We start from the raw sequence: 46,481 nt of genomic DNA on the forward strand, positions 1-46,481 counted from the left end.
GACATTTCCGCCCATTACCACGTGGAGGTCCCCGTCACGGAGATCGCCTACGCATACGACTACATCAATTCCCGGCATACCCCGCGCAGGCAGGCCACGCTGAACGATGGGCCCGCGGCCCAGCAGGACGAGTGACGCGCCTCGCAAGCAAAGGAAGGAAGCCAACATCACATGAGCATCATCGCCGCATGTATCGACAACCGCCTGCTACACGGCATAGTGGCAACCCAGCGGATACTGGAGCGAACGGCGAGCCGCTCGTCGGCCGGGAAGCAGTCAAAGGTGGCAAAGTAGTCGCGCGGCTCCTCGGCGCAGCGGATGAGCTGGCCCGACCCGTCCGGACGCATCAGCACCTCGGCACGCTTGAGCCGGCCGTTGTAGTTGTAGCCCACCGAGAACCCGTGCGCGCCCGCATCGTGGATGACGAGCAAGTCGCCCTCCTCCACTTCGGGCGGGCGCCGGTCGATAGCGAGCTTGTCGTTGTTCTCGCACAGCGACCCCACCACGCCGTAGGTGTGCTCGGCAGCACCGCTATGCGGAACGCCCCGCGATCTCGACCGAGAGCACGTCGGAGAACGGGATGTCTAATTGCTGGGGCCTGTCAGCTTGGGGCCTGCCGCCGCGGGTGTAGCCGGACTGCATGCGTTCGGCGCTGCTAGGCACGATGTCGGGCATCGCCGCGGGCAAGACGGCGGGTCTCACCGTGTTCGCCAAGCGCGAGGAGCGTTTTGGTTTTTCGCAAGCAAATGCGGACGAAATCATCGACCAGATTCCCGATCTGCTCAAACATGCAGGGCCCCTATGTGTTTAACCTCATTTTTCCGTGTGCGGTAGAATGGAGTAGTTGAGATCGCGAACGCCTTAAAGGGAGAGTTTTTGTGGATACGCATCTGGATGGGGACTCTTCCGCCCCGCTGTATCAACAGGTGCTCGATTTGCTCAAGAGCGATATCGAACAGGGGACATATCCCGTTGACTCGCAGATTCCAACGGAACTTGAGCTTTCTAAGATGTACGGCGTGGGAAGGGTCACGGTTCGTCGCGCAATAGAGGAGCTTGTGGGCGAGGGGTATCTCACCAAGCGGCAGGGGCGTGGTACGTTTGTGACCGCGACAAAGATAATTCGCAAGGTGCATCAGAAGGACGATGTTCAGAGTTTTACCCAAGCATGCGCTGAAAACGGCATGAAGGCGGGCGCTCGCGTCGTTGCCCGCAAGACCGTTGCCGCCGATCGCGACCTCGCTTCTTTCTTTGGCTTGGATGAAGGCTCTGACCTCATCTTGGTCTCACGCGTGCGTACCGCAGACGGCGTGCCGGTCCTGTTCGAGAACAACTACTATCCTGTTGACGGATTCGAATTTCTCAAAGATATCGGTCTCTCCAATTGCTCGATATTCGAGGCCGTGGGGGAGCGTACGGGTAGGTATCCCTGTTCATCCGATCCCTGCAGGCTAGAGATCGCCCGTGCGGGAATTGATACCGCCCGCGAGCTCAAGGTCCCAGTAGGGGAGCCGCTATTCTTCATGAACGCGGGCTTTCTCGATTCCAACGGAGAGCGCTTCTGCTATGGCAGGCAGTACTACGTGGGTTCGCGCTACAGCTTCGATATCTAGCGGCTCTGTCTCGCGCAGCGCTGTTCTCGCCATCGCCGCAACAGGTCCGTTTAGCGCGTAAAAGTTACCACTTATAGAACAACCTAATATGTTTCTTGACCGGCACCTTCATGCAGGTTATACATAGGACAACCTAAGATGTTTGCTTATACGTGAGGGTTTTTTGGCAAGCATCGTTGCTCTGACAGGAGGTTAAGAATGTCGGATGCCAAACAGGAGAAGCCCAAGCGCAGATTCCATCTCCAGCTTCCCCATGTGTACACCATCGCGTTCATGCTGATTGTGTTCTTCGCGGTGCTCACATGGATCGTCCCATCGGGTCAGTTCGACCGTCAGACCATTCAGACGGCCGCGGGCGAGCGAGAAGTCGCCGTAGCCGGAACGTACCAAGAAGTCGACAAGGTCTACACCGATTCGGAGACGGGGGAGACCGTCGATCTGCGACAGGGCATCGATGCCGTCCTGCAGGCTCCCGCCAAGGGCATCCAGGCTGCGGCCGATGTCGTCGCGTTCGTCCTGCTGATCGGCGGATCGTTCGCCATCGTCACCAAGACCAACGCCCTAAACGCCGGTATGAGCCGCGTGATCAAGAAGTTGAAGAACAAGGACATCTTGATCATCCCCATCTCCATGGTCCTGCTCTCGATCTGCGGCACCACGTTCGGCATGTCCGAGGAGGCGCTGCCGTTCTACGCGATCTTCATCCCCATCATGCTGAGCATCGGGTATGACTCCATGACTGCATTCATCATCTGCTTCCTCGGCCCCAACCTTGGTTACTGCGCATCCACTATCGATCCTTTCAACGTGCTGATCGCCCAGGGCGTTATCGGCATCGAGGGAAATCCCCAGCTTTGGCTCCGCGCCATCCTGTGGGCCATCTTCACCGCCGCGGGCATTTTCTGGGCCATGCGCTACGCGCGCCGCGTCAAGCTCGATCCCAAGTCCTCCATCACCTATGAGGACGATAAGCAGAAGCGCATCGAGTTCTCTGTCACCGACGCCTCTATCGAAGAGGAGTTCACGCTTCGCCACGAGCTCGTCCTCATTGATTTCGCGGTCGGCATGGGCGTTATCGTGTGGGGCCTCGTTACCCAGGGCTGGTATATGGACGAGATCTCTATGGTGTTCCTGGCCATGGGCCTTCTTGCCGGCATACTCGGCGGCTTGGACGAGAAGACCATTGCGGAGGAGTTCGTCCGCGGAATCGCCGACTTCGCCTACGCAGCCTGCATCATCGGTATCGCCCGCGGCATCCTGGTCGTTGCAGAGGGCGGAATGATCATCGACTCTATTCTTAACTGGCTCGTCGGACTCCTTGCGGGCGCTCCGTCCTTCATCTATACCACCTTCATGTACATCGTCCTCGGCCTGCTTTCGCTGCTGGTTCCTTCCAGCTCCGGCCTCGCTGCACTCACCATGCCAGTCATGGGCCCGCTGACCGAGCTTATGGGTCTCAATCCCGAGGCTGCCGTCACCGCTCTGCAGTTCGCGAACCAGACCATCAACACCATCAGCCCCGTTGCGGGCATGACCGTCGCGGGTCTCGCCGTAGCGAAGATCTCCTTCGGGCAATGGTGGAAGACCATCTGGAAGTTCTTTATCTTCATGGTCCTGTTCGGATTGGTCGCGACTACGATCTCCGGCCTACTGCCGATGTAGGAGGTGCCCGGTGTTTGATCGTTCGCTAGTATTGCTGTCCCGCAGCATCTTTACCGGCCTTTCCGATGAACCGATCGACGGATATGTTTCGATTCGCGGTAATCGCATCGAATCCGTGGGCGCCTCTGATCGGGCTGCCGAATATACTGCGCATGCGGACGAGGTTCGCGACCTTGGCTCCAGAACCGTCATGGCAGGCCTTGTCGACGTGCACACGTTCTTTACCGGCTGGGTGCTCCGTCGCATCGGCGCCGATCTTATCGATGCGACCTCGGCAGATGATGTTTTCACCGCGATGTCGAATTGGAAGGAGGAGCGGCCCCAGGCCCCTATGGCGTTGGGCATGAACCTTCCGGAGACCCTTATGGGTGACGACTTGGTTGATATGTTGGACGAGAAGTTCTCATCCACGCCTGCCGTCGCCTTTACTGCCGGCGCGGAGACCTGCGTGCTCAACTCCGCCGCATCTGCGCGCTATGGTTTTACGTCCGAGGCTTGCTATGCCGAGATGATTTGGCACCTTATGCGCGATTATCTACCTCTTCAGGAAGTCCGCGATGCGTATGGCGACTACATGACCATGCTTAACTCCCGTGGCGTCACCGCCATCAAGGAGATGTGCTTTGACGATTATTACGGATTTGCGGACGAGATGTATCGCCGCGAGCAGGAAGGCGAACTTACGGTTAGGGTCGACATGATGAGCCAGCCCGTCGGGCATGGAGCCGACCTTGATTACGCCTGCTCGGCGCGCGACCGCTTCCAAGGAGACTTCGTCAGGTTCTCCGGCTTCAATCGCATGACCGATCGCGGCGTGTGGTGCGGCCTGGCCGAGATGATCGATCCCTACGAGGAGGGGGCCGATGCGGGTGCCGGCGGAAAGACCGTGGTCGAGGAGCCCGAATGGGACCTCATCTCTCGCGAGCTGTCCGAGATCGATGCCCAGGGATTCCGCTACTCCCTGCATTGCCAGGGGGATGGGGCCGTTCGCAAGACGATCGACCTGTATGAGCGGCTACCGCGTGATGAGTCGGGAAGGCTCGCTCGCAGGCATTCGATTACGGACCTTGAGAACTCCGATCCAGCTGACCTGGCGCGCATGGGCGCCATCGGCGGTATCTGCGAGGTCTATCCCCAGATCCTTACTCTTGATAAGCGCGAGGATTGCCTTTCGACCATGCGTCGCCAGATAGGAGAGAAGAGGCTCTCCCGCAGCTGGAACCGTCGCGCCATGGTGGATGGCGGATGTGTGCTGTGCTGCGGAACCGATCTTCCCCTCCTTATCCCGCATCTAGGAGATTCGATCTACAGCGCCTGCGGAGGGTACTTCGCCGACGGTTTGGACGTCAACCCGCAGAATACCGTTAGCGTTGCCGAGCTGCTGCGGGCATGGACTGCCGGGGGTTCCTACGATCTGGTTCGCGAGAACGATTTCGGCACCCTCGAGGCGGGCAAGCTCGCGGACATCTGCGTTTTGGACCGCGATGTGTTTGCGGTGGACCCCAAAGATGCCAGAGACATCCAGGTCTCGCTCACGCTGAGCGATGGTCGGGTCGTGTACGAAGATTGCTAGGAGAGGAGATGCCCAGCATGGATTTAAACGCTTCCGCGCCCCGCCTGCGTCGCGAGCAGGTCGCCGGCATGAACATTCACTACATCATGTGGTCGCTCGATTATTTCCTTGATGTTCAGCAGCGCCTTGGCTTCAAAACCATCGAGCTTTGGGCGGCCGAGCCGCACGTGACGCTGGACCACACGGGGTATTTCGAGGCCGACAAGCTTCGCCGCAAGATCGAGTCCCGCGGACTCTCCGGGAGCTCCCTGTGCCCGGAGAACGTGGTGTATCCGTGGCAGTACGCTGCCAGAAAGCCCCTCCACGCGCAGCGGAGCCTCGCTTACTTCAAGCACGGCATCGAGCTCGCCGAGGTGCTCGGCGCCCCGTATATGTCCATCAACTCCGGTTGGGGCGATTGGGACGAGGACCGCGAGGAAGCTTGGAAGCGCTCTGCCGAGCACTTGGCGATTCTTGCGGACTATGCCGGCGAGCACGGCGTGACCCTCTGCATGGAGAGCCTGAGGCCGGAAGAGAGCAACTTGGTGGTTACACTCGCGGATGCCAGGCGCATGCTTGACCAAGTAGCCAACCCGCACCTTACTCCAATGGTGGACACTACTGCTATGGGAGTCGCCGGCGAGAGCCTTGAAGAGTGGTTTGCCGAGTTTGGCGATGGTGCCATAAGGAACATGCACTTCATTGATGGCGACCCATACGGCCATCTGGTTTGGGGCGATGGAAAGCACAGCATGGACGATTTCGTGCGTGTCCTCAACGCGCATGGGTTCGAGGGCTATCTTGGCCAGGAGATCACCGATGGAAGGTATTTCGATGATCCCGCAGCAGCGGACCGGCGCAACATGGACGCCTTCGAGAGGTATTTTGTCGACTAGCGCGTAGCCCCCATTCGCGTGGGGCAGTCAACACGCTTGACGAGAAGACTTGCAGTAAACGTTGGCGGATTCGTCCGCCGTATCGAAAGGAAGAATAACAATGAACGCATATGATCTCATCGCCGACGCAATCGCCGAAAAGGGCGGTTTCGATAGCGTCTTCTGGGTTGCCTGCGGCGGCTCCCTCATCGACCTGCTGCCCGCCCATGAGCTGCTTAAGCGCGAGGCGACTACGTTTGCCAGTGAGGCGTATACCGCCCGCGAGTTCGATATCATGCGTCCCAAGCGCCTGGGCGAAAAGTCCCTTGTTATCGCTTGCAGCCACTCCGGCAACACTCCCGAGGTAATCGATGCGTGCTCGATCGCCAAGGCGGCGGGCGCAACCGTTATCGCACAGACCGACAACGCCGGCTCCGGCATCGATAACGGTGAGTGGACGTGCTGGGTATATCCGTGGGGCGAGGGAGTTCCGCAGGCGGAGGTACCCGCCGGCATCTCTTTGGCTCTCGCTGCCGAGCTCTTGGATCAGCAGGAAGGTTATGCTGACCTTGCCGATATGTACGAAGGCATCGCCAAGATGGACCGGATCCTGCCTGCGGCTCGCGAGAAGGTCAACGCCGAACTTTGCGACCGTTTCGCTGCCCTGTGCCAGGACCACAAGTTCCTGTATATCTTGGGATCCGGTCCCGTGTTTAGCCAGACCTATGGCTTCGCTATCTGCTCGCTTATGGAGATGCAGTGGCAGAGCTGCGCCTATATCCACTCCGGCGAGTACTTCCACGGCCCCTTCGAGGTGACCGAGCCCGGAGTCTTCTACTTCCTGCAGATGTCTTCCAGTGAGTGCCGAGCCATGGATGAGCGCGCCCTCGCATTCCTCGAGACCCATACCGACACTCTTATGGTGCTCGACGCCATGGAGTACGGCATGGACCAAGTACCGGCAAGCGTTCGCGCGTTCCTTGATCCAATCCTGTTCTACGCGATGAACTGTGAGCTGCGCTCCGCTCGCGGCAAGGTGTTCGACCATCACCCGGACGTGCGTCGTTACATGGGCATCGAGAAGTACTAGCGATTTTAGAACGGGGCGCGAAGCGCGTTGAGACGTGCGAATCCTCGCGCCTCTTCTGCTCGCCGTAGCCACGGCGGTTTACCTGAATGGAGATAACCATGGCAGCCTATCCTATAAGCGTGCTCGGCTTTGGAGACAACGTTGTCGATAAGTACGAGCATATCAAGACTATGTATCCCGGCGGCAACGCAGTCAACTTCGCCGTCTTCGCCAAGAAGCTCGGTGTCGATCGCAGCGCCTACATGGGAATCTTCGGATCAGATGAGGAGGCCGAGCACGTTATAGCATCGCTTGAGGACGAGGGCGTCGAGCTTCTTCGCTGCCAGCAGGTCCTGGGCGTCAACGGCGCCGCTCGCGTGACCGTTGACAAGACCGGGGACCGTATCTTCCTGGGCTCCAATGAAGGCGGCATACGTGGCGACATGCGCTACGTGATAGACCGCTTCGCCGCCGAGTACGTCAGCGGCTTCGATTTGGTGCACAGCGGCAACTACTGCTTCACCGAGCGCGAGCTCCCCAAGATCAAGGCTGCCGGTGTGCCTATCAGCTTCGACTTCTCCGATGACTCCACCGACGAGTACTTCGAGCAGATTGCGCCATTTGTGACGTACGCCTTTATGTCCATGGGCGACGCTTCCCTGGAGGATATCAAGGCGAAGCTCGAGTGGGTGAAGGCCCTTGGCCCTCAAATCGTATGCGCGTCGCGCGGGAGCAAGGGTTCCGTCGCCTATGACGGCGAAAACTTCTACGAGCAGGGCATCAAGCCCGTGGCGCCCGAGGAGCTCAAAGACGCTATGGCGGCCGGCGATTCACTGCTGACGGCGTTTTTGGTCACCTATCTTTCCAAGAAGAAGGCCGGCGAGTGCGGCGAGGCCGCAATTCGCGAGAGCTTGGACTTCGCTGCCGGTTTTGCGGCGCAGACCTGCAAGATCGAGGGCAGTTGGGGCCACCCGCTGGTCTACGAGAACTAGTTTTTTGTCGTGGCGGGGTGTCTTGGGGCGCCCCGCATTGCGTTGGGAGTCAAGATGTCCGTTCGTGCCTGCGCGGCAGGATTTTGCTGTGCCGATGTCTACCAGAATCTGGATCCCCTGGGTTGCATCCAAGGGGGCCTCTCAGGAGCGCTTCGAGGGGTGCTTCTTGAGTATATGAAGGCAAAAGGGATATGCAATCTTCATATACGGCCTTCTTTTAGAGGGCGTTGTCCTTACTCTTTCATCTCTTTGCTTCTGGACATTTTGTCTATAGGCAAGAGTCCATGGTCGAGACCATGGTGAAGTTCTGCGGCTAGTAATTACTGCATCACATATCTGTTGTTACCTGAGAGGCTCGCTTTTGCGGGCCTCTTTGCGTTGCTATGGAGCCCTGGCCTGTCGATAAATAACGCGCCCGCTTGCTGGGGAGCAAGCGGGCGCCGTTGAGCGAATATGTTTGCGGCCATAGCCGCTGCAGGTGATGGGTTGTCGACTAGTTAGTCGTCGTGTCGGAATCGTCACCCGAGGCAGAGCCAGAAAGCGAAACCGTCAGCGTGATCGTGCTGTCGGTGGACTGCTTGCCGGTGGGGGAGACGCCCGTAACGGTGGCATTCTCGTTGCCGCTCACGGGGTTGCCGTTCTGATCGCAGAATGCGATGTTGTAGAAACCGGCGTTGTTGAGCGCGGTGACGGCGGCGGAGATGCTCTTGCCGTACAGGTTGCCCGGGACGCTGGCCTTGCCGGACTTCTTGGCGATGACGACGGTGATCGTGGCGCCGGGCTTCTGCTTGCCGCTGGGGTTCCAGCTAATTACGGTGCCCTCGGTAACCGAGTCGTTTTCCTGGTAGCTCACATCGACGCCAAAGCCAGCCATGTCGAGAGCGTTGCGCGCCTGGGCCTCGGTCATGTCGGTCAGATCGGGCACCGAGGTGGTGTCCGGGCCGCCAGAGACCTTGTACGAGATGGTCGTGCCCTTCTCGACCTCTTTGCCGGCAGCAGTGCTCTGCTCAAAGACCTGGCCCTCTTCGGCCTCATTGGCTTCCTCCGAAGCGCTGCCCTTCAGGCCCACGCTTGCCAGTGCGGCCTCGGCCTGGTCCTTGGTCAGGCCGAGGAGCTGCGGAACCTCAACCTTCTCGGAGGGCTTAGGGCCCTTGGAGATTACCAGGTTCACCCTTGTGCCCTTGGCCTTCTTGGTGTTGCCGTTGGGGGTCTGCTCGGCGACCTTTCCCTCGTCGACATCGTCGTTGTAGCTCTGGTCGACGGTGCCAACCTCAAGGCCGGCTTCCTTGATCAGCTCAATAGCGGTCTCCTGGTCCTTGCCCAGCACGTCGGGCACCGTGACCTGTTCGCCACTGAACATGCCCGTGGCAAAGGCCACCACCACGCCAATCACGGCGACGGCGGCAATCACGGCGGCGATGATCTTGTTCTTGTTGGACTTAGGCTTCTCGACCTCGTAGGAGCCCGTGGAGCCCGAGACAGCGCTACGGGCGGTATTCTGACCGCTCACGCCCGAGACGGGACGAACCATAGCGCGCGTTGAGTCGGAAAGCTCGCGGGTCTTGGTGGCACCCAGGTCGCCGGCGGCACCGATGATGCGCGTGGGCTCCGAGACGTTGACGGCACGGCCGGACAGGTAGCTGTTGAGCACCTGGCGCAGCTCGTCGGCCGTCTGGAAGCGGTTTGCCGGGTCCTTCTCCATGCACTTGAGGATGATGCGCTCCAGGTCGGCATCGACGCCGGAGTTGATCTGGCTCGGCGGGATGGGGAGCTCGTTGACCTGCTTGAGCGCGACCGAGATGGCGTCGTCGCCGTCAAAGGGTACGCGGCCGGTGGCACACTCGTACATGACGACACCCAGCGAGTAGATATCCGAGGTGGGGCCGAGGTCCTGGCCGCGGGTCTGCTCGGGGCTTACATAGTGGGCGGTGCCCAGCACGTTGTTATCCTGCGTGAGGTGGCTGTTCTTGGCGCGTGCGATGCCAAAATCCATTACCTTGATGTTGCCGTCAGGCAGCACCATGATGTTTTGCGGCTTAATGTCGCGGTGGATGATCTCGTGCTTGTGTGCGACCGAAAGCGCGGAGCTGATCTGCGAGCCGATCTGCGCGACCTTCTTGGGATCGAGGGCGCCGTGGCTCTTGATGCCGCTCTTAAGGTCGGTACCGCGCAGGTACTCCATGACGATGTAATAGGTGTCGCCGTCCTTGCCCCAGTCGTAGACGCCCACGATATAGGGGGAGGACAGGCCGGCAGCTGCCTGGGCCTCCTGCTTAAAGCGGGCGGCGAAGGTGGCGTCGCCGGCATACTGCGGCAGCATGATCTTGACGGCAACCGTGCGGTCGAGGACCTGATCCTGTGCACGGAAGACGGTCGCCATGCCGCCCGTTCCCACCTTATCCTTGAGGAGGTATCTTCCCCCGAGGACCCTCTGTTCCATTCCTGCTCCTAACATAACTATTCGCTCAACGATGTGTGTAGTACCAAATGTGTGGCCGCTGGGGCCGTGTGGCGCGTTGCCGCTAGCTCATCGGCCGCGGCGCGCCCCAAGTATCCGCTTTGATCACGGGCATCACGCTCCCTGTGCGGCGAGCGCCGCGGTCAGGACGATGCCGGCAATCTTGGCGGCCTTGACGTCATGCTTGTCGTAATCCTCTAAGGCCACCGAGATGGCGACTGTGGGTGAATCGTAAGGTGCAAAGCCAACGAACATCGAGTTGACGTTGGTGCCGCCAGTCTCGGCCGAGCCGGTCTTGCCGGCGACCTTGACGCCGGGGATTTGGGCATCGGTGCCGGTGCCGGACTGGACGACGGCAAGCATGGCCTGCTTGACCTGGTCGGCCGTGGCGGAGCTGACGGCCTGACCAAGCGAGCGGGACTGCGTGGTCTTGACCACGGTTCCGTCCGGGGCGAGTACCTGGGCTACAAAGTACGGGTCCATGACCACGCCGCTGTTAGCGATGGCGGCGGCAATCACGGCGTTTTGCATGACGGTGGTCTGCGGGCCGGGCGTGTGGTCCATGCCGACAGGCTGGCCGGCGCCGGCCCAGGCGGTCTCCCACTCGGTCATGAGTGACGGGTCGGCCATGATGGAGGCCGCGGAGGTCAGGTCTTGGCCGAGCTTTTGGCCGTAGCCAAAGGCGTTGGCAAACTGTACGAGCGTGTTTGCGCCAACTTCGTTTGCCACCTGGCCAAAGACGACGTTGGAGGACACGGCAAAGGCCTGCTGCAGGCTGATGGTGCCGTAGCTCTCGTTGGCAGAGTTGGTGACCGGTGCGTTGCCGATGTCCATGGAGCCGGGCGCCTGGTAGGTGCTGGTAAGGCTGGCGGTACCGGTCTCGAGTGCCGCGGAAAGCGTAACGACCTTAAACGTTGAGCCCGGCGTGTACAGCGCGTCCATGGCGCGATTGTACATGGAGCCGTCCTCGCCGCCGCCCGTCTGCAGCAGGGCATCGATGTTGGTGTTGTCGTAGGTGGGCGAGCTGGCACATGCGAGCACCGCGCCGGTACGCGGGTCGATGACCACTACAGCGCCCTTAAAGCCCTTGAGCGCCTGCTCAGCAGCCGTCTGGATACGCGAGTCGATGGTGAGCTTGGCGGTGTTGCCCGGCTGGGTCTGGCCCGCGAGCGACGCGATGGCGTTGTTCCAGCTGGAGTAATCCTTAGAGCCGGTGAGCGTGTCGTTCATGACGCTCTCGATGGCGGTGGTGCCATACTGCTGGCTCACGTAGCCAACCACGTGCGCTGCTAGGTTACCGTTGGGGTAGGAGCGTACGTAGGTGCCGTCCTCCTGCTGCAGCGACTCGGCCAGCGTCACGCCGTCGGACGTGATGATGGAACCGCGCTGGATGTACTTGGAGCGGGCGATGGTGTGGTTGTTGGTCGGCATGTCCTGATAGTCCTTGGCCTTGATGACCTGGACATAGGTGAGGTTGCCGATAAGGATGGCGAACAGCGCCGTAAAGGCGAGCACCGCGCGGGTTAGACGGTTGGCAAGCGCAACGCGGCCGAGCACACCGGATTCAGGCGTGTCGAGCAGGCGACGGCGCATGCGCGAGCCGACGGAATGGCTACCGCTGCCGTAGGAAGACGAGGTGGCAAAGCGTGTGCCCGTCGGGGCGGCGGCCGATGCGACCTGATCATCGGTGATGGCGGCCATGGTGCCGGTGCCGGTAAGCTCTGCCTCGCGTCCGGTCGCCTCGTCACCGGCGCGTAGCAGGAGCGCGACGATGATAAAGCTTGCCAGCAGCGAGGAGCCGCCCTGGCTCATAAAGGGCAGGGTGACGCCGGTCAGCGGGATCAGGCGGGTGACGCCGCCCACGATCAAAAAGGCCTGGAAGCTGATGGCTGCCGTAAGACCGGTGGCGCTAAAGGCGGCGAGGTCGGATTTAGCGCGGGCGGCTGTGGTGAGGCCACGCACGGCAAAGAGCATAAACAGGATGAGCACGGCGCCGCCGCCCAAAAGGCCCATCTCCTCGCCGATAGCCGAGAAGATAAAGTCGGACTCGACGACAGGGATGTTGTTGGCCATGCCGTTGCCGATGCCAACACCGACCAGACCGCCATCGGCAAGCGAGAAGAGCGACTGGACGATCTGGTAGCCCTGGCCCTGGGCGTCCTTAAACGGATCGACCCAAACCTGGAAACGCACCTGAACGTGCGACAGGAACTTGTAGGCGCCCACGGCTCCAACGGCTAAGAGCGCAAGGCCGATAACGACATACGAAAAGCGCCCCGTGGCAACGTAGAGCATCAGCAGGAAGATGGTATAGAACAGTACGGCAGAGCCCAGATCGCGTTCGAAGACGACGACGAGCAGGCACACGCCCCATACGGCAAACAGCGGCAGCAGCAGTCGCAGGCGAGGGATCTTAAAGCCCAGGATCTTGCGGTTGGAGATGGAGAGCAGCTCGCGGTTCTCGGCCAGGTAGCCGGCCAGGAACAGGACGATAAAGACCTTGGCGAACTCGCCGGGCTGGATGGTAAAGCCCGCGATGCGAATCCACAGCTTGGAGCCCGAGATCGTGGTGCCGATAAAGATAGGCAGCATCAGCAGAATGATGCCGATGATGCCAAAGGTGTACTTGTAGCGCATGACCACGTCGAGGTTTTTGACTAGTGCAAGCGTTCCCACCATGAGCGCCACCGAGACAAACAGGATGATGAGCTGTGAGATGGCGAGGGCGGGGGCGAGACGCGTCACGAACGTGATGCCGATGCCCGAAAGTATAAATACGATGGGCAGGATGGCGGGGTCGGCACCGGGCGCCAAGATGCGCACGGCAATTTGGGCCGCGGCAAAGGCGGCAAAGAGGCCGATCGGTACGGCGAGCGTCTCAAAGGAGATGGCAGCGCCCGCGGTGAGGACGTACATCGCATACAGCAGGATGACGGGGAACGCCGAGGCGATGAGCAAGAGCAGCTCGGTGTTGCGGCGACTCATAAGCGGCACTCCCTTTCTAATTCTTATCGGAGGCTTCGGCCTCGGCGGACTGTTCGGCGGTTTTCTCGGAATCTGATTCGGAGGTCGATCCCTGATTGGTGTTGTCGCGAATCGTTTGCGCGTCGATCACCTGGCGGGTCTGCTCCTCGTCGATCTGGTGGCGGTACTTGGATATCGTGTCCTGCGCATCGTCGACACTTGTTTGCGGAATACCCGCCTTGAGGCGGTTTTGCGTGTCTTCGGGCAGGTCGGATAGCTTGATGCTGGTTTCGCTTTCGAGCCAGTGGAGCTTGAGTCCGAGTGGCTTGCCGGGCAGGCCGCGCCAGACGGCGACATTGCCCTGGTAGGTACCCAGGTAGTACGAGCCGGTGACACCCGTGTAGGCCCAGATGCCAGCTGCCAGCACAAAGACGAGGGCCAGGATGGCGGCGATAGTAACGTTGCGGCGACGCACGCGTTGCGCCTCGCGCATGACGCCATCGTCAACCAGGTCAACGACTACTACGGTCACGTTGTCGTGGCCGCCGGCGGCAAGCGCCGCGTCCACTAGGTTGTCGACGCAGATTTGCGCGGTTGAGGACTGCGTGGCGATGTTCTCGATATCGCTATCGGGAATCATGCTCGAAAGGCCGTCGGAGCACAGGATCAGACGGTCGCCTTCCTCGATATGCAGAGTGAAGTGGTCGGCATACATAGCGGGGTCCGAGCCCAGCGCGCGGGTGATGACCGAACGGTTGGGGTGGACGCGAGCCTCGTCTGCCGTGATCTCGCCGGCGTCCACGAGCTCCTCCACGTAGGAGTGGTCGCGGGTCACGCGGATGAGCGTGCCCTCGTGGAGCAGGTAGGCGCGAGAGTCACCCACGTGGGCGATGGCGAGCGTGTCGTTTTCGATATAGGCGCAAGTGGCTGTGCAGCCCATGCCGGGCTTGCCCAGGCCATTCAAGGCAGCCTCGATTACGGCGGCGTTGGCGGCCTCGACGGCTGCCGCCAGGCGTGCGGCGTCGGCAGACTGAGGAGCTGTCTTGGCAATGGTCTCGACAGCGATAGAGGAGGCTACCTCGCCGGCGGCGTGACCGCCCATGCCGTCGCATACGCAAAAGAGCGGCGACTGCACCAGGTAGGAATCCTCATTGTGCGGGCGCACGCAGCCAACGTCGGAGCGGGCGCCCCACATGAGTTGCGTGGTGGTGCCGGCATCATAGGTCGAGTCGGTCTCGATGCGCTCCTCGGTCAGGGGCTCAAAGCTCATGGTCGAGCCGGGGTCTTTGAGCTTGGCCTCAACGGCGGCAACGTCGATCTCTGCTGTGTCACCGGGAGAGACGGTGTTTGTCTCGGCGTTTGATTCGGAATCTCCGGTGTCCGGGGAGTCGGGCTCCTCGGAAACGCGGGCGGTCGACTCGTCGTCTTGCGGGCTGACGTCTATAGGATCGGGCGTCGCAAAGTGCGACGGCGCGGGCGTGTTTTGCGACTGGGCGGCGGGCTCGGCCACGGCATCGGACTCGCTTGCGGGCGCAGGCTGCGGGGTCTTGGGTGCAGGGCCGTCCTCGGGGGATGTCCCCGCCTCGGGCGCCGGCGTAGACGCGGGCGCAACCTCGGATGCCGGGGCTATGGGAAACGCCGGCGCGGCGGGCTCGGGTGCCGCAAACACCGCAGCGCTCTCGTTGATTGCCGCGGCGACGGGCTCTGCAAAGTGAGCCGGCGCCGGGGTTGCTTCGGGCGCTGTGGGCTGTTCCGCAGCATGTGCGCCGATGGGCGCCGCTACGGCATCCTCTTCGTCCTCGTTATCGGCGAGATCCGAAATATCATGCGTTACATGCGAAAGAGGCAGGGAGAACACGGTGTCCTCGGGCTCCACGGGTGCGGAGCCTGCCGGAGCGGCGTGGGCCGGCGCAGCTGTGGTGGCGGCCGGTGCCTCGGTCATAGTTGCGGACTTGTTCTCCTCGTCGATCATCGACGGTTCACCTTCATGACCACGTCGCCAATCTGGACTTCGTCGCCCTCGCGCAGCGTTGCGGGCTCCACGAGCTGGCGGCCGTTGACGAGCGTGCCGTTAAGCGAGTTGAGGTCCTCGATGATGAGTGCCGGGCCCTGCAGCGAAAAGCGCGCATGCGAGGCCGAGACGAACGGTTCGTTGATGCAGATGTCCGAAGATGGCGAGCGACCGACGATGACGGGGCCGAGCATGTCTACGTGGATGCCGCGGATACCGCGCGGACCCTTGTCCACATCGATCGTCCAGATAGCCGAGTCGCGGCGCTGCCCGCGCACAAGTCCCACGCCGGTCTTCATGACGGCGAACAAGAAGATATAGAGCAGGGCGACCAGGACGATGCGGCCTGCAAAAAGGACGATATCGATGTTCATAAGCGACTATCCCCTAAATTCAAAGGTGCTCAGGCCAAACGTCAGCAGATCGCCGTTGCGCAGCGGGCAGCGCGTAATGCGGCGGTTGTTGACGAGCGTGCCGTTGGTGGAATTGAGGTCCTCGATCGACCAATCCGAGCCCGTAAAGGTGAGCTGGGCGTGGCGGCGCGACACGTTGGGGTCGCGCAGGGCAATGTCGGAAACTGAGCGCTCGCGACCGATGGTCACCTGTGCGGAGGTGATACTATGGCTCTCGCCGCTCACGACGTCGACGAGCTGGGCGAGCGGGCGCTGCGGGGCGCGAGTGCTCGCCATGTTGGAGGCGATGCCGGCTGCGGCGCCTAGGCCCACGGCGGCACCGGTCGCGGCGGCTCCGCCCATGCCGGCAAGCGCGTCGCGCGAGACGGTCTGCGGCACCGGGATGGGTGCGGCGGCGGGGTCGGGGACGCTAGGCGCGAAGGGGTCTGCCACGGCAAGCGGGTCGGGAGCGGCGGCGCGAGGCGTCGGCTGCTGCTGGGGCATGGCGGCGGGGCGCTGCTGCTGCGGGGCAGCAAACTGCTGCTGGCCGGCGCGCGGGGCGCTGGCGGCACGGCTTGCCGCGGAGTTGTTCTGGCCCAGGCCGTTCTGATAGGCGCGCTCTTCTTCGTACAGGCGGCCGAGCGTGGGGGCATCGACGTTCTCGGCAAAGACCGAGAACTTGCCGGCGCGCAGCTGCGGATCGATCATAAAGCGCACGAGGGGCTCGCCGACAAAGACATAGCGGCGCTTTTCGGCCTGCGCCTTCACGAACTCGCGGACCTCGCGCGAAAGCTCGGGGTAGAACGGGGCGAGCATGGGATCGTCGTCGGCGGCGATAAGGATGGTATAGAGTGCCGGCGCCGTGTTGACGCCGTTAATCACCAGAGTCTGATCCTCCATGTCGCGAGCGGCCTGCTTAGCAAGCTTCTTAAAGGAGAACGGGGCACGGGTGGCACCGAAGATGCCGGCCACGTGGTCCTCGAAGATGTTCAGGAAGTTCACGAAAGATCACTCTCCGTATAGGTTCTTTGGTATCCGAGCAAATATAGGCATATCCCAACGATTATAGAGGATAGGATTCCCGCAACCGCCGCCTTGGCGATGACCGCGGCTGCAAGGCTGGCAATTTCCATATGGTGTGCAAGACAGGACGCCGCTGCGCAGCCGATGCCGGTGACAGCGATGGCGGCGATTGCGGCAAGGTTTGAGCCCTGATTGGCACGCTTGGCATGGACATTGAGCAGCGCAGATGACGCCGCGGCAGTTGCCGCGACCAGCACAAAGGCAGCCCAAAGGAGCGGGTCTCCCAGCGCTGCGGCAACGTTACCGAGCCCCAGCACGCCTCCGGCTGAAAGCGCGACCGTGGCCAGACGGGCAAAAAGCGCGCCCATGCCCGTTGCCGCGGCGGCGCTTGCCGGGCCGAGCCAAAATGACGCGACGCCGGCGGCGACCCCAGCTGCCAGGAAGGTATTGCCGGTCAGACAGCCAAGCGCGAGTGCACAGGTGAGCGTGGCGCTCGCGGCAGTCTCGGTGCGACCCCAGGCGATCCACCAACCGGACATGGCGGCGGCAAAGATCACCGCGACGGGCAGCATCGACAGGATGCCCTGTGCCTGCATGGTGGCGTTGGCCATGAGCACCAAAAAGCCCACAGCCGAGATGGCCGAGCCAATCTGGGGGGCCAGGCCAGCCGCCGCTCCGATCGCGATAGCCGCAATGACCAGGCCGGGAAGCGCCGCGACCCCGGCCGTTTGCATCAGCAAAAAGCTAAAGGTGCCGCACGTTAGCGCCGAGATAGTGCGCATGGTGTAGTCGCGCGCATGGCTCCAGCGCGTGCCCGCCCAGCCGAGTGCGGGGTCGACCTCGATGGCGTCGTCCTCGTAGTGCGACGGCTCGATATCGTCGAGCTCCTGCTCGTCATCCGAAAGCTCGCCAACCATTTGCTCCAGGCTGCGACGGCCTTCGCGCACGCTGCCCAGACCGGCAAGGAGCTGGTCGCAAAATGCCTCGATGCTGTTGGGGCGGTCCTGCGGCATGGGGGAGAGCGCGCTCATGAGCGCGCTCTCGGCTCCCGGGGGAAAGTGTGGTATCAGCTCGCTGGGATAGGTGGCGCCGCCGATGATGCGGTCGAGCGAGTCGGCGGGCGTGGCCGCCATAAAGGGGGCGCTGCCACACAGGCCCTCGTAGATCACACAGGCAAGGGCAAAGACATCAGCGCGTTCGTCGACCGTGCCGGTCTCGATATCGAGCTGCTCGGGCGGCATGTAGCCGATGGTGCCGCCGCGCGAACCGCCAAAGCCACCGGCAGACGACAGTCGCGCCATGCCAAAGTCGGTGAGCTTTACATTGCCCGAGTGGTCGATGAGCACGTTGGCGGGCTTAATGTCCAGGTGGAGTACGCCATTACTATGGGCGAAGGTGAGCGCCTGGCCCAGGGCATCGGCAATAGCTGCGGCCTCGTCAAAGGTAAGTGAGTGGCCGTCCACGCGGTGCAAAAACTCGGCCAGCGACATGCCATCGACATACTCCATGACTAGGTAGGCATAGGCTGTGTCGTGCGTAAAGTCGATGACCTGCACGATATTGGGATGTTGAAGCATGGCGGCGGTGTGCGCCTCGCGCAGGACATCCATGATGTCGCTGGCGGGCATGCCAGCACCGTTGATAAGGGGGATACGCTTAATGGCGACGCGGCGGCGCAGGTGCGTGTCGCGGCAGATCTCGATGGAGCCAAAACCGCCGGTCGCAAGTGTCTCGAGCGGCTGGTACCGCTTGAGCAGCTCGCGAGAGCTGGTGCCCTCCAAAGGAACGTCCGGCGAGAACCGGGCGGTATGTTGCGAGAAAAGCGGCATGGCCAACCCTCGTGCGTTTAAAGTTCGTTTGCGAGCGGCGGGCGCGGAGCCGAGCCGTTCGCGGTGGCATAGATGCTGCTAGTGTAGCACGCGCAGGTGGGCGACATTCAATTTAAGCTCCGTCTGGGGTCTGGACCTTGCGTCCGGCCTAGCGCTTTTTCTTGTTCTTCTTCTGCTTGCGCTGCTTGCCCTTGGTCTCCTGGGGCTTGTCGCCCTGCTTGGCCTCGACGGCGGCCTTTTCTGCCTTCATCTTCTTGCGTTTGGTCTCGATGCGGAGTTTTTTGTTGATGCGGGCCTTGAGGAAGGGACCGAACTGCTCGGCATCGCCGCGGACAAAGGTGTCCTTAGGGATCGTCACGCCCTGGTCGGCGAACATGGCCACAAAGATGCGCTCGCCGTCGAGCACGTGGTCGAGCTTTTCAAACGGGAAGAACTGTGACTTGCCGCTCTTGCCCCAAACCATCAGGCCGTCCTCGTTGGCGGCGACGCGGCGATAGCGGCCACCCATGGACTCGTCGGCCTCAACGGCGTCGATAAAGTCGCGGGCGAGGGTGTGGTGCAGGTTTTTGCTCCACCAGGCCAAAAAGGCGCCGAACACGATCAGGACGACGCCAAACTTGATCCAGTTGCCGCCGGCCACCAGCATGCCGATGCCGATGAGCGCGGCAATTGCCGCGGCGACATACAGCGAGCCGCGACGCCTGGGCGAGGCGACCAGGCGGGCGAAGTCGGTGACCAGGTCGTTTTCGTACTGGTACTCGTTGAGGTACAGGATGCCGTCGTCGGCTGCGGCCTGCTCCTCGAGCGCGACCTCGACCTGGTCGGCTGCTTCGGAGGGGACGAGGTTGCTCTCTGCGTCTGCCATGCTCTTTGGACTCCTATCGCGGCGGGCTCGCCGTACGGGTATTATGGAATGCAGTATGCCGTGCGACCGCATGGCCGCCGCGGCAACAAGACTCAGTATACCCGGGGGAGCACCCATGGAATCGTTGTACCGAAAGTATCGCCCGCTCACCTTCGACTCCGTGGTGGGCCAGCAGCATATCGTCTCGACGCTCGAGCACGCCATCACCGAGGGGCGCCTGTCCCACGCCTACCTGTTCTGCGGACCGCGCGGCACGGGCAAGACCACCATGGCGCGCATTCTGGCCAAGGCGCTGCTGTGTCGCAATGCCGAGGCGGCGCGCGCCGAGGGTGCAAGCGGCTGCATGCCCGACGGTACTTGCGAGGAGTGCGAGCTCATTGCCGAGGGTAACCACCCCGATGTCTACGAGCTCGATGCCGCCTCCCGCACGGGCGTGGACAATGTGCGCGAGGAAATCATCAACTCCGTCAACTTTGCCCCGGTGCGCGGCAAGTACAAGATTTATATCATCGACGAGGTCCACATGCTCACAACGGCGGCGTTTAACGCGCTGCTCAAGACGCTCGAGGAGCCGCCGGCACACGTGATCTTTGTGTTGTGCACCACCGACCCGCAAAAGATTCTGGAGACCATTCTCTCACGCTGCCAGCGCTTCGATTTCCACCGCATCGGCAACGAGGATATCGAGCATCGCCTGTCTTACGTGTGCGAGCAGGAGGGCTTCGATTACGACGACGAGGCACTCGCCATTGTGGCGCGCCATGCCAAGGGCGGTATGCGCGACGCGCTTTCCACGCTGGAGCAGCTGAGCGTCTTTGGCAACGGTTCTGTGCATGCGGACGACGCCCGCTCGCTTTTGGGCGAGGTTTCGGACCAGATCCTGGGCGAGTTTTCCCGCGCCATTGCCGATCGCGATGTTGCCGAGCTCTATGGACTGATCCGTGCGCAGGTCGAGGAGGGCAATGACCTGCTGGAGCTGACGCGCGACCTGGTGGCGCATGTGCGCGACGTGTACGTTGCCTGCGTTGCCGGTGCCCGTGCCGAGCTGTTTGAGGGCGGCTCCGAGCAGGCCGAGGCGCTTGCTGCCGAGGCCGCTGCCTTTGGCGAGCATCCTGCCGACCGCCTGGCCCGCGTGCTGACGGTGCTCGACGATGCCGCACTGGAGATGAGGGGCGCGAGCGACGTGCGCCTGGTGCTCGAGATTGCCTGCACGCGTCTGGCGCGTCCCGAGGCCGATTTAACGATTGAGGCATTGGCCGAGCGCGTGGCACGCCTGGAGGCCATGATTGCCAACGGCGCCGTGCCGGCGAGCGTGGCTGCTGCTCAGGCCGCCGCGCCTGCAGCATCCGTACCCGCTGCTGCCCAACAGCCGACGCTCATTTCGGGCGCTCGTGCTGCCGCTCCGGCGGCATCCGCTGCCCCCGCTGCTACGTCCGCGCGCCAGGGCGGTATGCCTTGGGACCGCGGCGCTGCTGTTCCGGCTGCCCAGCCTGCGCCCCGTTCTGCGTCCGTGTCAGCTTCCAAGCCTGTAGCGCCTGCACCTCAGCCCGTTGCGGCCCCCGCGCCTGCCACCGCTCCGGCACCTAAGCCCCAGTCCAACAATGCCGCCCAAGTTGCCGCCGCCGGTGCTGCCGAGACGCCCGCGGTCGAGGATGCCGGAGAGCTGCAGCGCAAATGGGCCGAGGTTGTCGAGCGTGTCAAGGCGCGTCAGGCTTCCTACGCAGGGCTTTTGCTCAACGCCCGCGCCACGGCCGACGACGGCTCCAAGCTCACGGTCTCGTTCCCCGCGGGTTCGACTTTTGCCATTAAGATGCTCGGTCGCGCCGATACGCAGTCGGTGGTCCTGCCGACGGTCTGCGCGGTTTTCGGTCGTCGCACCGTCGACTATGTCCTGGATGGGGGTGGCACGCCGGCTCCTCAACATGAGGAGCATTCTCCATCTGCACGGGCTGCGGCATCTGCGGACCCGCAACCCGTGTTCTCGGCGGCCCCTGCATCCTCGAGCGCCAGCGCGCCGCAGCAGCAAGCGGCACCGGTAGCGGCATCGACCCCGTCGGCGCCTAAGCCCGCGGCGCCCAAACCGGCTGCTCCGACACCCGTGTCCAAGCCCGCCTCGCCCGCGCCCAAGTCGTCTGACCTGGGCAAAGCCCCCTGGCTACGCTCTGATAACCCCGCCGGCGCTCCTGCCACGGGCAAGCTCCCGACCGAGCCCGCGCCCCGAGCGCCCGAGCGCGCGTCCGCTCCCAAGGCTCAGCCTGCCGCGCCGTGGGAATCCGAGCAGGTGCCCTACGACGACGCCATGGTCGGCGGCTTTGCCGGCGATGCGAGCGGGGACGATCTGCCCCCGTTCGACGTGCCGGGTGCGGCGTCCGCGACCAAGGCCGCTGCTGTGGCACCCGCAGCCTCTGCAAACGACGACGTCCCCGCCGCTCCCTGGGAATCCAATCCCGGTGCTGGCAGCCCCTTCGGCCATCAGGGCGCAGCCCCGAGCATCCCGCAGACCGAGGACGAGGCCAAGGCCCTCATCCGCAGCGTCTTTGGCCAGGCCACCATCTTCAAGCCGGTGGAGTAGCTGCGCAGGCGGGTATACTGCTCAAGAAGAGGACCCCTTGTCCGGGCGCATCTGTATTTCGGACATGTGTAGTGTGGTGCCGCGTATGTCGCATTTGAGCAGACAGGTGCGTGACGGTCGGCCTAGGATGCTGAGGTCGATACGATACGTCGCATGGCTGTCCGTGTACTCGACTTGCTCGGCGTTAATGGTTGCTCCGATTGCCAAATAAACGCCTAGCTCGGCATCGACAATCTTGAAGTCCTTTATCTTGACCTTGAACTCTTGATAGAGGGACGGGCTGTTGTAGTAGACGGTTCGGGTTCCGTCGGTGCACTCATCGGTCGTCTCCCATTTGACGACGGGCTGGTCCGAGCTGGCTATCAGCAGTTCTGCTCCAAAAGCTATGGCATGGGTGATGACAACCAGCAATGCCCAGCCGACAAAGAGATAGAGAACCACATATGCAACGGGGTGTTTTGAGCGGATGTTTTGGAGCGCGTTGGGGGCATTCATGGGGCACCTCCAAATTACTATCTATGGCAATCAAATTATACCCTGCCGCCATGTGCGCTGCCTCGAGCAGCGGTTCGGCATTTAGCTATTTAGTGGCGCACATGAAATGCCGGATTCGGCTCTACTAGATTGAGTGTGCGATATTATGCAACCTTGCATAATTCGACCTTGCATAATCTTTGAGTGCGGTTTGTATTGGAGGACATGTATATCGACTGAGGTAACACGTCCGCCCCGCTCTCTCGCCGCGCGCCGTGGTACGATTTTTGAGTTTGAAAGTCCCGCCGTGCTCCGGCTGCCCTTGCAGCTCGGCGTGCGGCCGCACGTAAAGGAGCCATCATGGCCGGTATGAACATGCAGCAGATGATGAAGCAGGCTCGCAAGATGCAGGAGCAGCTTGCCGCCGCGCAGGAGAACCTCAAGTCCCAGACCGTCGACGCCTCTGCCGGCGGCGGCATGGTCAAGGTGACCGTTAACGGCGAGATGGAGCTCGTCAACCTCACCATCGATCCCGATGCGCTCGATCCCGAGGACGTCGATATGCTGCAGGATATGATCATGGCTGCCGTCAACGAGGCCGTCCGCGGCGTCAACGAGCTCGCCAACAAGCAGATGGGCGCCATCACCGGCGGCCTCAACATCCCGGGCATGCCGTTCTAAGACACGCATATATATGAGTGCCAACCACAGTCTGCAAAAACTGCTCGATGAGCTGGGCCGTCTGCCGGGCATTGGTCCCAAGTCGGCCCAGCGCATCGCCTATTACCTGTTGGAGGCCGACGCCGAGGAGGCGCGCCGCCTGGCCGAGGCCATCTTGGAGGTTAAGCAGGAGGTCCACTTTTGCAGCCGCTGCTTTAACTACGCCACGGCCGACGAGTGCTCCATCTGCCAGGACCCGATGCGCGATACCACTCGCATTTGCGTGGTGGGCGAGCCGCGCGATGTCCAGGCGATCGAGCGCACGGGCAGCTACCACGGCCTCTACCACGTATTGGGCGGCGTGATCAGTCCCATGGACAAGATTGGCCCCGAGCAGCTGCACATTCGAGAGCTGCTGGCACGCTTGGGCCACGAGGACATCCACGAGGTCATCATCGCCACCAACCCCAATATTGAGGGCGAGACCACGGCGAGCTATCTGGCCCGTACCATCAAGCCGTTGGGCGTCGAGGTGTCGCGTCTGGCAAGCGGCCTTCCCGTGGGCGGCGACTTGGAGTATGCCGACGAGCTTACGCTTGGCCGCGCCATCGAGGCCCGCCGCGCGATTTAGGTGGCGAGCCTGCTCCTGCCGTATGTTTTCCTCGCGACGCACGGGGTAGTCATAATTTCCCCGTGCGACTGTGAGTTTGTTGTGCAACAAAGATGCTTCGTATCCGCTTATCGCATGGATGCTTCCGCTCGCATCCTTAATTTGCTCATTCGTTGCGCAACCTTTTGGGTTCGCTGATACACTCAAATATGGATTCGAATGAATGCGCCGCTTCTGAGCGGCGTGTTTTTGTTGGAGGAGAACGCATGCGGCCCGGTGGCACTCAGACAAAGCGCGGCGCCGCGGTGCGCATACGACGCCGACTGGGCTTGGCGTCGCGGGCGTACGCACTGCTATCGTGCTCGCTGGTGCTGGTCATAGCTGGCGTTTCTGCCTATGGCATGACCGTGCCGTCCATGATGCAGGCGCATGCCGCACGCGAACCGCGCGTGGGGCATGAGGTCAAAAGCGATCTGGGCACCACGACTGGATATGCTTGGGCAAGTGTGGTCGGGCATATTGTGTTTGGCACCGACGATGCGGACGGCGCCGAGGCCCCGGACAACGAAGTCACGCTTGCCAATGGCAAAACCATCGTGCTCACCAACACCAAGATCATCGATCGATTGTCCAACAATAGCGTGGCGGCAACGGTGAATAAGGTCGAGCAGCAAAAGGAGCAGGACGCCCAGCAGTCCGGAAAGCCCGGTAGCTCGGATACTTCTGGCTCCGGCTCGGATTCATCGAGTTCGGGCGGCGGCTCTGGGTCGGGTTCCTCTACCGGAGGGCCTGGAAACGGCGGCTCGACGGGCGGCAACACTGACAACGATGCAAACTCCGGCGGCCTTTCCGCTGCTGAGGAAGAGAGCATTCACAGTTGGCTTGTGACCAAGTACAACATGCTCGACGGCTATGTTTCTCGTGCCAATGACGTGGTCTCGACCTATAACTCTACGGGAGATCCCAGGCCGTGCGACAGCCTGGTCGGGGAGATGTTTGTCATTCGAGCCGAGTTCGGTCGTCAGACATTCTCGCCCCGGTCAAGGTGGTATCAGCAGTATGCCAATCTGTGGGGCTGTTACACCAACCTATGTCAATGGGTCGGCCATTACGGCGATGATGACGTCGCGCTCGGTAACTTCAACAATAACGTGGCGGCGCTTGCCCTATGATGACCGATCTTGCATCCACCACACCACAATCGCTCGGTCGCGATCCCATGGTCGGCCTGCGCCTGGCGCGTGTCGACGGGTTTGAGCCGGCCATTGCGCTCGGTCAGGACGAACTGCCTGCCTATCTGCGTCGTTTTACGATACTGTTTGCCGACGATGCCACCATGCGCCGTGGCGGTATCGGCCGCGTGACGCGTGCTGTCAACGCCCAAGGCGAGGACGTAGCACTCAAACAGCTCATCTTGCCGACGCGCGATGAGTTTGACGACGATGCCGCCCATGAGTCGCTGGTCGCCAAGTTCAAAGCGGCATTTCGCGAGGAATATGAATGCCATCGCGCCCTTTCGGGCCTTAAGGGCTTTCCCCGCCTCTATGGCTGGGGCGAGGTTGACGGTGTGCCTGCAATTGTCATGGAATGGGTCGAGGGCGAGACGCTCGCCCGCTTGCGCTCGCGACTCGCCGTGGACGATGCCGGACGCCTATCGCCGCTTGTGGCGGCGCGTCTGGGTCGCGACCTGTTCGATCTGCTCTGCCGTATGAGCCTGGTGGGCGAGGGCTTTGTCCATCGCGATATCTCGCCCGCTAATATTATGGTGCGTACGGCGCGCCTGCCGCTTGACCGACAGCTTGCCGAGGGCACCTTTGACCTGTGCCTGATCGACTTTGGCTCGTCGCTGGCGCTTGAGCCTGCGTCGGCCGTGGCCGGTACCGGCGGCAAGGCGTCGTTTACGGAGCGTTATGCCACGCTGCGTCGCGCGACGGTTGCCTATGCCCCGCCCGAGATGCTCACCGACGATATTCCCGACCTGCGCGCTTTGCGTATGTCGCCGGCGATTGACGTCTATGCCGCGGCAAGCACGGTTTACGAGCTCATTGCCGGCGTCGTGCCATACGAAGCCGCGCCGAGCACTTCGGGCACCTCGGGTTCGCGCAAAAAGACGCGCGACATTGCCAGCCCCTACCGTCTCAAGACGGACACACGGCCCGACTATCCCATTGGTGCCCATGCGCCCGGTTGTGATTTGACTCAGCTGCTTCGTCGTGAGCCCGATGTGGCGCTCGCCGCGGCCGAGCAGGCCCAGCAGCTGGGGCTTGAGCCGGATTCCGAAGAGCTACGCGATGCGCTGGCGTTTGTCGATGCCCAGCTGTTCGACGTGGTGATGGCCTGTCTGTCCAGTCATCAAAAAGATCGTCCCGAGCCGGCGGCGGTCGAGGCGGCGCTCTCGGCGTTTTGTGACCACTATGCGCAAAATGTCGGTCGTTCGCTTCGCGGCGAGCCGCTCACGCCGTGCCCCATGGATGCGTCTGGCCGCGCGGTTCGTCGCGCGCTGATGGTCGGCGCGACGGTCGTCTGTGGCGTGGTTTGGGCTGTGGTCGTGGTTTCGGCCGCGCTGCTGGCGTCGGGCGCCCGCGTGACGGCGACTTTGGGATCGCTCGTGTGGTCTGGGTCGCTACCGAGTATTATTGCCGCACTGGCGTTGGCGCTGCCAGGCATAGCCGGCGTTACCGCGGGGGCACTTGCGCGCAATCGGCGCTCGGGGTTCCTGCAGGGTGTGCTTGCGCTTTCTGCCTGCGAGGTTCCGGTGCTGGTTGTGGCTGCATGTAGCGTATTTTCCCAACGCGCCGTGATGGGCGGCCTTGTTGCTGCTCTGGTTGCAACCTATACGCTTACGTGGTTTTTGCTTGCGATGGGCTTTGCCTTTGAACTTCCCGTTTCGGCACCACGACGCACAAAAGCCCAGATGGCGACTCCGCTTGCCGGTGGAGCCGCAGCTGCCCGTACTTTTGGCGGACCTGTCGAAGTATCGTCCGATTCTATTTCTACGACCAAGGAGGCCTAGGTCATGGCATCTCAAGTTGAGCTCACCCCATGCGGGGCCATGTTTGACATCTTTAAGCGCGCGGCGCATCTGAGCCATATCGAGCTGTGCGGCTTGGTGCTTTCGTCCCGTCCGCTCGCCGACGGCCGCAGCCCGCAGAGCCGAGCCGCCGATCGCTCTTGGGTTTCCCGCTTTATCGTTCGCGCGCCGGTCGGCACGCTTCAGCAGCGCTACTTTGCCGAATACGGTACCTCGGCTGCGCGTATTATGTCGCAACTGGCCCTGCGCCAGCGCAATCCCATGGACTCCACGGCTGTGATCAATATGGTGTGCGGTCCTGCAGGTGAACCGATGGTACGCGCGCTCGAAGAGTGCCACCAGGACACGAATCTCTATCGCAACGCGCTCGATCGCCTGTCCCAGGCGGCGGAACTCATGCCCGCCGAGCGCGCCGAGGCCGTGCTGGTGCTGTTTGTCGCCGTCGGTTGTTCGGCGGATGTGCGGTCCTCGGTGAACTATGCCATCGACTACGCGCACGCGACCTGTGGCGGAGGCACATCCACGCCGCGTTCGCTTGGCATGTCGCTGACTGCGGGCGAACGCGAACCCGCCCCGGCGCACCCCTTGGGCTTGCTGCGCGTGCAAAACAGTTTTGTCGTGAGCGCCCCGCGCTGGATTCAGCCGAGTGAGCAGGGTGTTGAGATTGGCGCGCTGGCCACTGGTGAGGGCGATATTACCGACGTCGGCGACGATGTCTCGGCCCGCCATGCCCATATCTGGTGCGATGCTCAAAATATCTGGCACGTCGAGGACTTGTCGTCCACCAACGGAACCGTGGTGGTAAACGGGGCCACGCGCGTCTGCATTCAGGTCGAGCCCGGCCGTTCCGCCCAACTCAATCCCGGCGACGAGCTCAAGCTCGGCGAATCCACTACCTACGCCATCCTCTTCGGTGCTCTCTAGCCAGTCCTGCCAAATGGTCCCTCCGTCCCCAAGGGATCATTTTGCTCCCGGCAGTCACCCGAGGTAAACCTTTACCGCCCGCCTATATTTGCCGAAATTACACTTGACGGCGGGGTACAATAAACCCGCATGCGGATTTCCGTTGCGGGCGCTTCCCATCGCCGGGGCGTGTCCGGGAGCATCCGGCATGCGGCCTTTGCGGCGCTCGGTCATGTGCAAGACGGGCGGTCGGGTCTGTGGGGCGCATCAGCTGGCCCTCGCCTCGGCATGTCTTCTCTCCACGCCACGTACCTGCTGCTGAGCCTGCCTGCCAGATGATTGGAAGCAACAGCGTAAATCCCATCACGCCAACATCCCGGCGATCGCCGGGGCCTGTATACCTATATGAGAGGAGAGGGGTATATGGCGCGTAAGTTTAAGTCTATGGACGGCAACGAGGCGGCCGCATATGTTTCGTATGCGTACACCGAGGTAGCGGGAATCTATCCCATTACGCCGTCCAGCCCGATGGCCGACCATGTCGACCAGTGGGCGGCCCAGGGTCGCAAGAACATCTTCGGCACCCCGGTCAAGGTCGTCGAGATGGAGTCCGAGGCAGGTGCAGCCGGTACCGTTCACGGTTCGCTGGGCGCCGGTGCTCTGACCACCACCTACACGGCTTCTCAGGGTCTGCTCCTGATGATCCCGAACATGTACAAGATCGCGGGCGAGCAGCTCCCGGGCGTCTTCCACGTCTCCGCGCGTTGCGTCGCTTCCCACGCCCTGAACATCTTTGGTGATCACTCCGACGTCATGGCCTGCCGCCAGACCGGTTTCGCCATGCTCGCCGAGGGCAACGTCCAGGAGGTCATGGACCTCTCGCCGGTGGCTCACCTTGCCGCCATCGAGGGCAAGACCCCGTTCCTTAACTTCTTCGACGGCTTCCGCACCAGCCACGAGATCCAGAAGGTCGCCATGTGGGACTACAAGGATCTGGCCGAGATGTGCGACATGGACGCCGTCCAGGCTTTCCGCGATCACGCGCTCAACCCTGAGCACCCGCACACCCGCGGCAGCCACGAGAACGGCGACATCTTCTTCCAGAACCGCGAGGCCTGCAACAAGGTCTACGACGAGCTTCCCGCCGTCGTCGAGGGCTACATGAAGAAGATCAACGAGAAACTCGGCACCGATTACGGCCTGTTCAACTACTACGGCGCCCCCGATGCCGATCGCGTCGTCGTGTGCATGGGCTCCTTCTGCGACGTGCTCGAGGAAGTCATCGACTACCTCAACGCTCACGGCGAGAAGGTCGGCCTGGTCAAGGTTCGCCTGTTCCGTCCGTTCTCCATCAAGCACTTTGTCGACGTTCTCCCCGAGACCGTCCAGAAGATCGCCGTCATGGACCGTACCAAGGAGCCGGGTTCCATCGGCGAGCCGCTCTACCAGGACGTCGTCTCCGCTCTCTACGAGGCCGGCAAGACGGGCATCAAGGTCGTCGGCGGCCGTTACGGTCTGGGCAGCAAGGACACGCCTCCCGCGTCCGCGTTCGCTGTCTTCGAGGAGCTCAAGAAGGACGAGCCCAAGCGCGAGTTCACCATTGGCATCGTCGATGACGTGACCAACCTGAGCCTGCCCGAGGCCGAGGATGCACCCAACACCGCAGCCCCCGGCACCATCGAGTGCAAGTTCTGGGGTCTGGGTGGCGACGGTACCGTCGGCGCCAACAAGAACTCGATCAAGATCATCGGCGACCATACCGACAAGTACGTCCAGGCCTACTTCCAGTACGACTCCAAGAAGACCGGCGGCGTCACCGTCTCGCACCTGCGCTTTGGTGATTCCCCGATCCGTTCGCCGTACTACGTGACCAAGGCCGACTTTGTCGCCTGCCATAACCCCAGCTACATCGTTAAGGGCTTCAAGATGGTCCGCGACGTCAAGCCGGGCGGCACCTTCCTGGTCAACTGCCAGTGGAGCGACGAGGAGTTCGCCGAGCACATGCCCGCCGTGGCCAAGCGCTACATCGCGAACAACAACGTCAACGTCTACCTGATCGACGCTATCGACCTGGCGGCCAAGGTCGGCATGGGCAAGCGCACCAACACGGTGCTCCAGTCCGCCTTCTTCGCGCTGGCCAAGGTCCTGCCCGCCGAGGACGCCCTGCAGTACATGAAGGACGCGGCTACCAAGTCCTACATGAAGAAGGGCCAGGCTATCGTCGACGCCAACCACAAGGCCATCGATGCCGGCGCTACCGCCTTCCGTAAGTTCGAGGTTCCGGCCGACTGGGCTACCGCCGAGGATGCCGCCCCCGTCGAGCTCTCCGAGGAGACCAAGTCCGCCATCGCCCAGCAGGTCAAGAACCTGCTCGAGCCCATCGATCGCATGGACGGCGACAGCCTGCCTGTTTCCGCCTTCGTCGATTGCGCCGACGGCCAGTTTGAGCTGGGCGCCTCCGCATACGAGAAGCGCGGCGTCGCCGTGGTCGTTCCCCACTGGGACGAGACCAAGTGCATCCAGTGCAACCAGTGCGCCTATGTGTGCCCGCATGCCACCATCCGTCCGTTCGCGATGACCGAGGACGAGGCTGCCGCCGCGCCCGAGGCTACCCGCACGCTCGACGCCATGGGCCCCAAGGCCAAGGGCATGAAGTTCACCATGGCCGTGTCCCCGCTCGACTGCATGGGTTGCACCAACTGCGTCAAGGTCTGCCCCAAGGGCGCCCTCGAGATGGTTCCCACCGAGCAGGAGATGGACCAGCAGCCCGTTTGGGACTATATGGTCGAGAACGTCTCCGAGAAGAAGGAGCTCATCGCGGCCAACGTCAAGGGCAGCCAGTTTAAGCAGCCCTACCTGGAGTTCTCCGGCTCCTGCGCCGGCTGCGCCGAGACCGCCTATGCACGTCTGGTGACCCAGGTTGCCGGCGACCGCATGTTCATCTCCAACGCCACCGGCTGCTCCTCCATTTGGGGCAACCCCGCTGCCACCGCTCCTTACTGCAAGGACAAGGACGGTCACGGCCCGGCGTGGAACAACTCCCTGTTCGAGGACAATGCCGAGCACGGTCTGGGCATGGCCGTCGGTTACGAGGCCGTCCAGCACAAGCTGATCGCCGCTACCCAGGACATCATCGCTGCCGATGGTCCGTCCGATGAGCTCAAGGCCGCCGGCCAGGCTTGGATCGACTCCGTCAACGACGCCGAGGCCTCCAAGACCGCTGCTGCTGCCTACGTTGCCGAGCTCGAGAAGTGCGGCTGCGACGCTTCCAAGGCGATCCTCGCTGACAAGGCTTACCTCACCAAGAAGTCCTTCTGGATCTTCGGCGGCGACGGCTGGGCCTACGACATCGGCTTCGGTGGCCTGGACCACGTCTTGGCTTCCGGCCACAACGTCAACGTCTTCGTCTTCGACACCGAGGTCTACTCCAACACCGGCGGTCAGGCCTCCAAGGCCTCGAACCTGGGCCAGGTCGCTCAGTTCGCCGCTGCCGGTAAGGTGACCAAGAAGAAGTCCCTGGCCGAGATCGCCATGAGCTACGGCTACGTCTACGTGGCGCAGGTCGCCATGGGCGCCAACCCGGCTCAGACCCTCAAGGCCATTCACGAGGCCGAGGCCTACGACGGCCCGTCCCTCATCATCGGCTACAGCCCCTGCGAGATGCACTCCATCAAGAAGGGTGGCATGCAGAACTGCCAGGCCGAGATGAAGAAGGCTGTCGAGTGCGGTTACTGGAACCTCTTCCGCTTCAACCCCGAGGCTGCTGCCGGCAAGAAGTTCTCGCTCGATTCCAAGGAGCCCGCGGGCGGTTATCAGGAGTTCCTGATGAACGAGGCCCGTTACGCTTCGCTGACGCGTTCCTTCCCCGAGCGCGCCGAGGAGCTCTTCAAGGAGAATGAGCAGGCTGCTATGGACCGCTATCAGCACCTGCTGAAGCTCAAAACGGTGTATAACGAGGCCTAGGTCTCCCACCGCAGGATCTGAGGGCTGACCTTCGCGGACGTCCTCGGACATGAAAGAACCCCCGCTGCGCACTATGTGCGGCGGGGGTTCTTTCGTCCTGCGGAGTGTCCGCGAAGGTCAGCCCTCAGATCCTGCTACGACTACGTCCTTGGATTGTGTGGGCGGATGAAGGACGTAGTTGGTCGGGTATTCCGTCCCCTTCGCTGTTTCGCGGCTTTGCCGCGAAACCTCGCGCCACTTTGGGGATGGATGGGGGACTTGGCCGTTGCCGCTTTTTCGGAGCTCTTCTTTATTCCTTTTGTTGGATGAAAAGCCCCTTGTTTTTGCAGGGGTGCATACTCGACTTATATGTGCATAGAATCTCGTATAGTGCGAGTAAGATATTGCGCTGTCTGTTTTGTGTTTAGCAAAGATATAGTTTGCATAATCTGGTCTAATCCCTGCTCTATTAAAATAAAGTTGCACGTAAATGGCGTAGATATGCTTGAGCTGGGGTTCTGTACGCTGAGCGGATAAAAACGACCGTTCACCGTTCCGCTATTTTCAAAATGAATAAAATGAGCGATAAAGAGAATATAAACCTTAATAAACTCGCGTATCGCACGGACGCGGGTTATTAATGGGTTGTAGGCCTTTTACAGAAAGGATTCCAGCAATGTCTAAGCCTCTTGGCAAGCCCGATCGTATTGTCGTCGCCCTTGGCGGCAACGCCCTCGGCAACAACCCCGTCGAGCAGATCGAGGCCGTGAGCAACACCGCCCATGCCCTCCTCGGCCTCATCGAGCAGGGCAACGAGATCATCATCACCCACGGCAACGGCCCGCAGGTCGGCATGATCCAGAACGCCTTCGCCGCTGCCCACGATGCCATCGGTACCCCCGAGATGCCGCTGCCCGAGTGCGGCGCCATGTCCCAAGGCTACATTGGTTATCACCTGCAGCAGGGCATCGGCCGCGAGATGCACAAGCGCTATAAGCGTTGGCACGCCGCCACCGTCGTCACCCAGATCGAGTGCGACCCGGATGATCCCGCGTTCAAGAACCCGACCAAGCCGATCGGCCCCTTCTACACCGAGGAGCAGGCCAAGGAGTTCATGGCCGAGGATCCCTCCAAGGTCTTCGTCGAGGATTCCGGCCGCGGCTGGCGTCGCGTCGTCGCTTCCCCCGATCCCAAGAAGATCGTCGAGGCTGACTCCATCCTCAACCTGCTCGACAACGAGTTCATCGTCATCGCCTGCGGTGGCGGCGGCATTCCCGTCGTCCGCGACTACGAGAACAAGGGCTGCTACAAGGGCGTTCCCGCCGTCATCGACAAGGACCTGGGCGGCGAGCTGCTGGCCGAGGACTGCGACGCCGACGTTCTGTTCCTGCTGACCGCCGTTGAGCATGTCGCCATCAACTTTGGCAAGCCCAACCAGGAGGAGCTCGAGGACCTCACCGCCGACGAGGCCGAGCGCCTGGCCGACGAGGGTCAGTTCGGCAAGGGTTCCATGGAGCCCAAGGTCCGCGCTGCCATCAAGTTCGCACGTTCCCGCAAGGGCCGCACCTGCATCATCGGCGCTCTGGACAAGGCCGCCGAGACCATGGCTGGCCTCTCCGGTACCCGCATCCACGAGTAGTCTCTACTCTGTTGCCTCTCTCGTGGGCGCCAGGCAAAGCGCCCACAAACTAGCCTCTCTTCATGAGCCCCGCAGTCCGCTCCGACTGCGGGGCTTTTGCTATCCACCTAGTCATTGGGGACGTTCTTAAATGACTAGTAGTAGGCCCACATGGCTTCGACTTCGTTGAGGACCTCCACGACGCCCCAGCGGCGGGCGCTGCGGCTGGCCGAGTTGGGGTCGTAGACGCCAATCTGGTTGGCATCGTCGATGCCGTAGAGCACGATGTAGTGGCCTACGTTGGTAAACGTACCGGGGCGCACTGCGGCGATGACGGGCGCACCCGAGCGAAGTGCTTGTGTAATCGATTCGCGATCGTTATAGAGCTGTGTTCCGTTGAGCCCCAGCTGCCACGCACCGCCTGTCATAAACGACCACTCGGTGGCACCAGTGGGGGCGTAGTTGCCGGCTTCGGCCAGCGCGCATATATCGACCGGCGTCTTATCGGTATGGCCGGTCTTAAAGATATAGACCATGGTGAGGCAGGTAGGACCGCAAGCGTTTTCGCGAATAGTGCCACCGGCATAGGGCAGCTCCGACCATGCGGGGTCAATTTGGTAGATGTGGGGCATGGCGCCGGCCTGCCATTGCGAGCGTGGGGTCGAGAACGCAAAGGAGTAACCGGGTGCGACGGGAGCTTTAAGCAGCTTGTCCTCGGCAGTGGGCTCAAGACCGGCTGATCCGTGGGAGATACAGGATCCCAAAAACACAAAGACGAGGCAGGCGGCGATGGAGCAAAGCGCAAGGCGTAGGCGGCGGGCCGGAAGCGCGTGGCTTGTGGTGTGCGACGCGGGGTGAGGGGCGGAATTGCCGCGATCGCGTTGAGGTCGCGAAAAGGAGCGCTTGACGTTGTAGTCGGTCGTACGGCGATCGTAGCGGCGTGGCTGCGATGCGTCGGTCTGGCGTTGGCGTGTGCTCGTGCTCACGCGGTCTGACTGCTGCACGGTACGGCTTTGTTGCCGCGAAGAAGCCCCGAGCTGCTCTTGGGGGCGCTGCGGGTTGTCGTTGTCGGAGGTGCTTCTGGGCGTTGGCATGGTGCGGCCGGCAAGGCGCACGCTTTGTGGCCGTTGGTCGCCGTCATTGTATCCGTATGCCATTCGAATCACCTTGTCTCATGTGTAACTTGTCTATCCTACATAAAAAGATGCACGACACATGGGCATGTGAGCCAAAAGCCTGACAAATGGTATGAACGTTGCCGCGCCGCGCGTCAAGCGTCACGGTAACAGGTCTTCAAAAGCAGACAAGATGAAAACGTCCAAGACGAATGACGTCTCCCGCCGTTCGTCCCAAAAACGGTGCCGCTCGTTTTGCAGTTCTGCCTTCGGTCGAGCTGCGAGCGGCGCTGCTGCGCCAAGGCCGTATCTTAAAGCCATGGAATAAAAGCGCGCGGCAAAACGGACCGCGCAAGGGGTGACGCCAAGGGGCGTCAAAAAGGAAAGGAGGGGAACAATGGCGGACAAGAATGCAGAAGTTGCAGTCGAGGATAACGGCGGCATGAAGAAAACGCTTTCGCTCTGGAACTTCTTCACCATCGGTTTCGGTGCCATCATCGGTACCGGTTGGGTTCTGCAGGTCGGCGACTGGATGGTCGTGGGCGGCGGTCCCGTTCCCGCTATGATCGCATTCCTCTTGGGTGCAATCTTCCTCGTGCCCGTCGGAGCTGTTTTCGGTGAGCTCACGGCTGCTATCCCCATCTCTGGCGGCATCGTCGAGTATGTCGATCGTAGCTTTGGCCGTACGCTGAGCTACATCACCGGTTGGCTCCTGGCCCTGGGCAACGGCATCCTGTGCCCGTGGGAAGCCATTGCCATTTCGACCCTTGTGTCCGAGATGTTCGGTAGCCTGCCCGGTCTTGAGTGGCTGCGCGCCGTCAAGCTCTACACCATCCTGGGCGCCGACGTTTACCTGTTCCCGACGCTGATCGCGCTCGGCTTTGCAGTCTACGTCATCTTCCTCAATTTCCGCGGTGCCAGCTCGGCCGCCAAGCTCCAGGCCTTCCTGACCAAGGCCCTGCTCTGCGGCATGCTGCTCGCCATGGGCGTCTCGCTGTTCACCGGTTCGCCGAACAACGCCATGCCTGTGTTCTCCCAGGTCGCCGGCGCTGGCGGCGGTAAGGCCGCCACCGAGGGCACCAGCCTGTTTGCCGGCATCGTGTCGGTCCTGGTTCTGACCCCGTTCTTCTACGCCGGTTTCGACACCATTCCTCAGCAGGCCGAGGAAGCAGCCGAGGGTCTTAACTGGAACAAGTTCGGCAAGATCATCTCCCTGGCCCTGCTGGCCGCCGGCGGCTTCTACATGGTCTGCATCTACTCGTTCGGCACCATCCTCGACTGGCATGAGTTTGTTAAGAGCCCGGTTCCCGCGCTTGCCTGCCTCAAGGGCATCAACATGCTCCTGTACCTGGCCATGCTCGTCATCGCCACGCTTGGACCCATGGGCCCGATGAACTCCTTCTACGGCGCCACGAGCCGCATCATGCTCGCCATGGGCCGCAAGGGCCAGCTGCCCGAGAAATTCGCCGAGGTCGACCCCAAGTCCGGCGCTCCCAAGCTCGCCTGCGTCGTGCTGGGCGTCATCACCGTCATCGGTCCGTTCCTGGGCAAGAACATGCTCATTCCTCTGACCAACGTGTCGGCTCTCGCCTTCATCTTCTCCTGCGGTATGGTCGCCCTCGCCTGTCTGCGCATGCGCTTTACCGAGCCCGACCTGCCTCGTCCCTACGAGGTGCCCGGCGGCAAGTTTGGCATTAGCCTCGCTATCGCTGCCTGCGCCATTATCATCGGCCTGCTCGTGATTCCGTTCTCTCCCGCCTCCCTCAACATGGTGGAGTGGAGCATCGTGATCGGCTGGTTGGCTATTGGCCTGGCCCTCATGGCTTTCACCAATTCCCGCAAAAAATAACGCCTAGCCGGGGCGGATCGGGTGCGCGGGCCCCTCTCTCCCGCGCACCGAACCCGGCACCACTTGGGTAGCTTTGTGAGGCCTTAACCCAACACGGCCTCGCCCACTATATGGATCCATAAGGAGGAACCATGTCTACTAAGTATGCAATCGTTGGCGGTAAGCTCATCGACGGTACCGGCGCCGAGCCGGTCGAGAACTCCCTCGTTCTCGTCGACGACAACGGCAAGATCGAGTACGCCGGTGCTATGCAGGACCTTCCCGAGGGCGTTGAGGTTATCGACGCCGCCGGCAAGACCGTCCTTCCCGGCCTGATCGACACCCACCTGCACTTCTCGGGCAACCTGACCGACGATGACACCGATTGGGTCATGCAGCCGCTCCTCGAGAAGCAGGCCGTCGCCGTCAAGCAGGCCTACGACTGCCTCACCCACGGCCTCACCACCGTCTGCGAGATCGGCCGCTTTGGTATCCAGATTCGCGACTGCATCGACAAGGGCGTCTTTAAGGGCCCGCGCGTTCTGGCCACCGGTCTGGGCTTCTGCCGTGTTGCCGGTCACGGTGACTCCCACCACTGCACCCAGGAGCTCAACAAGGAATCCCACCCCTGGGGCGACCAGGTCGATGGTCCTTGGGATCTGCGCAAGGCCGTCCGTCGTCGCCTGCGTGAGAACCCCGATGCCATCAAGATCTGGGCTACCGGTGGCGGCATCTGGCGCTGGGACTCCGGTCGCGACCAGCACTATTGCTCCGAGGAGATTCAGGCCGTGGTCGAAGAGGCAAAGATGGTCGGTATCCCCGTGTGGAGCCACTGCTACAACAACCACGCCGCTGCCTACGATTCCGTTCGCTTTGGCTGCGAGCAGCTGATCCACGGCTTCGATATCGATGAGCGCACCATGGACCTCATGGCCGAGCAGGGCACCTTCTTCACCCCGACGATCGCCTTCCTGCCCACCTGGTACGCCACCTATCCGCCCGTCTACGTCCCCGAGCTGCACGACAAGTACGAGGGCACCCTGGTCGAGAAGGAGCTGCAGCGCAACTACGACTGCCTGCGCGAGGCCAAGAAGCGCGGCGTCGTCATGACGATCGGCTCCGACTCCTTCTCCTTCGTCACCCCGTACGGTACCTGCTCCATCGAGGAGATGTACGAGTTCGTCGACAAGATCGGCTTCACCCCGGTCGAGACCATCACCTGCGCCACCCTCAACGGTGCCAAGATGTGCCACATCGAGGACGAGACCGGGTCCATCGAGGCCGGCAAGTGCGCCGACCTGCTGGTCGTCAACGGTGACGTCGCCGCCGACATCCACGTGCTCAACACCGACAACATGGACGTCATCATGAAGGACGGCTGGATTGTCGAGGCCGGTACCTTCGGCGAGGCAAACAAGTACAGCGCCTAAGCTACCGTTCATCGATGGCTTGATGTAAAACACAGTATTTGATTGCATAATGCAATGGAGAGGGTCGCTTGCGGCCCTCTTTATTGCTATGGGGTGCGTCAGTAAGAAGGGGATGACGGTGGATCTCAATAGGCTGATTCTGGGCAAGAGTTATAACTCTACCAAGGTTTTTCGCACGGCCCAACATGTGGTTCAGGCTATCCTGCTCGGCATTGTCGTTCCGGCGCTTATCCTGCTGCTTATCTGGGATCTAACCGATAATCCCAATCCTGTTCCGGGCGTTGTCGTTATTGCCGGCATGGTCATGCTGTGCTTCTTCTTCTCGTATGTCTTTGTGGTCCCCGACGACCTCACATCGAGCGCAACCGACCGCACGCTCGCCATCGCATCAAAATTATTCGCCTACACGTCGCGCGGCCTTACGCCCGAAGCGGCCCTGGGCGCCTCTAAAATCATCCTGTCCGAGACCATCGCCTCTGCCATTTGCTTTACCGACGGCAAGCAGGTGCTGGCAAGCTGGGGCGAGGACTCGGCAAAATGCCCTGCCGGCACCCCGGTGGTGCTCAAGACCACGCTCAACGTGATTGAGACGGGTGAGCAGAGCGTGTTTTCGCGTGACGCCTCCAATGAGACGGGCGGCTATTTTCCCCGCCTGCGCGCCGGCATTGTCGCGCCGCTTACCGTGCGCGGGCATTGCGTGGGCACGCTCGAGCTGTATTACCCCCGCCTGAGCAGCATCGATATGCGCCAGACGGCGCTTGCCTCGGGCTTTGCCGACCTCATTTCCACGCAGCTTGCAAGCTTTGAGCTCGAGCGCCAGGACGAGCTTACGGCCCGCGTGGAGCTGCGCGCCTTGCAATCGCAGGTCGATCCTCATTTTCTATTCAATACCATCAGCACCATCGTGTCGCTCGTACGTACCGAGCCGGACAAGGCCAGGTCGCTGCTGATCGACTTTTCCAATTACTACCGTCAGACGCTTTCTGATTCCGATACCCTCACAACGCTCGAGCACGAGGTGGAGCAGGGCACTCGCTATATCAATCTTATGCAGGCTCGTTATGGCGACGGCCGTCTGCGCGTCTCGGTCGATATCGACTTTGAGGTGCGCGATTGCATGGTGCCGCCGTTTATCTTGCAGCCGTTGCTCGAAAACTGCATCAAGCACGCGCAGCGCGAGACCGAGCCGCTTTCTATTCATGTTAGGGCTTTCGAGACCGATGACGGTTTGGAGATCATCGTCGAGGACGATGGCATCGGTATGAGCGAAGAGGTCTGCGCGCATCTGTTTGAGCAGCATCGCCGAGAGGAGCCCGAGAGCATTACCGCCGACGGCTCCGTCAAGCGAGGTTGCGGCCTGGCGCTCTTCAACGTGCTTCAGCGCATCCATTTCTTTTACGGAGAAGATTCCGGCATGCGCGTGAAGTCCCAGGAGGGCGTGGGAACGCAGGTCATCGTCGAGCTGAACGGCGAGCCGCATGAGCCGGCACCGTTGACGGCGTAGCACGCGGTTGGATTGAGAGAAAAAGAGGGGAAGCACATATGTCCGAAGGCTGGAACATCTTGGTGGTTGATGACGAGCCTCCCATTAGGGCTGAGCTACGCTATCTGTTGGAAAAGGATACGCGTGTGGGTCAGATTGCCGAGGCGGGCAATGTCACCGAAGCCGTGGAGTCGATTCTGTCGAACAAGCCCGACGTGTTGTTTTTAGACATTACCATGCCCGGTCGCTCGGGAATTGAGCTTGCCGAGACGCTGCAGAACCTAAAGACGCCGCCGGTGGTTGTGTTTGTGACGGCGTTTGCCGAGTTTGCCGCCGATGCGTATAACCTCGATGCGGTCGATTGCATCGTCAAACCGGTCGAGGATGCCCGTCTGTCAAAGGCGCTCGACAAGATCGAGGCCGCCCTGGGCGCCCGCCGCGTCGTCCATGCTCCGCGCCAGCCTTTGCGCCTGACGGTGGATCGTGGGGGTAAAAAGGTGTTCATTCCCGTGGCGGATGTCTGCTACTTTGAGGTGCGCGCCGATTTTTGCAACGCCGTCTGCGCCGAGGGAACATATCTGATTAACGAGTCGATTTCATCGCTCGAGCGGCGCTTGGCCTCCGAGGGCTTTATCCGTGTCCACCGCAGCTATCTGGTCAATTTGGAAGACGTGCACAATGTCGAGATTGGTTCCACGGGTCTTATGGAGCTCAGGCTCGATCGCGTAACCTCGACGGTGCCCGTGTCCCGTCGTCGTGCTGCCGAGGTTAAGGCGCACCTGGGGCTTGCGTAAGAGGCTTGCGTGCCGTCGTTTACCATCGCAGGTTTGGCATGGGCGCGCGGTGGGCATAATGGGTGGCATCGAATGAAATCGAAAGGATCATTATGCCCGCGCTTATCACCCATCATCTGTTTGGCGAGGAAAGCATCGACCGTCTTCCACAGGGCGTCATCACGTCCGATGAAGAGCGCATTGCCTTTATCTTGGGCAACCAAGGCCCCGACCCGTTTTTCTTTCACATTCTGACACCGCGTGTTTCCGACTGCACGCTGCTGGCGCAGGTCATGCATCGGTCGCGCATGTCTCGCCAGTTCGCGTGCCTGCGCGACGGCGTGTCGCATCTGCTGCCGCGCGACGCCAGCTTGGGTCGTGCCTTTGCGCTGGGCCTGCTGTCTCATTACGTGCTCGACCGCAACGCCCATCCCTTTGTCTATGAGCAGCAGTTTGGCATCGTGGAGTCCGATTCAGAGCTTGAGGATTCGAGCAGTCAGGTCCATGCCGTGATCGAGAGCGACCTGGATGTACTGATGCTGCAGCTTAAACGCGCCGGCGCTACGGTCGACGATTACCCGCCGGCGGGCGAGATCGTCACCACCGATCGCATCAATCGCGTGGCCGGCGTGCTGATGAGCTATGTTGCCGGACGCGTGTACGGCATTGACATTCCGGCGGGGGAGTACGGTGCCGCCGTTGCCAATATGCAGCGACTTTACCGCGCGATTGAGCCGGCCGGCTCCGTAAAGACGCGCGCGATCTCGCTGGTTGAGGGCTTGGTGCACGACTACTCGCTGCTCGACGGCCTTGCCCATCGCGTGACGACGGAGCTGCCCGAGCGCACCGGTAACCTGGGCCATCTGACATGGAAGAATCCCTTTACCGACGAGGTCTCGAACGAGAGTTTCCCCGAGGTCTTTGATCGCGCGCTGGTCGATTACGAGTGCACGGTCGCACGTTTTATCGAGACCGGTGACATGGATGCCGTGACCAGTCACGTCAACTACAGCGGTCGCGTGCTCGAAGCCGATGAGGAGTTCGACCGCGAGGAATAGGGCCCGTGCGTGCCCCTTTGCCGAATCCTTACCGGCGGTTCTGGACAATTAGGGTACGATGAACTAACTGCATATCGGGCGAATACGAAGGGTCCCTGTCCATGAAATACACCAAGCTCGAGCGTAACTGGGTTATGTATGATGTGGGCAATTCGGCCCTCGTGCTGCTCAATACCTCGGTGGTGCCCATTTACTTTAACGCCATCAATACCGGTGCTTCCTCGGCCGACCTGGTGGTCGCCTGGGGCAATGCGCAGACGATCGCCTCGCTGGTCATCGCCATGCTCATGCCCATTCTGGGCGCGCTTGCCGACTATGCCGGCAACAAGATCAAGTTCTTCTTGGGCTTCTTCCTCACGGGCCTGGTGCTTTGCCTGGCGCAGGCTATCCCAATGTCCGCCATGGCATTTTTGACCGTGTACGTGCTGTGCACCATCGGCCTTAACTCTTCTATGACGTTCTACGACGCCATGCTGCCCGACATTACCACCGACGAGCGCATGGACGCCGTGTCCAGCTCGGGCTATGCCTGGGGCTACATCGGTTCCACCGTGCCGTTCGTCATCTGCCTGGCGCTCATCATGGGTGGCCCCGCTCTTGGCGTCCCTACCATGCTGGCAACGCGTCTGTCGTTTATCATCACTGGTGCCTGGTGGCTCATCTTTACCCTGCCGCTCATTCGCACCTATAAGCAAAAGTACGGTCGCGAGCGCGGTCCTGAGGACACTATCGGCCGCATCGTGGGCGGTGTGTTCTCCGAGGTCGGACACACCATGCGCGAGATCGCCCACAACAAGACCGTGCTGGTCTACATGATCGCGTTCTTCTTCTATATCGACGGTGTGCACACGGTCATTTCCATGGCAACCAGCTACGGATCGGCCTTGGGCATCGATTCGACCCAGTTGGTCCTGGCGCTGCTCGTTACGCAGTTCGTGGCCTTTCCGTCCGCCATCATCTACGGCAAGCTCGCCGGCCGCGTGGGCACGCTCAACATGATCTTGGTGGCAGTCGCCGCCTATATGGGCATTGTGCTGTTCGCCGCGTTCTTCCTAAAGACCGCCTTTGAGTTTTGGGTGCTTGCCATTATGGTCGGCCTGTTCCAGGGCGGCGTGCAGGCGCTCAGCCGTAGCTACTTTGGCCGCATTATCCCCAAGGAAAAGTCCAACGAGTACTACGGCTTCTTTGACATCTTTGGTCGTTATGCAAGCGTTATGGGCACCTTCCTGGTGTCGGTCGTCACCTCGCTGACCGGCAACCCGTCGCTGGGCGTCCTTTCCATTGGCGTGCTGCTGATCGTTGGCTTTATGCTGCTGGTCCGCCTGTCCCGCATGACTCGGGCGGCAGAGCATGCCGCATAGGAGCGAGCGGCTATTGTGCCTGTCCACGGTACTCTTTTGGGGTTATCCGCAATAAACATTGCGACTTGCGAGCAATGATTTGCCCAAGTGGGTATGATGGAATCAGCTAGGTCGCGGGGCGTCGCCTGTGTTTGGCGGCGCCCCGTTTTTGTGTTGCAGGGAGGGTAAGGCATGAACGCCACGGTCGTGATTCCAACGTATTGGGCGGGCGATGACGCTTGCGCAAACGCCCCTGGCACCTATGACCATTCGACGCGACTCAACGCCGACAATCCCGAACTCGACCGCTGCCTGGCCTCGCTTGAGCAGGTACGTGACATCCCGCGCATCATCCTTTTGGTGGTCTGTCCCGTTTCTGCCACAGCCGATGTGTCGCTGCGCGTGCACGAGATTGTCGACGCGCATCCCACGCTCAAGGTCACCGTTGTCACCAACACCCAGGCCTCGCGCATCGCAGACCGGGTTGCTCAGATCGCGCCCAAGGGTTCGGGCGAGTGCGTGAGCCTGCGAGGCTACGGTGCCATCCGCAATATGGGGCTAGCCTGCGCCGCTGTGCTGGGGCATGACGCGGTTATCTTTTTGGATGACGATGAGACTGTCATCGACGCCGACTTTATGAAGCGCGCGACCTATGCGTTGGGGCAGCAGACGCGTCAGGGCTTGCCGATCTTGGTCAAGAGCGGCTATTTCTACGATCGCGACGGCTCGCCGCTGGCTCCCACGGACAAGGCGGGCATCTGCCATCGTTGGTGGACCAAGCGCATCGAGTTCAACCGTTGGATGAAAAAGGCGCTCTCGGGCACCCGCATCTCGCGCTCCAACTACGTGTGCGGCGGCCTGATGGCCCTGCACGCCCGCGCCTTTACGCGTGTGGCCTTTGACCCGTTTATCACCCGCGGCGAGGACTTGGATTACCTCTTTAACATGCGCATGTTTGGCTACGACGTGTGGTTCGATAACGAGTGGACCGTGCGCCATCTGCCTCCGGAGTCCGAAAAGCGCTCACCGCGCTTTATGCAGGATGTATACCGTTGGTACTACGAACGGGCCAAGTTGACATTCGCCGCGCATCAAAAGGAGCTCATTCCCGTTACGGCGGCATCGCTCATGCCCTACCCGGGCCCGTGGATTTCGCGCGAGCTCGACGACCGCGTGCGCAAGACCGCTATGGTCCGCAGCGTGTTTACCCGCGAGCATGAGGGCTACCTGCGCATCTGGCGCCATGGTATCGACGAGGCAAAGGCCTATGCGCGCCAAAACGCTGCAAGCTACCTGCGTTTCCAGAGCTTTTGGCCCAAGATCATGGACGGGCTTTGGCGTGACGCACAACTGATCAGTATCCTGGAGGGGGCCGAATGATCGACCGCCGCGCCCAGCGCGATAGTTCAATATCAATCTTTCGCATCATTGCCGTTGCCTGCGCCATTTGCGTGCTGGTGTACTTTATTTTTGCCTTGGTGACCGGTATCGAGCCGATCGCCACGGTGATTGCCTGCGCGCTGCTGTGCATCTTTCTGTGCATCTTTATCTTTTTGACGCTCAATCCCGATTCGGTGCGCTCCCAGTACACCGAGGAGACGCTCTCGGTGGCCTCGGCCATGCTCGAGGACATTAAGGGCGGTCTGACGCAGGAGTCGGCGCGTTTGGTGTGCCGGCGCATTTTGCCCGAGACGCGCGCCATGACGGTGGCCATCACCGACGAGGACAACGTGCTTGCCTGCGCGGGCGAGTTTGAGGAAAAACTGCTGCCCGATACTCCCATCCACACGCTTGCCACACGCTACGTTATCGAACATGGCATCGTGCAGTCGTTCAACCGTATGGTGGATGTCGTGGGCTCGGACGGCTCGCACAACCAAGTCCCCGCCGGCATTATCGCCCCCATCAAGGTGGGCGATCGTACCGTCGGCACGCTCAAGTTCTACTACAAGACCCCGCGCGCCGTCGACCGTACCCAGTACGCGCTTGCCTCGGGCTTTGCCGAGATCTTGTCCACGCAGCTCGCCATCCACGAGCTCGAGGTGCAAAAGGAACTCACGGCGCGCGCCGAGGTGCGTGCGCTGCAGGCGCAGATTAACCCGCACTTCCTGTTCAACACGCTGAACACCATTGCATCGTTTACGCGCACCGACCCGCTGCGGGCCCGCGAACTGCTTCGTGAGTTCTCATCGTTCTATCGTGCCACGCTCGACAACTCGGGATCGCTTATTCCGGTCTCGCGCGAGGTCGCACAGACCAGGCGCTACCTTACCTTTGAGAAGGCCCGCTTTGGCGAGGACCGCGTGCTTGCGACGTTCGATGTGTCCGAGGACGTGGAAGATACGCTGGTGCCGGCGTTCGTGATCCAGCCGATTGTCGAGAACGCCGTACGTCATGGTATGGGCGATGACGACGCCCTGAGGATCGACGTGACCGTTCACCAAGACGGCGAGGATGCAATCTTGATTGCCGTGGCCGATAATGGCGTGGGCATGGATGAGGGTACCGCCGCCAGACTGTTTGACGAGCGTTCTGCCCGTCCCGACGCCAGCTCTCCCCAAGGTGGCGGCGCCGGTGTGGCCATGCACAATATTTCGGAGCGCATCCATCGCTTTTATGGGCCGCACTCCTATACGCGTGTCGAATCGGCGCCGGGCAAGGGCACCAAAGTGCTCCTTCATCTTGATTTGTCAGAGAGCATCTTCGACATTCAAGAGTAAAATAAAAGACTACGGGCTCAACGTCATGCGACGGATGCCCGGCGTAGTTAGTTGACGAAAGGTTTTATCCCTATGCTGCGTGCGATGATTGTGGATGATGAGGCGCCGGCTCGCTCGGAGCTTCGCTTCCTGCTCGAGCAAACGGGCAAGATCAGCACGATCACGGAGGCGTCGAGCGTCCGCTCCGCCATCGAGATGCTTATGGAAAGTCGCGTGGATGTCGTGTTTCTCGATATTTCGATGCCCGGTGCCTCGGGCCTGCAACTTGCCGAGGCGCTGCATAAGCTCAAAAATCCGCCGGCGATCGTGTTTGTGACTGCGTATAGTGACCATGCGGTCGAGGCATTCGACGTGGATGCCGTCGATTATCTGATGAAGCCGGTCGAGGAAGCTCGCTTGGATCGCGCGATCGAGAAGGTCATGCAACGCACCAAGCCGGTTACGGACAGCAAGGTGACCATCGAGCGTATCCCGGTGGAAAAGGGCGGCCGCAAGGTGCTCATTCCCGTGGACGACATTCGCTTTATCATGGCCAAGGACGATTACTCCTGCATCTATACCGTCGATGATCGCTTTTTGTCGACGACCTCGCTGGCGCAGTTTGAGGCCAAGCTCTGCGACTTTGGCTTCTTCCGTGTTCACCGCCGCTATATCGTCAACTTGGCGTGCGTCACGGATGTGGAGACGGTGCCCTCGGGTGCCATCCAGCTGGGCATTACGGGCGTCGACGAACGCGTTCCGGTTTCGCGCCGCCGCGTCGTGCTGCTCAAGAAGGCTCTGAGTCTCTAGCACACTGGCCCCGCAGCCCTGTAGACCCATCGTCTGCGGAGCCGTGGGGCCTTTTTTGTATGTATCTGCCGAATCGTTTTTTGCGGAAGGGATCCCATGAACAGTGCAAGCGCCAAGCGTATCGACATCATCTCGGACACCCACGGCTATTTATCGCCTGCGCTCCTGGATGAGCTTGAGGGCGCAGACCTGATTATCCACGCCGGCGACCTCACGTCAGAGATGGACTACGAGCACCTATGCACCATCGCCCCCGTACGGGCCGTACTGGGCAACAACGATTACTACCGCGACTACGGTCCCGATGTAGACCGTCTTGCGCTCTTTACCTACGAAGGCCTCAAATTCGCCGTAGCCCACTACCGCGAAGACCTTCCGGTGGGATCCGTAGACGTAGCCATCAACGGCCACACCCACGTAACCAAAGAAGCCCAAGTGGGCCGTTGCTTAGTCCTCAACCCGGGCAGCGCCAGCTACCCCAGAGGCACCCGAGGCCCCACCATGGCCAGAATGCTCGTCAAAGACGGCAAGATCCTAAGCACCAAGTTTATTGACCTAGACTAACCGCAACAAAAACGGGGGATGTAAAATCGCATCTCCCGTTTTTTATGAGCCAAAGGCGGAGTTTCAACAAGAATAATCAGACCAACCCCACCGAGGAGAACGGGGACCTCGAGCCGCGGAAGCGGCGAGGAGCAAGAACTGTTTGGACAAAGTGACGGCAGGGAGGGTCTCCGGGGCTGAGGGCGGGGGTTAAGTTTGTCGCGAGTTCCGCACGCAAAGGAAAGCACTTAATGTGCTTTCCGTCTTGCGCAGGACTGTAGAGCAGC

General features: G+C 61.4%; 34 protein-coding genes and 1 pseudogene. 25 read left to right on the top strand and 10 right to left on the bottom strand.

The genetic code is table 11. The features are described 5' to 3' along the window. Positions 1 to 167 precede the first annotated feature (167 nt). A pseudogene (locus PMX60_RS02930) lies at positions 168 to 515 on the bottom strand (hypothetical protein); the annotation flags it as partial. Between the two features lie 125 nt (positions 516 to 640). Here PMX60_RS02930 and PMX60_RS02935 point away from each other — a divergent pair. The 7 genes from PMX60_RS02935 (at position 641) to PMX60_RS02965 (ending at position 7,763) form a co-directional block, all read left to right on the top strand. Continuing rightward, positions 641 to 811 (top strand): hypothetical protein, encoded by a 171-nt coding sequence (locus tag PMX60_RS02935; protein WP_195544680.1) that lies wholly within the window; start codon positions 641 to 643, stop codon positions 809 to 811. A gap of 67 nt (positions 812 to 878) precedes the next feature. Then, entirely contained in the window at positions 879 to 1,613 is a 735-nt protein-coding gene (locus PMX60_RS02940) for a GntR family transcriptional regulator (RefSeq protein ID WP_271746821.1), read from the top strand. 198 nt (positions 1,614 to 1,811) lie between these two features. Continuing rightward, a complete protein-coding gene (locus PMX60_RS02945; protein WP_195233861.1) occupies positions 1,812 to 3,275 on the top strand; it encodes a YfcC family protein in 1,464 nt (487 codons plus the stop codon). 10 nt (positions 3,276 to 3,285) lie between these two features. Further along, a complete protein-coding gene (locus PMX60_RS02950) occupies positions 3,286 to 4,848 on the top strand; it encodes an amidohydrolase (protein WP_271746823.1) in 1,563 nt (520 codons plus the stop codon). A gap of 17 nt (positions 4,849 to 4,865) precedes the next feature. Continuing rightward, positions 4,866 to 5,723, top strand: coding sequence for a sugar phosphate isomerase/epimerase family protein (locus tag PMX60_RS02955; protein ID WP_195233865.1), 858 nt, complete (start codon positions 4,866 to 4,868; stop codon positions 5,721 to 5,723). A 100-nt stretch (positions 5,724 to 5,823) separates the two neighbouring features. Further along, positions 5,824 to 6,792 carry an SIS domain-containing protein gene (locus PMX60_RS02960; RefSeq protein ID WP_271746826.1) on the top strand — a complete coding sequence of 323 codons (969 nt, stop codon included), beginning with the start codon at positions 5,824 to 5,826 and terminating at the stop codon, positions 6,790 to 6,792. A gap of 98 nt (positions 6,793 to 6,890) precedes the next feature. Next, a complete protein-coding gene (locus PMX60_RS02965; protein WP_195233870.1) occupies positions 6,891 to 7,763 on the top strand; it encodes a PfkB family carbohydrate kinase in 873 nt (290 codons plus the stop codon). Positions 7,764 to 8,256: 493 nt separating this feature from the next. Here PMX60_RS02965 and pknB read toward each other — a convergent pair whose 3' ends face one another. From pknB to PMX60_RS03000, 7 genes are all read right to left on the bottom strand, one after another. Beyond that, positions 8,257 to 10,203 (bottom strand): Stk1 family PASTA domain-containing Ser/Thr kinase, encoded by a 1,947-nt coding sequence (gene pknB, locus PMX60_RS02970; RefSeq protein ID WP_271746827.1) that lies wholly within the window; start codon positions 10,201 to 10,203, stop codon positions 8,257 to 8,259. A gap of 132 nt (positions 10,204 to 10,335) precedes the next feature. Then, positions 10,336 to 13,206 carry an FtsW/RodA/SpoVE family cell cycle protein gene (locus tag PMX60_RS02975; protein WP_271746828.1) on the bottom strand — a complete coding sequence of 957 codons (2,871 nt, stop codon included), beginning with the start codon at positions 13,204 to 13,206 and terminating at the stop codon, positions 10,336 to 10,338. Positions 13,207 to 13,222: 16 nt separating this feature from the next. Beyond that, positions 13,223 to 15,157, bottom strand: a complete 1,935-nt coding sequence (locus tag PMX60_RS02980) for a Stp1/IreP family PP2C-type Ser/Thr phosphatase (protein ID WP_271746829.1) — start codon at positions 15,155 to 15,157, stop codon at positions 13,223 to 13,225. After that, positions 15,154 to 15,570 carry an FHA domain-containing protein gene (locus tag PMX60_RS02985; RefSeq protein WP_006235180.1) on the bottom strand — a complete coding sequence of 139 codons (417 nt, stop codon included), beginning with the start codon at positions 15,568 to 15,570 and terminating at the stop codon, positions 15,154 to 15,156. Before PMX60_RS02985 ends, PMX60_RS02980 begins: the two co-directional genes overlap by 4 nt. A 6-nt stretch (positions 15,571 to 15,576) precedes the next feature. After that, positions 15,577 to 16,590, bottom strand: coding sequence for an FhaA domain-containing protein (locus tag PMX60_RS02990; RefSeq protein WP_035136732.1), 1,014 nt, complete (start codon positions 16,588 to 16,590; stop codon positions 15,577 to 15,579). After that, on the bottom strand, positions 16,587 to 18,440 hold the full coding sequence (locus PMX60_RS02995) for a serine/threonine-protein kinase (protein WP_271746830.1): 1,854 nt from the start codon (positions 18,438 to 18,440) through the stop codon (positions 16,587 to 16,589). Before PMX60_RS02995 ends, PMX60_RS02990 begins: the two co-directional genes overlap by 4 nt. A 148-nt stretch (positions 18,441 to 18,588) precedes the next feature. Then, the gene (locus PMX60_RS03000; protein WP_271746831.1) at positions 18,589 to 19,305 is read right to left on the bottom strand and encodes a hypothetical protein; all 717 of its coding nucleotides are present in this window, start codon (positions 19,303 to 19,305) and stop codon (positions 18,589 to 18,591) included. 115 nt (positions 19,306 to 19,420) lie between these two features. On the opposite strand from PMX60_RS03000, the gene dnaX reads away from it, so the two are divergent. Next, the gene (gene dnaX, locus PMX60_RS03005) at positions 19,421 to 21,877 is read left to right on the top strand and encodes a DNA polymerase III subunit gamma/tau (RefSeq protein ID WP_271746832.1); all 2,457 of its coding nucleotides are present in this window, start codon (positions 19,421 to 19,423) and stop codon (positions 21,875 to 21,877) included. Between the two features lie 21 nt (positions 21,878 to 21,898). On the opposite strand, the gene PMX60_RS03010 is transcribed toward dnaX, so the two are convergent. Next, entirely contained in the window at positions 21,899 to 22,372 is a 474-nt protein-coding gene (locus PMX60_RS03010) for a hypothetical protein (protein WP_006235175.1), read from the bottom strand. 339 nt (positions 22,373 to 22,711) lie between these two features. On the opposite strand from PMX60_RS03010, the gene PMX60_RS03015 reads away from it, so the two are divergent. The 7 genes from PMX60_RS03015 (at position 22,712) to arcC (ending at position 33,136) form a co-directional block, all read left to right on the top strand. Beyond that, positions 22,712 to 23,032, top strand: a complete 321-nt coding sequence (locus PMX60_RS03015; RefSeq protein ID WP_006235174.1) for a YbaB/EbfC family nucleoid-associated protein — start codon at positions 22,712 to 22,714, stop codon at positions 23,030 to 23,032. Between the two features lie 13 nt (positions 23,033 to 23,045). Then, positions 23,046 to 23,642 carry a recombination mediator RecR gene (gene recR, locus PMX60_RS03020; protein WP_006235173.1) on the top strand — a complete coding sequence of 199 codons (597 nt, stop codon included), beginning with the start codon at positions 23,046 to 23,048 and terminating at the stop codon, positions 23,640 to 23,642. A 245-nt stretch (positions 23,643 to 23,887) separates the two neighbouring features. Then, positions 23,888 to 24,793, top strand: a complete 906-nt coding sequence (locus tag PMX60_RS03025; protein WP_006235172.1) for a hypothetical protein — start codon at positions 23,888 to 23,890, stop codon at positions 24,791 to 24,793. After that, on the top strand, positions 24,790 to 26,634 hold the full coding sequence (locus tag PMX60_RS03030) for a serine/threonine protein kinase (protein ID WP_271746833.1): 1,845 nt from the start codon (positions 24,790 to 24,792) through the stop codon (positions 26,632 to 26,634). The genes PMX60_RS03025 and PMX60_RS03030 overlap by 4 nt, the downstream gene beginning before the upstream one ends. A 3-nt stretch (positions 26,635 to 26,637) precedes the next feature. Continuing rightward, positions 26,638 to 27,576, top strand: a complete 939-nt coding sequence (locus PMX60_RS03035) for an FHA domain-containing protein (RefSeq protein ID WP_118270928.1) — start codon at positions 26,638 to 26,640, stop codon at positions 27,574 to 27,576. Positions 27,577 to 27,978: 402 nt separating this feature from the next. Continuing rightward, complete coding sequence (gene nifJ, locus PMX60_RS03040) at positions 27,979 to 31,518, top strand: pyruvate:ferredoxin (flavodoxin) oxidoreductase (protein WP_117655974.1); 3,540 nt, start codon at positions 27,979 to 27,981, stop codon at positions 31,516 to 31,518. A gap of 655 nt (positions 31,519 to 32,173) precedes the next feature. After that, positions 32,174 to 33,136: a carbamate kinase gene (gene arcC, locus PMX60_RS03045; protein ID WP_006235166.1), complete on the top strand. Its 963-nt coding sequence runs from the start codon at positions 32,174 to 32,176 to the stop codon at positions 33,134 to 33,136. 134 nt (positions 33,137 to 33,270) lie between these two features. Here the strand turns inward: arcC and PMX60_RS03050 are convergent, their stop codons facing one another. After that, on the bottom strand, positions 33,271 to 34,272 hold the full coding sequence (locus PMX60_RS03050; protein WP_271746834.1) for a C39 family peptidase: 1,002 nt from the start codon (positions 34,270 to 34,272) through the stop codon (positions 33,271 to 33,273). Positions 34,273 to 34,627: 355 nt separating this feature from the next. Between PMX60_RS03050 and PMX60_RS03055 the strand changes: the two genes are divergently transcribed. The 10 genes from PMX60_RS03055 (at position 34,628) to PMX60_RS03100 (ending at position 46,215) form a co-directional block, all read left to right on the top strand. Continuing rightward, complete coding sequence (locus tag PMX60_RS03055; RefSeq protein WP_271746835.1) at positions 34,628 to 36,079, top strand: APC family permease; 1,452 nt, start codon at positions 34,628 to 34,630, stop codon at positions 36,077 to 36,079. Between the two features lie 131 nt (positions 36,080 to 36,210). After that, complete coding sequence (locus PMX60_RS03060; protein ID WP_117655955.1) at positions 36,211 to 37,488, top strand: metal-dependent hydrolase family protein; 1,278 nt, start codon at positions 36,211 to 36,213, stop codon at positions 37,486 to 37,488. Positions 37,489 to 37,600: 112 nt separating this feature from the next. Then, positions 37,601 to 38,992, top strand: coding sequence for a histidine kinase (locus PMX60_RS03065; RefSeq protein ID WP_271746836.1), 1,392 nt, complete (start codon positions 37,601 to 37,603; stop codon positions 38,990 to 38,992). Between the two features lie 38 nt (positions 38,993 to 39,030). Beyond that, positions 39,031 to 39,765 carry a LytR/AlgR family response regulator transcription factor gene (locus PMX60_RS03070; RefSeq protein WP_271746837.1) on the top strand — a complete coding sequence of 245 codons (735 nt, stop codon included), beginning with the start codon at positions 39,031 to 39,033 and terminating at the stop codon, positions 39,763 to 39,765. Between the two features lie 92 nt (positions 39,766 to 39,857). After that, on the top strand, positions 39,858 to 40,802 hold the full coding sequence (locus tag PMX60_RS03075; protein ID WP_271746838.1) for a zinc dependent phospholipase C family protein: 945 nt from the start codon (positions 39,858 to 39,860) through the stop codon (positions 40,800 to 40,802). Between the two features lie 101 nt (positions 40,803 to 40,903). Continuing rightward, the gene (locus PMX60_RS03080; RefSeq protein WP_138113871.1) at positions 40,904 to 42,163 is read left to right on the top strand and encodes an MFS transporter; all 1,260 of its coding nucleotides are present in this window, start codon (positions 40,904 to 40,906) and stop codon (positions 42,161 to 42,163) included. A 171-nt stretch (positions 42,164 to 42,334) separates the two neighbouring features. Then, entirely contained in the window at positions 42,335 to 43,522 is a 1,188-nt protein-coding gene (locus PMX60_RS03085; protein ID WP_055285281.1) for a glycosyltransferase, read from the top strand. Next, on the top strand, positions 43,519 to 44,862 hold the full coding sequence (locus tag PMX60_RS03090; RefSeq protein ID WP_195645233.1) for a histidine kinase: 1,344 nt from the start codon (positions 43,519 to 43,521) through the stop codon (positions 44,860 to 44,862). The genes PMX60_RS03085 and PMX60_RS03090 overlap by 4 nt, the downstream gene beginning before the upstream one ends. A 72-nt stretch (positions 44,863 to 44,934) precedes the next feature. Beyond that, positions 44,935 to 45,651: a LytR/AlgR family response regulator transcription factor gene (locus tag PMX60_RS03095; RefSeq protein WP_271746839.1), complete on the top strand. Its 717-nt coding sequence runs from the start codon at positions 44,935 to 44,937 to the stop codon at positions 45,649 to 45,651. 96 nt (positions 45,652 to 45,747) lie between these two features. Continuing rightward, complete coding sequence (locus tag PMX60_RS03100; RefSeq protein WP_117584170.1) at positions 45,748 to 46,215, top strand: YfcE family phosphodiesterase; 468 nt, start codon at positions 45,748 to 45,750, stop codon at positions 46,213 to 46,215. The last annotated feature ends 266 nt before the right edge of the window (positions 46,216 to 46,481 follow it).

Source organism: Collinsella aerofaciens, from assembly GCF_028206995.1.
Lineage (GTDB): Bacteria > Actinomycetota > Coriobacteriia > Coriobacteriales > Coriobacteriaceae > Collinsella > Collinsella aerofaciens_AQ.

What these genes read in the sequence shown, in the direction of transcription:
- PMX60_RS02935 (WP_195544680.1), top strand. Translation starts at nt 641, where the DNA reads ATGCGTTCGGCGCTGCTAGGCACGATGTCGGGCATCGCCGCGGGCAAG.
- PMX60_RS02945 (WP_195233861.1), top strand. Translation starts at nt 1,812, where the DNA reads ATGTCGGATGCCAAACAGGAGAAGCCCAAGCGCAGATTCCATCTCCAG.
- PMX60_RS02955 (WP_195233865.1), top strand. Translation starts at nt 4,866, where the DNA reads ATGGATTTAAACGCTTCCGCGCCCCGCCTGCGTCGCGAGCAGGTCGCC.
- PMX60_RS02960 (WP_271746826.1), top strand. Translation starts at nt 5,824, where the DNA reads ATGAACGCATATGATCTCATCGCCGACGCAATCGCCGAAAAGGGCGGT.
- PMX60_RS02965 (WP_195233870.1), top strand. Translation starts at nt 6,891, where the DNA reads ATGGCAGCCTATCCTATAAGCGTGCTCGGCTTTGGAGACAACGTTGTC.
- pknB (WP_271746827.1), bottom strand. Translation starts at nt 10,203, where the DNA reads ATGGAACAGAGGGTCCTCGGGGGAAGATACCTCCTCAAGGATAAGGTG.
- PMX60_RS02975 (WP_271746828.1), bottom strand. Translation starts at nt 13,206, where the DNA reads ATGAGTCGCCGCAACACCGAGCTGCTCTTGCTCATCGCCTCGGCGTTC.
- PMX60_RS02980 (WP_271746829.1), bottom strand. Translation starts at nt 15,157, where the DNA reads ATGATCGACGAGGAGAACAAGTCCGCAACTATGACCGAGGCACCGGCC.
- PMX60_RS02985 (WP_006235180.1), bottom strand. Translation starts at nt 15,570, where the DNA reads ATGAACATCGATATCGTCCTTTTTGCAGGCCGCATCGTCCTGGTCGCC.
- PMX60_RS02995 (WP_271746830.1), bottom strand. Translation starts at nt 18,440, where the DNA reads ATGCCGCTTTTCTCGCAACATACCGCCCGGTTCTCGCCGGACGTTCCT.
- PMX60_RS03000 (WP_271746831.1), bottom strand. Translation starts at nt 19,305, where the DNA reads ATGGCAGACGCAGAGAGCAACCTCGTCCCCTCCGAAGCAGCCGACCAG.
- dnaX (WP_271746832.1), top strand. Translation starts at nt 19,421, where the DNA reads ATGGAATCGTTGTACCGAAAGTATCGCCCGCTCACCTTCGACTCCGTG.
- PMX60_RS03010 (WP_006235175.1), bottom strand. Translation starts at nt 22,372, where the DNA reads ATGAATGCCCCCAACGCGCTCCAAAACATCCGCTCAAAACACCCCGTT.
- PMX60_RS03015 (WP_006235174.1), top strand. Translation starts at nt 22,712, where the DNA reads ATGGCCGGTATGAACATGCAGCAGATGATGAAGCAGGCTCGCAAGATG.
- recR (WP_006235173.1), top strand. Translation starts at nt 23,046, where the DNA reads ATGAGTGCCAACCACAGTCTGCAAAAACTGCTCGATGAGCTGGGCCGT.
- PMX60_RS03025 (WP_006235172.1), top strand. Translation starts at nt 23,888, where the DNA reads ATGCGGCCCGGTGGCACTCAGACAAAGCGCGGCGCCGCGGTGCGCATA.
- PMX60_RS03030 (WP_271746833.1), top strand. Translation starts at nt 24,790, where the DNA reads ATGATGACCGATCTTGCATCCACCACACCACAATCGCTCGGTCGCGAT.
- PMX60_RS03035 (WP_118270928.1), top strand. Translation starts at nt 26,638, where the DNA reads ATGGCATCTCAAGTTGAGCTCACCCCATGCGGGGCCATGTTTGACATC.
- nifJ (WP_117655974.1), top strand. Translation starts at nt 27,979, where the DNA reads ATGGCGCGTAAGTTTAAGTCTATGGACGGCAACGAGGCGGCCGCATAT.
- arcC (WP_006235166.1), top strand. Translation starts at nt 32,174, where the DNA reads ATGTCTAAGCCTCTTGGCAAGCCCGATCGTATTGTCGTCGCCCTTGGC.
- PMX60_RS03050 (WP_271746834.1), bottom strand. Translation starts at nt 34,272, where the DNA reads ATGGCATACGGATACAATGACGGCGACCAACGGCCACAAAGCGTGCGC.
- PMX60_RS03055 (WP_271746835.1), top strand. Translation starts at nt 34,628, where the DNA reads ATGGCGGACAAGAATGCAGAAGTTGCAGTCGAGGATAACGGCGGCATG.
- PMX60_RS03060 (WP_117655955.1), top strand. Translation starts at nt 36,211, where the DNA reads ATGTCTACTAAGTATGCAATCGTTGGCGGTAAGCTCATCGACGGTACC.
- PMX60_RS03065 (WP_271746836.1), top strand. Translation starts at nt 37,601, where the DNA reads ATGACGGTGGATCTCAATAGGCTGATTCTGGGCAAGAGTTATAACTCT.
- PMX60_RS03070 (WP_271746837.1), top strand. Translation starts at nt 39,031, where the DNA reads ATGTCCGAAGGCTGGAACATCTTGGTGGTTGATGACGAGCCTCCCATT.
- PMX60_RS03075 (WP_271746838.1), top strand. Translation starts at nt 39,858, where the DNA reads ATGCCCGCGCTTATCACCCATCATCTGTTTGGCGAGGAAAGCATCGAC.
- PMX60_RS03080 (WP_138113871.1), top strand. Translation starts at nt 40,904, where the DNA reads ATGAAATACACCAAGCTCGAGCGTAACTGGGTTATGTATGATGTGGGC.
- PMX60_RS03085 (WP_055285281.1), top strand. Translation starts at nt 42,335, where the DNA reads ATGAACGCCACGGTCGTGATTCCAACGTATTGGGCGGGCGATGACGCT.
- PMX60_RS03090 (WP_195645233.1), top strand. Translation starts at nt 43,519, where the DNA reads ATGATCGACCGCCGCGCCCAGCGCGATAGTTCAATATCAATCTTTCGC.
- PMX60_RS03095 (WP_271746839.1), top strand. Translation starts at nt 44,935, where the DNA reads ATGCTGCGTGCGATGATTGTGGATGATGAGGCGCCGGCTCGCTCGGAG.
- PMX60_RS03100 (WP_117584170.1), top strand. Translation starts at nt 45,748, where the DNA reads ATGAACAGTGCAAGCGCCAAGCGTATCGACATCATCTCGGACACCCAC.